This window comes from Streptomyces qinglanensis (assembly GCF_900111245.1).
Taxonomy (GTDB): Bacteria; Actinomycetota; Actinomycetes; order Streptomycetales; family Streptomycetaceae; genus Streptomyces; species Streptomyces qinglanensis.
On record NZ_FOGO01000011.1, the window covers coordinates 227,924 to 274,596 of the forward strand.

The 46,673-nt window shown below is 71.8% G+C and carries 59 protein-coding genes (1 of these 59 cut by a window edge); 8 read left to right on the forward strand and 51 right to left on the reverse strand.

All coding sequences use genetic code 11. From position 1 onward, the window contains the following. From BMX65_RS22570 to BMX65_RS22600, 7 genes are all read right to left on the reverse strand, one after another. Positions 1-1,101, reverse strand: the 5' portion of a protein-coding gene (locus tag BMX65_RS22570; RefSeq protein WP_075002174.1) for a hypothetical protein. It extends 444 nt beyond the left edge of the window; only the first 1,101 of its 1,545 coding nucleotides appear in the window; the start codon lies at positions 1,099-1,101; the stop codon falls past the left edge of the window. Beyond that, positions 1,091-3,232 (reverse strand): hypothetical protein, encoded by a 2,142-nt coding sequence (locus tag BMX65_RS22575; protein WP_239502185.1) that lies wholly within the window; start codon positions 3,230-3,232, stop codon positions 1,091-1,093. The genes BMX65_RS22570 and BMX65_RS22575 overlap by 11 nt, the downstream gene beginning before the upstream one ends. 238 nt (positions 3,233-3,470) lie before the next feature. Beyond that, positions 3,471-3,728, reverse strand: coding sequence for a hypothetical protein (locus BMX65_RS22580; protein ID WP_075002175.1), 258 nt, complete (start codon positions 3,726-3,728; stop codon positions 3,471-3,473). After that, positions 3,728-4,864 carry a tRNA (adenosine(37)-N6)-threonylcarbamoyltransferase complex transferase subunit TsaD gene (gene tsaD, locus BMX65_RS22585; protein ID WP_075002176.1) on the reverse strand — a complete coding sequence of 379 codons (1,137 nt, stop codon included), beginning with the start codon at positions 4,862-4,864 and terminating at the stop codon, positions 3,728-3,730. Before tsaD ends, BMX65_RS22580 begins: the two co-directional genes overlap by 1 nt. Next, the gene (gene rimI, locus BMX65_RS22590; RefSeq protein ID WP_075002234.1) at positions 4,857-5,429 is read right to left on the reverse strand and encodes a ribosomal protein S18-alanine N-acetyltransferase; all 573 of its coding nucleotides are present in this window, start codon (positions 5,427-5,429) and stop codon (positions 4,857-4,859) included. Before rimI ends, tsaD begins: the two co-directional genes overlap by 8 nt. A 146-nt stretch (positions 5,430-5,575) precedes the next feature. Beyond that, positions 5,576-6,250: a tRNA (adenosine(37)-N6)-threonylcarbamoyltransferase complex dimerization subunit type 1 TsaB gene (gene tsaB / locus BMX65_RS22595; RefSeq protein ID WP_075002177.1), complete on the reverse strand. Its 675-nt coding sequence runs from the start codon at positions 6,248-6,250 to the stop codon at positions 5,576-5,578. A gap of 140 nt (positions 6,251-6,390) precedes the next feature. Then, positions 6,391-8,085 (reverse strand): LmeA family phospholipid-binding protein, encoded by a 1,695-nt coding sequence (locus BMX65_RS22600; protein ID WP_075002178.1) that lies wholly within the window; start codon positions 8,083-8,085, stop codon positions 6,391-6,393. 438 nt (positions 8,086-8,523) lie between these two features. Here BMX65_RS22600 and BMX65_RS22605 point away from each other — a divergent pair, with 438 nt between their 5' ends. After that, positions 8,524-9,096 (forward strand): L,D-transpeptidase, encoded by a 573-nt coding sequence (locus BMX65_RS22605; RefSeq protein WP_177214327.1) that lies wholly within the window; start codon positions 8,524-8,526, stop codon positions 9,094-9,096. A gap of 111 nt (positions 9,097-9,207) precedes the next feature. Here the strand turns inward: BMX65_RS22605 and BMX65_RS22610 are convergent, their stop codons facing one another. The 5 genes from BMX65_RS22610 to BMX65_RS22630 form a co-directional block, all read right to left on the reverse strand. After that, the gene (locus BMX65_RS22610; protein WP_075002179.1) at positions 9,208-9,453 is read right to left on the reverse strand and encodes a hypothetical protein; all 246 of its coding nucleotides are present in this window, start codon (positions 9,451-9,453) and stop codon (positions 9,208-9,210) included. Between the two features lie 150 nt (positions 9,454-9,603). Next, a complete protein-coding gene (gene tsaE, locus BMX65_RS22615) occupies positions 9,604-10,110 on the reverse strand; it encodes a tRNA (adenosine(37)-N6)-threonylcarbamoyltransferase complex ATPase subunit type 1 TsaE (RefSeq protein ID WP_075002236.1) in 507 nt (168 codons plus the stop codon). A 103-nt stretch (positions 10,111-10,213) separates the two neighbouring features. After that, the gene (locus BMX65_RS22620; protein WP_075002180.1) at positions 10,214-11,611 is read right to left on the reverse strand and encodes an alpha/beta fold hydrolase; all 1,398 of its coding nucleotides are present in this window, start codon (positions 11,609-11,611) and stop codon (positions 10,214-10,216) included. Between the two features lie 83 nt (positions 11,612-11,694). Next, a complete protein-coding gene (gene alr, locus BMX65_RS22625) occupies positions 11,695-12,834 on the reverse strand; it encodes an alanine racemase (protein ID WP_075002237.1) in 1,140 nt (379 codons plus the stop codon). A gap of 220 nt (positions 12,835-13,054) precedes the next feature. Beyond that, positions 13,055-13,612: a DinB family protein gene (locus tag BMX65_RS22630; protein WP_075002181.1), complete on the reverse strand. Its 558-nt coding sequence runs from the start codon at positions 13,610-13,612 to the stop codon at positions 13,055-13,057. A gap of 159 nt (positions 13,613-13,771) precedes the next feature. Here BMX65_RS22630 and BMX65_RS22635 point away from each other — a divergent pair, with 159 nt between their 5' ends. After that, positions 13,772-14,299, forward strand: a complete 528-nt coding sequence (locus tag BMX65_RS22635) for a GNAT family N-acetyltransferase (RefSeq protein WP_075002182.1) — start codon at positions 13,772-13,774, stop codon at positions 14,297-14,299. An 87-nt stretch (positions 14,300-14,386) separates the two neighbouring features. Here the strand turns inward: BMX65_RS22635 and BMX65_RS22640 are convergent, their stop codons facing one another. From BMX65_RS22640 to BMX65_RS22650, 3 genes are all read right to left on the reverse strand, one after another. Next, the gene (locus tag BMX65_RS22640) at positions 14,387-15,877 is read right to left on the reverse strand and encodes a bifunctional ADP-dependent NAD(P)H-hydrate dehydratase/NAD(P)H-hydrate epimerase (RefSeq protein WP_075002183.1); all 1,491 of its coding nucleotides are present in this window, start codon (positions 15,875-15,877) and stop codon (positions 14,387-14,389) included. Positions 15,878-15,928: 51 nt separating this feature from the next. Next, a complete protein-coding gene (locus tag BMX65_RS22645; protein ID WP_075002184.1) occupies positions 15,929-16,297 on the reverse strand; it encodes a holo-ACP synthase in 369 nt (122 codons plus the stop codon). A 168-nt stretch (positions 16,298-16,465) separates the two neighbouring features. Then, complete coding sequence (locus tag BMX65_RS22650; protein WP_075002185.1) at positions 16,466-16,711, reverse strand: hypothetical protein; 246 nt, start codon at positions 16,709-16,711, stop codon at positions 16,466-16,468. A 227-nt stretch (positions 16,712-16,938) separates the two neighbouring features. On the opposite strand from BMX65_RS22650, the gene coaA reads away from it, so the two are divergent. Then, positions 16,939-17,925, forward strand: a complete 987-nt coding sequence (coaA, locus tag BMX65_RS22655; RefSeq protein WP_075002186.1) for a type I pantothenate kinase — start codon at positions 16,939-16,941, stop codon at positions 17,923-17,925. Between the two features lie 149 nt (positions 17,926-18,074). Here the strand turns inward: coaA and glmM are convergent, their stop codons facing one another. The 4 genes from glmM to BMX65_RS22675 all read right to left on the reverse strand — a co-directional run bounded on the left by glmM (position 18,075) and on the right by BMX65_RS22675 (position 22,720). Then, complete coding sequence (gene glmM, locus BMX65_RS22660) at positions 18,075-19,448, reverse strand: phosphoglucosamine mutase (protein ID WP_075002187.1); 1,374 nt, start codon at positions 19,446-19,448, stop codon at positions 18,075-18,077. A 263-nt stretch (positions 19,449-19,711) separates the two neighbouring features. Next, a complete protein-coding gene (gene rpsI, locus BMX65_RS22665; protein ID WP_019354921.1) occupies positions 19,712-20,215 on the reverse strand; it encodes a 30S ribosomal protein S9 in 504 nt (167 codons plus the stop codon). Positions 20,216-20,257: 42 nt separating this feature from the next. Next, positions 20,258-20,701: a 50S ribosomal protein L13 gene (gene rplM / locus BMX65_RS22670; RefSeq protein WP_075002188.1), complete on the reverse strand. Its 444-nt coding sequence runs from the start codon at positions 20,699-20,701 to the stop codon at positions 20,258-20,260. Between the two features lie 345 nt (positions 20,702-21,046). Next, on the reverse strand, positions 21,047-22,720 hold the full coding sequence (locus BMX65_RS22675) for an ABC-F family ATP-binding cassette domain-containing protein (protein WP_075002189.1): 1,674 nt from the start codon (positions 22,718-22,720) through the stop codon (positions 21,047-21,049). 66 nt (positions 22,721-22,786) lie between these two features. Here BMX65_RS22675 and BMX65_RS22680 point away from each other — a divergent pair, with 66 nt between their 5' ends. Continuing rightward, a complete protein-coding gene (locus tag BMX65_RS22680; protein WP_177214328.1) occupies positions 22,787-23,707 on the forward strand; it encodes a hypothetical protein in 921 nt (306 codons plus the stop codon). 24 nt (positions 23,708-23,731) lie between these two features. Here the strand turns inward: BMX65_RS22680 and truA are convergent, their stop codons facing one another. The 32 genes from truA to rpsJ form a co-directional block, all read right to left on the reverse strand. Beyond that, the gene (truA, locus tag BMX65_RS22685; RefSeq protein WP_075002190.1) at positions 23,732-24,592 is read right to left on the reverse strand and encodes a tRNA pseudouridine(38-40) synthase TruA; all 861 of its coding nucleotides are present in this window, start codon (positions 24,590-24,592) and stop codon (positions 23,732-23,734) included. A gap of 95 nt (positions 24,593-24,687) precedes the next feature. Beyond that, on the reverse strand, positions 24,688-25,179 hold the full coding sequence (gene rplQ, locus BMX65_RS22690; protein ID WP_019354926.1) for a 50S ribosomal protein L17: 492 nt from the start codon (positions 25,177-25,179) through the stop codon (positions 24,688-24,690). Between the two features lie 123 nt (positions 25,180-25,302). After that, positions 25,303-26,325, reverse strand: coding sequence for a DNA-directed RNA polymerase subunit alpha (locus BMX65_RS22695; RefSeq protein ID WP_019354927.1), 1,023 nt, complete (start codon positions 26,323-26,325; stop codon positions 25,303-25,305). Between the two features lie 149 nt (positions 26,326-26,474). Continuing rightward, positions 26,475-27,101 carry a 30S ribosomal protein S4 gene (rpsD, locus tag BMX65_RS22700; RefSeq protein WP_019354928.1) on the reverse strand — a complete coding sequence of 209 codons (627 nt, stop codon included), beginning with the start codon at positions 27,099-27,101 and terminating at the stop codon, positions 26,475-26,477. 25 nt (positions 27,102-27,126) lie between these two features. Then, entirely contained in the window at positions 27,127-27,531 is a 405-nt protein-coding gene (gene rpsK, locus BMX65_RS22705; RefSeq protein ID WP_016473404.1) for a 30S ribosomal protein S11, read from the reverse strand. Between the two features lie 67 nt (positions 27,532-27,598). After that, positions 27,599-27,979: a 30S ribosomal protein S13 gene (gene rpsM, locus BMX65_RS22710; RefSeq protein ID WP_019354929.1), complete on the reverse strand. Its 381-nt coding sequence runs from the start codon at positions 27,977-27,979 to the stop codon at positions 27,599-27,601. Between the two features lie 174 nt (positions 27,980-28,153). Continuing rightward, positions 28,154-28,267: a 50S ribosomal protein L36 gene (gene rpmJ / locus BMX65_RS22715; protein WP_003956441.1), complete on the reverse strand. Its 114-nt coding sequence runs from the start codon at positions 28,265-28,267 to the stop codon at positions 28,154-28,156. Between the two features lie 66 nt (positions 28,268-28,333). Then, a complete protein-coding gene (gene infA, locus BMX65_RS22720) occupies positions 28,334-28,555 on the reverse strand; it encodes a translation initiation factor IF-1 (RefSeq protein WP_003948620.1) in 222 nt (73 codons plus the stop codon). Positions 28,556-28,872: 317 nt separating this feature from the next. After that, complete coding sequence (map, locus tag BMX65_RS22725; RefSeq protein ID WP_075002191.1) at positions 28,873-29,709, reverse strand: type I methionyl aminopeptidase; 837 nt, start codon at positions 29,707-29,709, stop codon at positions 28,873-28,875. A 391-nt stretch (positions 29,710-30,100) separates the two neighbouring features. Further along, positions 30,101-30,751 carry an adenylate kinase gene (locus BMX65_RS22730; RefSeq protein WP_075002192.1) on the reverse strand — a complete coding sequence of 217 codons (651 nt, stop codon included), beginning with the start codon at positions 30,749-30,751 and terminating at the stop codon, positions 30,101-30,103. Next, positions 30,751-32,064: a preprotein translocase subunit SecY gene (gene secY, locus BMX65_RS22735; RefSeq protein ID WP_075002193.1), complete on the reverse strand. Its 1,314-nt coding sequence runs from the start codon at positions 32,062-32,064 to the stop codon at positions 30,751-30,753. Before secY ends, BMX65_RS22730 begins: the two co-directional genes overlap by 1 nt. A gap of 184 nt (positions 32,065-32,248) precedes the next feature. Next, a complete protein-coding gene (gene rplO / locus BMX65_RS22740; RefSeq protein WP_075002194.1) occupies positions 32,249-32,707 on the reverse strand; it encodes a 50S ribosomal protein L15 in 459 nt (152 codons plus the stop codon). 1 nt (position 32,708) lies between these two features. Beyond that, complete coding sequence (rpmD, locus tag BMX65_RS22745; protein WP_019354934.1) at positions 32,709-32,891, reverse strand: 50S ribosomal protein L30; 183 nt, start codon at positions 32,889-32,891, stop codon at positions 32,709-32,711. Beyond that, positions 32,891-33,493, reverse strand: a complete 603-nt coding sequence (gene rpsE, locus BMX65_RS22750; RefSeq protein WP_075002195.1) for a 30S ribosomal protein S5 — start codon at positions 33,491-33,493, stop codon at positions 32,891-32,893. Before rpsE ends, rpmD begins: the two co-directional genes overlap by 1 nt. A 43-nt stretch (positions 33,494-33,536) precedes the next feature. Further along, a complete protein-coding gene (gene rplR / locus BMX65_RS22755; RefSeq protein WP_075002196.1) occupies positions 33,537-33,920 on the reverse strand; it encodes a 50S ribosomal protein L18 in 384 nt (127 codons plus the stop codon). Positions 33,921-33,923: 3 nt separating this feature from the next. Beyond that, positions 33,924-34,463 (reverse strand): 50S ribosomal protein L6, encoded by a 540-nt coding sequence (gene rplF, locus BMX65_RS22760; protein ID WP_019354937.1) that lies wholly within the window; start codon positions 34,461-34,463, stop codon positions 33,924-33,926. Positions 34,464-34,486: 23 nt separating this feature from the next. Beyond that, the gene (gene rpsH / locus BMX65_RS22765; RefSeq protein ID WP_019354938.1) at positions 34,487-34,885 is read right to left on the reverse strand and encodes a 30S ribosomal protein S8; all 399 of its coding nucleotides are present in this window, start codon (positions 34,883-34,885) and stop codon (positions 34,487-34,489) included. A gap of 206 nt (positions 34,886-35,091) precedes the next feature. Next, the gene (locus BMX65_RS22775; RefSeq protein WP_019354939.1) at positions 35,092-35,277 is read right to left on the reverse strand and encodes a type Z 30S ribosomal protein S14; all 186 of its coding nucleotides are present in this window, start codon (positions 35,275-35,277) and stop codon (positions 35,092-35,094) included. Between the two features lie 2 nt (positions 35,278-35,279). Continuing rightward, a complete protein-coding gene (rplE, locus tag BMX65_RS22780; protein WP_019354940.1) occupies positions 35,280-35,843 on the reverse strand; it encodes a 50S ribosomal protein L5 in 564 nt (187 codons plus the stop codon). Next, positions 35,843-36,166 (reverse strand): 50S ribosomal protein L24, encoded by a 324-nt coding sequence (rplX, locus tag BMX65_RS22785; protein WP_026004359.1) that lies wholly within the window; start codon positions 36,164-36,166, stop codon positions 35,843-35,845. The genes rplE and rplX overlap by 1 nt, the downstream gene beginning before the upstream one ends. A 2-nt stretch (positions 36,167-36,168) precedes the next feature. Then, on the reverse strand, positions 36,169-36,537 hold the full coding sequence (gene rplN, locus BMX65_RS22790; protein WP_019354942.1) for a 50S ribosomal protein L14: 369 nt from the start codon (positions 36,535-36,537) through the stop codon (positions 36,169-36,171). Positions 36,538-36,661: 124 nt separating this feature from the next. Continuing rightward, positions 36,662-36,946, reverse strand: coding sequence for a 30S ribosomal protein S17 (rpsQ, locus tag BMX65_RS22795; RefSeq protein WP_019354943.1), 285 nt, complete (start codon positions 36,944-36,946; stop codon positions 36,662-36,664). Then, positions 36,946-37,170 (reverse strand): 50S ribosomal protein L29, encoded by a 225-nt coding sequence (gene rpmC, locus BMX65_RS22800; RefSeq protein WP_016473420.1) that lies wholly within the window; start codon positions 37,168-37,170, stop codon positions 36,946-36,948. Before rpmC ends, rpsQ begins: the two co-directional genes overlap by 1 nt. Further along, positions 37,170-37,589, reverse strand: a complete 420-nt coding sequence (rplP, locus tag BMX65_RS22805) for a 50S ribosomal protein L16 (protein ID WP_019354945.1) — start codon at positions 37,587-37,589, stop codon at positions 37,170-37,172. The genes rpmC and rplP overlap by 1 nt, the downstream gene beginning before the upstream one ends. Positions 37,590-37,592: 3 nt before the next feature. Continuing rightward, complete coding sequence (rpsC, locus tag BMX65_RS22810) at positions 37,593-38,423, reverse strand: 30S ribosomal protein S3 (protein WP_075002197.1); 831 nt, start codon at positions 38,421-38,423, stop codon at positions 37,593-37,595. Continuing rightward, a complete protein-coding gene (gene rplV, locus BMX65_RS22815) occupies positions 38,423-38,770 on the reverse strand; it encodes a 50S ribosomal protein L22 (RefSeq protein ID WP_075002198.1) in 348 nt (115 codons plus the stop codon). The genes rpsC and rplV overlap by 1 nt, the downstream gene beginning before the upstream one ends. Before the next feature lie 43 nt (positions 38,771-38,813). Beyond that, entirely contained in the window at positions 38,814-39,095 is a 282-nt protein-coding gene (gene rpsS, locus BMX65_RS22820; protein ID WP_019354948.1) for a 30S ribosomal protein S19, read from the reverse strand. A 13-nt stretch (positions 39,096-39,108) separates the two neighbouring features. Continuing rightward, on the reverse strand, positions 39,109-39,945 hold the full coding sequence (rplB, locus tag BMX65_RS22825; RefSeq protein ID WP_075002199.1) for a 50S ribosomal protein L2: 837 nt from the start codon (positions 39,943-39,945) through the stop codon (positions 39,109-39,111). A 47-nt stretch (positions 39,946-39,992) separates the two neighbouring features. Next, positions 39,993-40,415 carry a 50S ribosomal protein L23 gene (gene rplW, locus BMX65_RS22830; protein WP_075002200.1) on the reverse strand — a complete coding sequence of 141 codons (423 nt, stop codon included), beginning with the start codon at positions 40,413-40,415 and terminating at the stop codon, positions 39,993-39,995. Then, positions 40,415-41,062 carry a 50S ribosomal protein L4 gene (rplD, locus tag BMX65_RS22835; protein ID WP_075002201.1) on the reverse strand — a complete coding sequence of 216 codons (648 nt, stop codon included), beginning with the start codon at positions 41,060-41,062 and terminating at the stop codon, positions 40,415-40,417. Before rplD ends, rplW begins: the two co-directional genes overlap by 1 nt. A gap of 7 nt (positions 41,063-41,069) precedes the next feature. Then, positions 41,070-41,714: a 50S ribosomal protein L3 gene (gene rplC, locus BMX65_RS22840; protein ID WP_075002202.1), complete on the reverse strand. Its 645-nt coding sequence runs from the start codon at positions 41,712-41,714 to the stop codon at positions 41,070-41,072. 14 nt (positions 41,715-41,728) lie between these two features. Beyond that, positions 41,729-42,037 carry a 30S ribosomal protein S10 gene (gene rpsJ, locus BMX65_RS22845; RefSeq protein WP_016909683.1) on the reverse strand — a complete coding sequence of 103 codons (309 nt, stop codon included), beginning with the start codon at positions 42,035-42,037 and terminating at the stop codon, positions 41,729-41,731. Positions 42,038-42,934: 897 nt separating this feature from the next. On the opposite strand from rpsJ, the gene BMX65_RS22850 reads away from it, so the two are divergent. The 4 genes from BMX65_RS22850 to BMX65_RS22865 all read left to right on the forward strand — a co-directional run. After that, positions 42,935-43,444, forward strand: a complete 510-nt coding sequence (locus BMX65_RS22850) for an SRPBCC family protein (RefSeq protein WP_075002203.1) — start codon at positions 42,935-42,937, stop codon at positions 43,442-43,444. A 343-nt stretch (positions 43,445-43,787) separates the two neighbouring features. Further along, positions 43,788-44,189, forward strand: a complete 402-nt coding sequence (locus BMX65_RS22855) for an SseB family protein (protein WP_075002204.1) — start codon at positions 43,788-43,790, stop codon at positions 44,187-44,189. Beyond that, on the forward strand, positions 44,189-44,911 hold the full coding sequence (locus tag BMX65_RS22860) for a hypothetical protein (RefSeq protein WP_075002205.1): 723 nt from the start codon (positions 44,189-44,191) through the stop codon (positions 44,909-44,911). Before BMX65_RS22855 ends, BMX65_RS22860 begins: the two co-directional genes overlap by 1 nt. Then, on the forward strand, positions 44,911-46,673 hold a 1,763-nt coding region (locus BMX65_RS22865), incomplete at its 3' end, for a putative T7SS-secreted protein (protein ID WP_244905676.1). The genes BMX65_RS22860 and BMX65_RS22865, both read left to right, overlap by 1 nt.

Sequence of the window (46,673 nt, forward strand, 5' to 3'; positions counted from 1 at the left end):
CGCGAGGTCGGGGGTGTCGCGGGCCCCGTCCAGCACGGTGCACGCCGCGGCGTAGGCGTCCAGGGAGAGCTGGAGCAGATCGCTGTCGGCGTGCTCGCCCGGCTCGTGGGCGAGCAGCTTCTCGTTGTACGCGAGGAGTTCGCGCTGGGCGCGCTTGCGCAGGTCGCGCACGCCCGCCGTGCGCGCGGTGGCGAAGACGGAACGCGGCGAGGTGAACGGCGCCCGCGCCGAGGTCCGCGCGCGCCGCCGCACGGTGCGGAAGACCAGCACCGCGGCGGCGAGCACCACCACCGCCGACCCGATCAGCACTCCGAGCAGCAGCGGGGAGGGGCCACCGGCCGCGCCGTCGCCGTCCCCACCGGCGTCGTCCCCACCGGCGTCGTCCCCACCGGCGTCGTCCCCACCGGCGTCGTCCCCACCGGCGTCGTCCCCGCCGGCGTCGTCCCCGCCGCCGTCGCGGTCCGCCGGGTCGTCGTCGTGCAGGTCCGCGGTGGCTTTCTCGTACTGCTTCTCGCCGTCGCCGGACCACACGATCTCCAGCGCGCGGGAGAACTTGGCGTAGAGGCTCCGGTCCTTCATGTCGTCCTGGTGGCCGACCGCGGCGACCCCCCAGAACGCCTGGTACTGGCCGTCGCGGGGGAACTCGTAGCCGTTCAGAAAGCCCTCGTCGGTGCTGAGGGTCATGTAGACGGTCTTCTTCTTCGCGCCCTCCGCCATCCGGTAGCGCACGACGTCGACCATCTTCTCCGGGTCGCCGCCCCACGCGTCGCCGGAGATGAGCGGGACGACGACGACCCGGACGGGCAGGCCCGACTTTTCGATCTTCGCGGCCAGTCGGCGCTGCTCGTCGGGCGGGAACGCCGACCGGTAGGCGGGGTCCACGTACACGGGCGAGGTGCGCAGCCCGTCGGCTATCCGCTGCCCCGCGGAACCGGCGTCGGAGGCCGCGGCCGGATCGTCGTCGGCCCGAGCCGGTGCCCCGGCGGCGAGCGCGAGCGCCAGTGCGGCGGCGAGGGGCAGCAGGACGGCGGCGAGGAACCGGGCCGGGCCCGCCGCGGACGCGGACCGTGCGCCACGCGCGGCGCGTCGTTCAGTGGACACCCAACTGCTCCCGGACTCGGCGGACTATCAGATCGGCGGTCAGCTCCGCGCTGCGGCCGGTGCCCTGGGCGGCGAGCGGACCGGGGAGGCGGTGGTAGGGCTCGTACGGTGCGGAGCGTGCCGCGCCGGGTACGGGCAGGCACAGCAGCCGCGTCGCCACGGTCTCGGCGGCCCGCGCGGGCGGTGAGCCGCCCGTCGGCAGGGCGGCACGGCAGTCGGCGCAGAGCGGGCGGGGCCGTGGCGCGCCGGTCTCACCGGGGAGTTTCAGCCGCCCGGTCGCGGACGCGGGTCCGTGCAGCGGGTCGAGGGTGCACAGCCGGATCCGGTCGGTGCCACGGGCCCGGGGTCCGGCGCCCCGAGCCGGGTGTCCGGTGCCGCGGCCCGGGGGTCCGGTGCCGCGCTCCAGCAGGGCGCGGCCGGTGCGGATCAACGCGAGACCGGCGGCGAGGGTGGGCGCGTCGGCGGCGGCGTCCACCCGGTTGTCGCCCTCCTGGTCGAGGAGGAGGGTCGCGGCGTCGAGGCAGTCCCAGACCTGGGCGCGCACCGCGTCGGGCAGTCTGTCCGAGGCCGCTTCGAACGCGTCGTTCAGCGCGCCGAGTTCCTGCCGTGCCGTCCGGCGCAGCCGCCCGGCCGGGAGGCGCGCGGGGAGCTGCGGCGGGGGACCGTCCGCGCCGCTCACGCGGGCGGCGGCGGATGCGGGCCGGATCGCGCTGCGTATCCGTCCGGCGGCGGCGAGACCGGCGGCCGTCACCCCGAAGGCGGCAGCGGCACCGACCACCCCCATCAGCAGTCCGGGCGCGAAGTCCCCCGCATAGAGCGAGGGCAGTACGTCCTCGGTCACCGCGTCGTCCGCAGCCGGCGGTTCCAGGTAGGGGCGTCCGGGCGGGGCCTGCGGGGCGCGGCCGACGGCCCGGAGCGCGCTGTCCAGCCGCTGGTAGAGCCCCTCGCCCGCGGAGTCCTCCGTGCCGTCCCCGCCGAAGCGCAGGTCCTCCGTGGCGTCCTGGAGCGCCGCGCTGTCCAGTCGGGCGCCGTGGTTGACGAGTTCGAGCTCACCGTTCCCGGAGGCGTCCGCGATCATGTAGAGGCCGTCGCCGTCCTTCCCCAGCCGGCCCCGCAGCCGCTCGTGCAGCCGCTGGGCGAGGCGTGCGCCGTCCCCGGCCGACTCGTCCGCGGTGACGAGGGGGACGACGGCGACCCGGACCGGAACGTCCAGGCGCGCCACCCGCTCCCGCAGCCGGTCGAGTTGAGTCCGGCTCAGCAGCCCGGCTGCGAGCGGGTCGACGTAGACGGGGTCGGCGCGCAGCCCCTCGGCGACCCGCACGGTCCTGGCGCGCAGGTCGGCGGCGGTGGGCGGCTGGTCGGCGTCCGAGCGGGTGTCGTCGAGGACGAGCGGCGCACCGGCGCCGACCACCAGGGCCGCCCCGGCGGCGACGGGCACCAGCAGCCGGAGCCGCGGCCCCTTCCCGCCCCGCAGGCGCCGGATGTACCAGCCGGTGGCGACCAGGAACACCGGTACCCCGGTGAGCAGGATGCCGGTGAGGAAGCCCTGGTTCTCGCGGTCGGTGCGGCCGGTGTGGAGCTTGTCCGGCTCCTCCCCGGCCCGGCTCGCCGCCAGTCCCCGCGCGGCGCGCCGCACCGCGTCGCCGGACCGCAGCACCTCGACGAAGTGCCGGAACGTCTCCAGGGTGCCCGCGTCGTAGGGCAGTTCGAAAGTGGTCGCCATGGCCGCGTCCCGGGCCGGTACGTCCACCCCGAACGTCTCGGTGCGCGGGCTCCCGCCGTCCTCGCCGAGCAGGACGTAGAGCCCGTCCTTGCCGAGCCGGTCGTGCACGGCCGCCAGCAGTCCCACGTCACGCGCGGCCCCGGACCCGGGCAGCACCAGCACGTACGTCGGCACGCCGGTGCGCTTCGCCGCCTCCGCGAAGGCGGGCCGGGCGGAGAGCGGGTTGGTGCGCGGAAGCTGGTCGGAGAGGTGGACGGGGTTCTCGCGCAACTGCTCGGCCAGGTAGACGGCGGGCGGCGCCGGTCCGTCCGCGGCCGCCGCGGCCCCGGTGGCCGGCCCCAGCCCGGCTGCTGCCGCCGCCAGCAGCACGGCTGCGCTCCGCACCCGCCACCGCGCGCGGTGTCCCACCCTCCTGGCCATCCGCGTCCCCCGCTTCCGACACCCTCTCCGGCCCGCACCATCCTGCCGGGTGACGCACCGTGAGCACATCCGCCTCACGCGTACACCCGTTCGCATCCGACACCAGAGGGCTCTCCCGCAGGGCTCGGCGCATCACTCGGCGCATCCGCCGTACGACTGCGTCAGCCGTACGGCTCGTCAGCCGTCGGCGCTCCGGCACGAGGCACGGCGACGGTCCGGAGCGCCGTCACGCGCGCTCGAACCGCCACCGGTGCACCGGGCGGGCGGACAGCTCCGGCGGAGGGTCGGGCAGTTCGGGGACGTCGGCGTCGTATCCGCCGGTCCAGCAGGTGATGACCAGGACCCGGTCGCCGGGGGCCGTGAAGTGTTCGCGGCGTTCGCAGCGGGCGTCCGCGGGCAGTTCCCGGCCGCGGACCCAGGAGAGCAGGTCGGGCCCGCGGCCGGGAGCGGCTTTGGCCTCCCACATGAGAGCGACGGTGGGCATCAGGCGTAGAGGTTCTTCCTGCTCAGCTCGTGCACGTGGTCGTGGTCGTGATCGTCGTGGTCATGGTCGTGGTCGTGGTCCGAGGCCGCCGACGGGTCCGGCACGTGCGGTTCCGTCACCGGGAGCGAGGAGTCCGCGGGCAGGTCCCAGGCGGAGGCGGCGCGGTTGCGGGCCACCATCTCGGCGCCGAGCGCCGCCACCATGGCGCCGTTGTCGGTGCACAGCTTGGGCCGGGGCACCCGCAGCGTGATGCCCGCATCCGCGCACCGCTCCTCGGCCATGGCCCGCAGCCGGGAGTTGGCCGCGACCCCGCCGCCGATCATCAGGTGGTCCACGCCCTCGTCCCGGCAGGCGCGCAGGGCCTTGCGGGTCAGCACATCGGTGACGGCCTCCTGGAAGGAGGCGGCGACGTGGGCGACGGGCACCTCCTCGCCCGCGTTCCGCTTCGCCTCGATCCAGCGGGCGACGGCCGTCTTGAGGCCGGAGAAGGAGAAGTCGTAGGGCGCGTCGCGCGGTCCGGTCAGCCCGCGCGGGAAAGCGATGGCCGCCGGGTCGCCCTCCTTCGCGTACTTGTCGATCACCGGGCCGCCGGGGAAGCCGAGGTTGAGCACCCGGGCGACCTTGTCGAACGCCTCGCCCGCCGCGTCGTCGATGGTGGAGCCCAGCGGCCGGACGTCGGCGGTGATGTCGGGCGCCAGCAGCAGCGACGAGTGGCCGCCGGAGACCAGCAGCGCCATCGTGGGCTCGGGCAGCGCGCCGTGTTCGAGCTGGTCGACGCAGATGTGCGAGGCCAGGTGGTTGACGCCGTAGAGCGGCTTGCCCAGCGCGTACGCGTACGCCTTCGCCGCCGAGACACCGACCAGCAGCGCCCCGGCGAGCCCCGGGCCCGCCGTCACCGCGATGCCGTCGAGGTCGGTGGCGGCGACCCCGGCCTGCTCCAGCGCGCGGTCGATCGTCGGCACCATCGCCTCCAGGTGCGCCCGGCTGGCGATCTCGGGGACGACGCCGCCGAATCGCGCGTGGGTGTCCACGCTGGAGGCGATGGCGTCGGCCAGCAGCGTGTGACCGCGCACGATTCCGACGCCGGTCTCGTCGCAGGAGGTCTCGATGCCGAGAACGAGCGGTTCGTCAGCCATGGCTCTTCGTTCCTTGGTGCGGATGGGGGTCGGGGTGCGGAAGGGTGTTCGCGGGGGCGTCCCCCGAGGTGTCGGCAGCGGCCGCGTACACGGCGGGGTCGGCCAGCCGCATCACCAGCGCGTCGGTACCGGTGGGCTGGTAGTAGCCGCGCCGGATGCCGATGGGCACGAAGCCGAAGCGCTCGTACAGGCGCTGCGCGGGCGCGTTGTCCACCCGCACCTCGAGCAGCACCTCCGCGCACTCGAAGTCCGTGGCGGCCTGCAGCAGCGCCCGCAGCAGCCGCGCGCCGAGGCCGGTGCCCCGGTGGCCGGGCAGCACGCCGATGGTCTGGATGTCCCCGGTGCCGCCGACGGCCGCCAGGCCGCCGTAGCCGACGAGGCTGCCCGCAGGACCGGCCGCCGCGCCCGGGGACAGGGCCGCGTCCTCCGCGACCAGGTAGCGCCGGGTGGCGTCCGCTCCCCGCGCGTACGCCAGCTCGGACCAGAACATCCCGGCCGACCAGGCGTCCTCCGGGAAGAGCTGCTGCTCCAGCGCGAGCACGGGCTCGATGTCCCACCAGCGCATCTCGCGCAGTCCGACGCGGCTCTCCCCGCCCTCCGGGCCCTCCGCCCGCGCGGGGCCGAAGCCGTGGTCGGCGGCTTGGCCGGGGGCTTGGGCTGCTGCTTGGTCTGCGGCTCGGTCTGCAGCGTGGTCGGCTTGGTCGGCGGCGCTCACCGCGGGGTGACCACCTTGTAGTTGGCGGGCACCTGCGCGTCGGGCCGCCGCAGATACAGCGGACGGGGCGGCAGCAGCTCCTCGCCACGCGCCAGCCGTTCGGCCGCGAGCCGGGCGAGCGCGGCGGCCGACTGATCGGCGGGCAGGTCGTGGCGTACGCCCCGGAAGACCGACTCGTACAGCACCGCGCCCGCGCCGACCGCGGGCAGGGCACCGATCCCCTCCTCGCGGGCCTCGATCTCCGCGGGCCGGTCCACCGCCGGGTCGGTGCTGCGGGTGCGCGCGTCGGCGTACCGGGCCCAGTAGACCTCCTTGCGGCGCGCGTCGGTCGCGACGACGAACGGCTCCGCCAGGCCCGAGGCGTACGCGATGCCGTCGAGCGTGCACACGCCGTGCACCCGCTGGCCCAGCGCCGCCGCGAACGCCTCCGCGGTCGCCAGGCCGACCCGCAGCCCGGTGTAGGGGCCCGGTCCGACGCCGACCACCACGTCGGTGACCTCGGCCAGCTTCCGGCCGGCCTCCGCCAGCACCGCGTCCACGCAGGGCAGCAGCAGTTCGCCGTGGCGGCGGGCGTCGACCTGATGGGCGGAGGCGAGCGTGCGGTCGCCGTCCGCGTCGTGGAGTGCGACGGTGACGGCGGGTGTGGCGGTATCCAGCGCGAGCATCAACACCCGACCAGCCTACGGCGCCCGCGCGGCCCGCTCTCACCCGCGCGGGCCCGCCATCCCCTGCCCGGCGGCCGGGCAGGGCCGTACACCGGAGGTCTCCGCCCGGTGACGCGCCGGTGACGCATCGGTGCGTCACCGGCGCGTCACCGGCGCGGAACCAGGTGCTTCACCGGGTGCGTCGTCGCGTTCCCGCGCCCTTCGGCACGGTTCCCGCGCCCGTCGGCGCCTCCGTGCACCCCGGCGTCCTGCCGGTGGTCGCGGGCTTCTCCCCGCGCACTGTTCCCCTCGCCGGTCCCCGCGTTGCCCTTCGCGTCGGTCCTCGCGTTGCCCTCCGCGTCGGTCCTCGCGTTGCCCTTCCCCTCGTCGATCCCCTCGTCGATCCCCTCATCGTTCCGCTCGTCCTTCCGCTCGTCCTTCCGCTCGTCGTTGCCCCCGCTGTTTCCCTCGTTCGTGGCTCCCTCGCCGAACGGGACATCGGAGCCGGTCAGCTCGGCGCGGATGCCCTCCTTGGCCACCGAGATGCCGCGCAACCGCACGTCACCGGGCAGCTCGGGCAGCGTGACGCGAAGGGCGAGCTTGTCCGCGAGCTTCGGCTCCTCGATCTTCTTGAGGGCCGCCACCAGGGCCGGATCGATCCCCGCCTTCTCCAGCAGCTTCGGATGCCGCACGGCGACATCGAGCAGGTTGAGCCGCATCACCTTGTCCACGAAGTCCGGTGTCCCCGTCACCCGGCTCAGCTCCCGGTCGCTGTGCCGAGCCTGACGCGCCTGCTCGGGCGTCATGCCGAACCGCCGCGCGATGGACCGCACCCCGAACAGGGCCCGCGCCTTGTCGCGGTCGTGCCGGATGCGCTCGGCCAGCGGACGGGAGAGCCGCAGTCCCGCGTCCTCGCCGGTGCCCGGGGTGAAGCTGAACAGCTTGGGGACGACCAGCCGCATGTCGTCCACCGTGGTGCCCACACCGTGATCGCCGGTACGGGCGAGGTGGGCGCGGGCCCGCACCTTGACCTCGGTGCCCGCGACGGGCAGGTCGCCCGCCGCCAGCACGGTGTGCGGACCGCCCGGGGTGAACGACACCTGCGAGGTGCCCAGTTCACGGTCCAGGTCGTCGAAGTCGAGCAGCACGTCGCCCTTCATCCGGCCGAGCACCGCGCCGCGCACGGACGAGGGCGCGTCACCGATGATCCGCACATCCTCGACCCGGCCGCTGACCTGGGCCACCGAGACCCGGCCCGCGGGCACATCGGGAATCGCCACCTCCACGTCGTCCAGCCGGTTCCGCGCCACCTGGGTGAGGAAGGGGAAGCCGTTGATGTGCACTTCGGGGCGGGCGTGCAGCTTCAGCGCGCTCTGGACCTGGTCGGCGGCCTTGCCCTCGGCGTAGAGCGCCGCCCAGCGGTCGGCGACCCCGAGGAAGGCCAGCAGCGCGCAGCAGGCGACGCCGAGCTTGACGGTGCGGGACAGCCGGGAGCGGCGACGCCTGCGGACGGCCCGCAGATATGGCATCCGGTCCTCGTAGGCGGGCTCGTCGTAGTCGGAGCGCAGGCCGAGGCCCCGCAGTCCGCCCTCGTACGGTTCCTCGGACCCGGGGTCCGCCGCGGCGGACCCCGCCACGCCGTACCCGCCGTACCCGCCCTGCCCGCCGTCCGCGCTCCCCGTACCGTCCCCGAGCGCCTCGTACGGGTTGGGGGCGGGGGTGGCGGGCGGAGCGGTGTCCGCCGGGGCCAGCGACGCCAGTTCGTCGTAGGGGTTGGCCGGAGCGTGGGGGTGCTCCGGACCGCCGTCCCGTCCCTGGAGGCCGCTCCCGCCCCGGCCGGCCGGGGACCGGTCCCGGTGCACCCGGAACTCGCCCTGCTGGTCCTGGGGTTCGGGAACTTTCGGTAGGGGGGTTGTGGAGTTTGTCGATGAACCGTGGGGGGTCATCGGCTCATGCGAACACAAGCGCGGACGTTACTCCAAGTTCCTCCCTCCACCGCCCAGCGTTCCTCCCTCCACCGCCCAGCGTTCCTCCCTCCGCCGCCCAGTGCTCCTCCCTCCGCCGCCCAGCGTTCCTCCCCGCATCGCCCAGCGGCTCCTCCTCCCCCTCGCCCGGCGTTCCTCCCTCCGCTGTCCCGCGCTGCTCCCTGCCCCTCTTCGACCGCTGCCCACCGGCCCTGTGCTCCGCCCCGAACCGTGCGCGGCGCACCTGCTGCTACCGTCGACCCGAAGTCGGCTCCCGGACGGGTCGGACGGCAGTCCGCCGCAGGAGCACGCGGGCAGGAGAGGTGGCAGCGCACGGTGGCACGCAGCAGCGGCAGCAGCGCCGGGGTGATCGTGGCCGGGCTGACGGCGGCGGCACTCGCCGTGGTCGGCTTCTTCGCATACCAGGCGTCGGCCGCCCAGGACCGCGCCGAGAAGCCGTCCGCCACGAAGTCGGCCAAGCCCTCCCCCGGCGCCTCGGACGGGAAGAACCGCACCCCCGCCGAGGACACCGCGCTGCCCGGCGACTCCGGCCACGGCCATCGCGTCGTCTACGCGCTGAAGCGGCAGCGGGTGTGGCTGGTCGGCAAGAACGGCAAGGCCGGCAGGACCTTCGAGGTCTCCCCCAGCACCGTCGACCCCGAACCGGGCGCCTACAAGGTCACCTCGCGCGCCTCCCATGTGACCGGCTCGGACGGAGTTCCGGTCGAGAACGTGGTGCGGTTCGCCGACGTGGACGGCGTCACGGTCGGCTTCAGTGCGGCACTCGACGGCTCGACGCCCACGCCGGACGCCTCCCGCAGGACGGGCGGCATCCGCGAGCAGCGCGACGACGGTGAGGCGCTGTGGCTGCACGCGCCCATCGGCACCCGCGTCGTGGTCGTGCGCTGACGCCGCACGCCTCCGGCACCCTCCGACGTTGCCGGGCACCGGGCCCGTGACGTACGGCTGCGGTGCTCCGGGCTCCCCGGATACGCTCTCGGCGCTCGCGAGGCGCAGCCCTCAGCGGCGCCCGGAAGGCGCCTGCCCGGAACCGGAAGGTGCGCGCCCGGCCGGGGCGGCCTCCTCGTCCGGAGTCCCGGTGTCCGACGGCGGGCTGGAGACGGCGGCCGCGGCGGCGCAGGACGCGAGCAGTTCACTCATGGGCGGCGTGCCGTGCGGGGTGTGTCCACCGGCGGACGCCGACTCGTCCCGCGCAGGCGCGTGCGGCGCCCGCGCCGCTCGCTGCTGAGGCTGCTGTGCGGTCATGGCTCCTCCAGGGGCGTCGGCACGGTGGCACTTAGGCATACCTAACCGTGCTCTCACCTCCCATGGGACCACGGCCCGCGCCGACCGCGCAACATCTTGCCGACACCGTGTCGGCACACCTGGGGGGGGCCGGAACCGGGCGCCGGACGGCTACCCGAGGGCTCCGAAGTCCTCCGCAGCCCAGCGCGGTCCGACCCCCACGAGAGTGACCGTCCGCACGTCCTCGGCCGCCTCCGGGCCGGAGTCGCCGACGCCGTCGCCGGAGCGCTCGGCCCCCTCGCCGGACGGCGCGTCCTGGCCCGTCGCGCGGGTGAGGACGACGTGCAGACGCTGCTCGGTGAGCTCCTCGACCTTGCCCTCGCCCCACTCCACGACGACCACCGAATCCGGCAGCGAGACGTCCAAGTCCAGGTCCTCCATCTCCTCCAGGCCGCCGCCCAGCCGGTAGGCGTCCACGTGCACCAGCGGCGGACCGTCCGCCAGCGGCGGGTGCACGCGGGCGATGACGAAGGTGGGCGAGGTCACGGCGCCGCGCACGCCCAGACCCTCGCCCAGGCCGCGTGTCAGGGTGGTCTTCCCGGCACCGAGTTCACCCGTCAGGAGGACGAGGTCACCGGCGCGCAGCAGTCCGGCCAGCCGCAGGCCGAGCGCCCGCATGGCGTCGGCCGTCGGCACGGTGAACGTGGTCTCGTTGCGCGGGCCGTCCGCAGCACCGTCGGTGCTGCCGGTGCTGCCGGTGCTGCCGGTGCTGCCGGTGCCGTCAGCGCCGGTGCGGTCGCCGGGGGGAGCCTGCGGAGGCGGAGCGGGATGCTGGTCGTGCGGTGCTTCCATGGGTCCGGATGGTACGCGCCAGCAACTCGGCCAGGTGCTCGTTCACCGGCTCGGGACGCTCCAGCATGGCCAGGTGACCGGTCGCCTCCAGGAGCACGTACGCGGCGCCCGGCAGCGCCACCACGATCCGCTCGCTGTGCTCGCTCGGCGTCATCAGGTCGCGGTCCCCGGCCAGCACCAGCGCAGGGCGGTCGGCGAAGGCGGACAGCGCGGCGGTCTTCTCGTGCTCGGCGAAGGCGGGATAGAACTCCGCGACGACATCCACCGGCACGGACTCGATCAGCCGCTCCGCGAACCGCGCCACCCCCGGGTCCACCTCGCGCGGGCTGCCGAACGAGTACCGCTTGACCACCCCGGCGAACAGATCGGCGGTGACCCGGCGGCCGCGCTCGACCAACTCGGACTGGGCCGCCAGCGCGCGGAGCACCCCCGGCACCACCCGGCGCACGGTCCGCACCCCGGCGGCCGGCAGACCGTAGGTCACCTCGCCGAGCCCGCCCGCGCTGGTGCCCAGCAGCGCCACGCCCGCCACGCGCTCGGCGACGTACTCCGGGTACTGCTCGGCCAGCGCCATCAGCGTCATCCCGCCCATCGAATGACCCACCAGCACTACCGGCCCCTCGGGTGCGGCGGCGTCGAGGACGGCCTTCAGGTCGCGTCCCAGCAGGTCGATGGAGACCGGCTCGCCGGCCGCGGCCCGCGCGGAGCGGCCGTGACTGCGCTGGTCCCAGTAGACGCACCGCACCGCGCCGCGCAGCGCGGCCCGCTGGAAGTGCCACACGTCCTGGCTGAGGCAGTAGCCGTGCGAGAACACCACGGTCAACGGCGCGCTGCCCGATCCGCCCCGGCCCCGCACCAGTTCCACCAGCCGCGACCAGTACCCGGCCACCGGCCCCGCAGCGCCCTCGGCCGCGCCCCGGCCCCGCCCCGACGCCGGCTGCGCCTCGGGCAGCGGGACCGGGCCGACCTCGGGACCGCCCAGCCCGTCGCCGGACCCGGCGGCGGGCGCCGCGGGGTCCGTGCGCGGGAGCGGGAAGTCGGCGGGCTCGTCGATCTCGTAGTACAGCTCCGTGCCGTCCGCGGACCGGGCCCGGCCGGGAGTCCCCCGCAGCGTGCCGTAGGGCCCCGCGGCGTCCAGCGCCAGCCGGGCCTTGCGGCGTACGGAACGGTGCACGGTGAGACGTTCGAGCGCGACCCCGGCCGCGACGGCCCCGAGGGCGGCACCCGCGACGCCCGCCCGGCGGGTCCAGCTCCCGCCGCCGGACGCGCCGGACGCGCCGCCGACAACCGCCCCGACCGCGTCCCGTGTGCTGCTGCTGTCGCTCATGACCGCCCCCGTCCGTCCCGTCAGCCCGGTTCCGTCCCGTCCGTCACCGGTGTCCGCGGCCGACCGCCGTGCCGCTGCCCGGCTCAGCCCCCGGCCTGCTCATCGGCCCGCTCATCGGCCCGCTCATTGGCGTATACCCGGGGTACCCGCGCGCTGATCCGGGTGACGATCTCGTAGGAGATGGTGCCCGCCGCGCGGGCCCAGTCCTCGGCGGTCGGCTCGCCCGCGTCGCCGGGGCCGAAGAGGACGGCCCGGTCACCCGCCGCCGCCTCGTCGCCGCCCAGGTCGACGACGAACTGGTCCATGGCCACCGTGCCGGCGACCATGCGCCACTTCCCCGCGACCAGCACCGGACCCGTCCCGGACGCGTGCCGGGGCAGGCCGTCGCCGTAGCCGAGCGGAACCAGCCCCAGGGTCGTCTCACCCGGGGTGGTGTAGGCGTACCCGTAGCCGACCCCGTGGCCGCCGGGCACCTGCTTGACCAGCGCCAGCGAGGCGCTGAGCGTCATCGCCGGGCGCAGTCCGAGGCTGTCGGCCGTACCGACCTGCGGCGACGGTGAGAGGCCGTAGACGGAGACGCCGGTACGGACGAGGTCGAAGTGCGACTCGGGCAGGGTGAGGGTCGCGGGAGAGTTCGCGTGGTGCCGCACCTCGGGGTCGAGCCCGGCGCGCTCCGCGACCGCGACGGCCTCCCGGAAGGCGTCGAGCTGCGCGGCGTTGGCGGGGTGGCCCGGTTCGTCGGCGCAGGCGAAGTGCGCCCACACCCCGGTGACCCGCAGCGCGCCCTCCGCCTCGGCCGCCCGCGCCGCCGCCACCAGCCGCGGCCAGTCGGCGGGCTGGCAGCCGTTGCGCCCGAGCCCGGTGTCCACCTTGAGATGCACCCGCGCGGTGCGCCCGGCCGCGCGGGCCGCCGCCACGATCTCGTCCAGCGCCCAGTGGCTGCTCGCCGAGACGTCGATGTCCCGTTCGACGGCCTCCTGCCACGGGCCGCCCGGCGTCCACAGCCAGCACATCAGCCGGCCGGTGTCCCCGGCGTCCCGCAGCGCGAATGCCTCCTGCGGGGTGGCGGCCCCCAGCCAGCCCGCCCCGGCCTGCCGTGCGGCCCGGGCGCAGCGCACCGCGCCGTGCCCGTAGCCGTCCGACTTGACCACGGCCATCAGCTCGGCCCGCGGCGCGTAGCCGCGCAGGGTCCGCACGTTGTCCCGCACGGCGCCGAGATCGATCTCGGCACACGCCCGGCCGGACTCGGCGGGGGGCCCGCCGGGACGCGGGGCCGAGGCCCGCGCGCGCCGGCCGGACGGAGGTCCGCTCCCGTCGCGCCCGGCAGCCGCGCGTCCGGCGCCGGCGTCGTCCGCGCCGGGGACGGGCAGGTGGGTGGGGTGGGACACCTGTGGCACGTCGTTCACGGGTTCAGTGTCGCAGGTGCCCGAACCGGCGCGGCGCTCAGTGGCCGGCCGCACCGTCGATGCGTTCGCGCAGCAGGTCGGCGTGGCCGCAGTGGCGCGCGTACTCGCCGATCTGGTGCAGGAGCACGCGGCGGACCGAGACGGGGTCGCCGGTGCGCGCGTGCGTACCGGTCGCGTCCAGGTCCCTGGCGGCGACGATCTCGCGGGAGCGCTCGCACTCGGCACGCCACACCGCCAGCGCTTCGGCCGGATCGCCTCCCAGGGAGTCGAAGTCCTGGTCGGGGTCGTCGTCCGAGTAGTACAGCAGCGGCACGTCCTCCCCGGCGAGTTGGATGCGGAACCACCAGCGCTCCACCCCCGCCAGGTGCCGCAGCAGCCCGTGCAGGGTCAGCCCCGAGGGCGGTACCGCACGCTCCGAGAGCGCCTCGGCCGGCACACCCGTGCACTTGAGCAGCAGTGTCTCCCGGTAGTGGTCGAGATAGCGGGTCAGCAGCTCCCGCTCGTCGCCCACCAGCGGCAGCGGTTCCCGTGTGTCGTCCGCCCATGGCACGGAGAATGCGGTCGGCATCGCGCCCGCGGCGCTCTGTTCGCTCATGTCCGGAGTGTGGCAGCGCCCACTGACAGTGCGGGCCGGCGTCCCCGGCGGGGCCTGCCGGGCACCCGCGGAGACGCCCTGTCGGTCCGTCGGCGGAGAGCCCTCCCCGGGCAGCGAAAAGGCGTTGCCGGGCTCTGCACGGGTTCGGACAATGGCCCCGTGACGTGGACCATTGAACCCGAACCCGTGCAGAGCCCGGCCGCGGTCGCCACAGTGCGCACCTACATCGGCGAGATCGCGGGCCGGTACTACGGCCGCCCCGCGACCGAGCAGGAGATCGACGCGGCGCTGGCCGCGGAGCCGGACGACGCACTCACCCCGCCCGCGGGAGCCTTCCTGCTGGCCCGCGGGCACGCCGACGGCGCCGTCGCCGGCTGTGCGGCCGTCCTGATGATGACGCCCACGACGGCCGAACTGCGCCGCATCTGGGTCGCCCCGCACGCCCGCAAGGGGGGCCTGGGCAAGCTGCTGGTCGACACCGCCGAGCGCACCGCGGCGCGGATGGGTGCCGCCACGGTGCGGCTGGACACCCGGCACGACCTGGTGGAGGCCAGGCGGCTGTACGCGCGGCTCGGGTACGAGGAGATCGCCCCGTTCAACGACTCGCCCTACGCGGACCACTGGTTCGGCAAACAGCTCACCCCGGCGCCCGTACCGCCGCAGGAGCGGACGGCCGTCCCGGAGTAGACCGCCTCGACCGGCCCCGGCGCCCCGAACGGGCCGCGGCGCCGTGCCCGGCGCCCGGCACCGCGGCGCGGCAGACGGCTCAGCGCCTCAATCCCCCCGCAGGACGTCCTGCCACGCGGGGGCCAGCGCCTCGGCGAGGTCCGTCGCGGCGGGCGGGTCGGTGGCCAGCCGGCCGGCGAGGCCGTGCAGATAGGCGGCGGCGGAGGCGGCGTCGAGGGCGGGGAGTCCGGCGGCCAGCAGTCCGCCGGCCAGCCCGGTGAGCACATCGCCGCTGCCCGCCGTCGCCAGCCACCCCGTACCGGTCGCATTCACCCTCACGGGGGACGTCGGGGCGTCGTCGGTCCCGGGTGGTTCGGCGACCAGCGTCGTGGAGCCCTTGAGCAGCACGGTGGCCCCGGTGCGCCGGGCCAGCTCGCGCACCGCCGCCAGCCGCCCCGCCTCGACCTCCTCGCGGGCCGTGCCGAGCAGCGCCGCGGCCTCCCCGGCGTGCGGCGTCAGCAGGGTGGGGGCGGTGCGGGCGCGCACCGCGTCCGGGTCCATCAGCCGCAGCCCGTCCGCGTCCACGAGCACGGGGACATCCCCGGCCAGCACCTCGTCGACAGCCTGCCGGGCGGCCGGTTCGTCGCCCAGCCCGGGGCCGACGGCCCACGCCTGCACCCGCCCGGCGTGCCCGGGCGGCCCCTCCGAGACCAGGGTCTCCGGATAGCGGGAGACCACCGCCTCCGTGCCCGGCCCCACGTACCGCACCGCGCCGGCGCCACTGCGCAGCGCCCCGGAGACGGCCAGCACGGCGGCCCCCGGATAGCGGCCGGAGCCCGCGACGACGCCGACGACGCCGCGCCGGTACTTGTCGCTCTCCGCCTGCGGCCTCGGCAGCAGGCGGGCCACGTCGGCGTGCTGCAGCGCCTCCACCTCCGGGACGGCCGGCAGGTGCGGCTCCAGACCGATGTCGATCAGCCGGACGGCGCCGGCCAGTTCCCGGGCCGGATCGACCAGCAGGCCCGGCTTGTACGCGCCGAAGGTGACCGTCGCCCCGGCGGGCAGCACCGGGCCCGGCACCTCGCCGGTGTCGGCGGCCACCCCGCTGGGCAGATCGACGGCGACGACCGGCACCCCCGCCTCCCGCACCAGGTCGGCCAGTTCGACAGCGGCGGGCCGCAGTCCGCCCGTGCCACCGATCCCGACGATCCCGTCCAGCACCAGGTCCGCGCGGGCCAGCACGTGAGCCACCGGCGCGGCGACGCCCTCCACCACCGCACCCGGCGCGGGCAGCACCCGCCCCCCGGCGGCCCGCAGCGCGGTCAGCCCGCCCTCGTGCGCGCGTTCGGGCGCCAGCAGCACCGCCGTCACCCCGGCACCGCGCCGGGCGAGCCGGGCACCCGCGAAGAGGGCGTCCCCGCCGTTGTCGCCGCTGCCGACGAGGAGCACCACCCGGGCCCCGTAGGTCCGCCCCAGCAGACCGCTGCACGCCGCCGCCAGCCCGGCGGCGGCACGCTGCATCAGCGCACCCTCCGGCAGCCGGGCCATGAGCGCCGCCTCGGCGGCACGGACGGTCTGCACCCCGTAACCAGTCCTCATGCCCCCAGTGTGGCGTGCGTCTCATCCGGTCGCGCCCCGGGGGGGCCGGACTCAGCCCTCCGCGACGACGACAGCGGAGGCGACTCCCGCGTCGTGCGAGAGGGAGACGTGCCAGCCCCGCACCCCCAGCTCGGCGGCGCAGCGCGCGACCGTACCGCGGACCCGCAGATAGGGCCGCCCCGAGTCGGCGGTGCACACCTCGGCGTCGGTCCAGCGCAGTCCGCCGGGCGCGCCCAGCGCCTTGGCCAGTGCCTCCTTCGCCGCGAACCGGGCGGCCAGCGAGGCGGTGCCGCGCCGCTCGCCGCTGGGCAACCACAGCTCGCGGTCGACGAAGATCCGGTCCGCCATGCCGGGGGTCCGCGCCAGCGAGGCGGCGAAGCGGTCGATCTCCGCGACGTCGATCCCCACTCCGATGATCATTGCTGTCCCACTTCCGCACACCCCGTCCCGGCCCTGCCGCCGTACCGCTCTGCCGACGTACCGCCCTGCCGCGGTCCTGCCGCGGTCCTGGCCGCGGCCGCGCCGCGGATCACCGACGGGGTGAGGGTACGCGCCGCGAGGGCGCGGAACGGGCTCTCCCCCGCCGGGTCACTCGCCGCGTGCCATGCGCTCTATCGCGTCCTCCATCAGTTCCAGGTACTCCGACTCCTCGCAGCGCGGCTTGCTGCCCATCACGTACAGCTCCAGCGAATCCGTCAGGTCCTCGGTCAGATCCTCGTCGGGGAGTCCGTCGGCCAGGTCGCTGTAGACATGCCCGGCGTGGCCGGTCAGCCCAGCGGCATCGGAGGTGCGGCGGAGGCGGGGGCGACGTATGCGGCTCAAGGGGTGCGACATGGGCGGAACATAGCCCCCATCGGCACACCCCGTACACCGTTTGTCCGCACACTGTCCGACCGATCCGACCGGCAGCCGCCCACACAGCACACCGACCGCCCGCGACGGCGCGCCCACCGGACCGCTCGCAGACGGCGGACAAGACGGCGGACAGCGGCGGACCGGGGTTACCGGAGGTCAGCAGCCCCGGCCGCCGGCACCCCGCAGCACCCGCGCAGAATGGCACCGTGCCCACGAAGCCCTACGTCGACCTCGGCCGCTCGGAGTGGAGCGCCCTGCACGAGCGCACCCCGCTCCCGCTGACCGCCACCGAGGTCGAGGCCCTGCGCGGCCTCGGCGACGTCATCGACCTGGACGAAGTGCGGGACATCTACCTGCCGCTGTCCCGGCTGATCAATCTGTACGTCGCGGCCACCCACGAGCTGCGCAGGTCCCTCAACGCCTTCCTCGACGACCCGCGCCGCCCCGAGCGGCCCGCTCCGCAGCGCGGCACCCCGTTCGTGATCGGCGTCGCGGGCAGTGTCGCGGTCGGCAAGTCCACCGTCTCCCGGCTGCTGCAGGCGCTGCTCTCCCGCCCCCGGCCGCCGGGCGAGGAGTCCCCGCTGCCGACGCACCCCCGCGTCGAGCGGGTCACCACGGACGGCTTCCTGCTGCCCACCGCCGAACTGGAGCGGCGCGGACTGATGTCCCGCAAGGGCTTCCCCGAGTCCTACGACCGGCGCGCCCTCACCCGCTTCGTCGCCGACGTCAAGGCGGGAAAACCGGAGGCGACAGCCCCGGTCTACTCGCACCTGCACTACGACATCGTCCCCGGGGAGCGGCTGACCGTGCGGCGGCCCGACATCCTCATCGTCGAGGGCCTCAACGTCCTCCAGCCGGCCCTGCCCGGCAAGGACGGCCGCACCCGGCTGGCCGTCGCGGACCACTTCGACTTCTCCGTCTACGTGGACGCGCGCACCTCCGACATCGAGCGCTGGTACCTGGAGCGGTTCCGGGCGCTGCGCGCGACCGCGTTCCAGGACCCGCGTTCCCACTTCCACCGGTTCACGGCCGTCTCCGAGGAGGAGGCCCTCGACTACGCGCGCACCACCTGGCGCACCGTCAACGAACACAATCTGCGGCAGAACATAGCGCCCACCCGCGGCCGGGCCACCCTCCAGCTCCACAAGGCGGCCGACCACACGGTGCAGCGCCTGTCCCTGCGCAAGCTGTGACCGCGGCGGTGCAGGCGCGGAGTCAGGCAGGGCAGGATCCGGGGCAGGCGTCGAGCCGGGGCAACCGGTGACCGTGGCAACCGGTGAGAACAGGGCGGGGCGGGACGCGTCGCCCTCCGCCCCGCCCCCCGGTCACCGTGGGTGCCCGGTCAGCCCAGCGCGCGCTTGACCACGTCCGCGAGCCGTCCGGCGACCGCACGCGCGTGCTCGATGTCCGCGGCCTCCACCATCACCCGCACCAGCGGCTCGGTCCCGGAGGGCCGCAGCAGCACCCGGCCGGTCTCCCCCAGCTCCCGCTCCGCCTCCGCGACGGCGGAGAGCAGCTCGGGCGCTGTCGCCACCCGCGCCTTGTCCACGTCCGGTACGTTCACCAGCACCTGCGGCAGCCGCTCCATCACCCCGGCCAGCTCCGCCAGCGGCCTGCCGGTGGCGGCGACGCGCGCGGCCAGCATCAGACCGGTCAGCGTGCCGTCCCCGGTGGTGGCGTGGTCGAGCACGATCACATGCCCGGACTGCTCGCCGCCGAGCGAGTACCCGCCGCGCTTCATCTCCTCCAGCACATAGCGGTCGCCGACCGCCGTCTGCAGCAGGTCGACGCCCGCCCGCTCCATGGCGAGCTTGAAGCCGAGATTGGACATCACCGTCGCGACGACGGTGTCCTTGCGGAGCTGCCCGGCCTCCTTCATGGCGAGCGCGAGGACGGCGAGGATCTGGTCGCCGTCCACCTCGTGCCCGGCCCCGTCCACAGCCAGGCACCGGTCGGCGTCGCCGTCGTGCGCCACGCCGAAGTCCGCGCCGTGCCGTACGACGGCCTCGCGCAGCCCGTCGATGTGCGTGGAGCCGCAGTCGTCGTTGATGTTCAGGCCGTCGGGGTCCGTGCCGAGGGTGACCACGTCGGCCCCGGCCCGCGCGAACGCCTCCGGTGAGACCCGCGCCGCGGCGCCGTGCGCCCCGTCGATGACGACCTTCAGCCCGTCGAGCCGGTTCGGCAGCACCCCGACCAGGTGGGCGACGTAGTTGTCGAAGCCCTCGTCGTAGTCCTTGACCCGGCCCACTCCGGCCCCGGTGGGCCGTGCCCACGGCTGGCCGGCCGCGTGCTCGCGGTGCAGGGCCTCGATCCGGTCCTCCAGCTCGTCGGCCAGCTTGTGGCCGCCGCGGGCGAAGAACTTGATGCCGTTGTCGGGCATCGGGTTGTGGCTGGCCGACAGCATCACGCCCAGGTCGGCACCGAGGGAGCCGGTCAGATAGGCCACGGCGGGCGTCGGCAGCACGCCGACCCGCAGCACGTCGACCCCCGCGCTGGCCAGCCCCGCCACGACGGCGGCCTCCAGGAACTCGCCCGAGGCCCGCGGGTCCCGGCCCACGACGGCGACCGGCCGGGAGCCCTCCCGCTCCGCCTCGGCGCCGCTCTGCGCCTCGGTGAGCACATGGGCCGCCGCGACGGACAGCCCGAGCGCCAGTTCGGCCGTCAGCCCCTCATTGGCGACGCCGCGTACGCCGTCGGTTCCGAAGAGTCGTGCCACAGTCGTTCCTCCGAGTTCTGGGGGCGTTGTGCGGGATGGTGCGGATCGTTCACCGGGCGGATCCCGGAAGGCCCGGCACACCAGGTATACGCCCCGTTGTCGGCGTGGCCGGCGTGGCCGCGCGGGCGCCGCCGTTCGCGGCGCCGGATGTCGTGCCGGGGCCGGGCCGGCGACCGGTCCGGGCCCGAACGACCGATGCCCCGTCGGCACCGAAGAGAGGTGCCGACGGGGCATCCGGAAAGCTCGCAGCAGCGAGCGCCGGGTCAGCGCTTGCTGTACTGCGTGCCCTTGCGGGCCTTCTTGAGACCGGCCTTCTTGCGCTCGACCGCACGGTCGTCACGCGTGAGGAAGCCGGCCTTCTTCAGCGGGCCGCGGTTGTTGTCCACGTCCGCCTCGTTCAGCGCACGGGCCACACCCAGGCGCAGCGCACCGGCCTGGCCGGAGATGCCGCCGCCGGAGATGCGGGCGACCACGTCGTAGCGGTCGTCCAGCTCCAGCACCTTGAAGGGCTCGTTGACTTCCTGCTGGTGCACCTTGTTGGGGAAGTAGCCCTCAAGGGTGCGACCGTTGATCTTCCACCGGCCGGAGCCCGGGATGATCCGGACGCGGGCGATGGCGTTCTTGCGGCGACCGGTGCCGGCGGCCGGCTGCGGGTCGCCGAAGCGCGAGGCGAGGGACTCGGAGGTGTACTCCTCCGGGGCCTCGGGGGTCTCGGTCGTGTACTCCTCGACGCCCTCGACGGGGGTCTCGGCGGTGGTCTCGGCCACGATTCTCCTCAGCTTCTCTTCAGTCTTAGGGGGTGGCCGGACTTACTGCGCGACCTGGCTGATCTCGAACGGCACGGGCTGCTGGGCACCGTGGGGGTGCTGGTCGCCCGCGTAGACCTTCAGCTTCGAGAGCATCTGACGGCCCAGGGAGTTCTTGGGGAGCATGCCCTTGACGGCCTTCTCCACCGCCTTCTCCGGAGTCTTCTCCAGCAGCTCGTCGTAGCGGACGGAGCGCAGACCACCCGGGTACCCGGAGTGGCGGTAGGCCATCTTCTGGGTGCGCTTGTTGCCGGAGAGGTGCACCTTGTCGGCGTTGATGATGACGACGAAGTCGCCGGTGTCGACGTGGGGCGCGTACACGGGCTTGTGCTTACCCCGCAGGAGAGTGGCGGCCTGGGAGGCCAGCCGGCCGAGGACGACGTCCTGGGCGTCGATGACGTGCCACTGGCGCTGAATGTCGCCAGGCTTGGGGCTGTACGTACGCACGGTCGTAGCCTTCGCTTCTTCAGTGATTGGGTCCTGACAGGGCCAACCAGGCAGATCACGACAGGCAAGATCGCATGCGGTGACGCATCCGCATGCTGATCGCTGGTCATCGACCGGTAGGCCGGTGTATAGACCCCCCACGTGAGAACAGGCAAGCCAATACACACAACGAACCAGCAGGATACCGACCCTCCCCCGCAAGGGTCAAAACAGCCCCCGGACGGCCTCCCGCCCAGTCCCCGGAGCGGGACCCGCGCCGGACCCACCGGCCGACCAGGCGCCGCCCCGGCCGCGCCCCCGCCGCCGCACCGTACGGCCTCCGGGCGACGGCACCGCCCCACGGCCTCACCGCTTCCGCGCCACCCGGCCCTCGTCCCACACCGGCTCCGCGGACTCCCGGACCCGGCCGTCGGCGCCGAAGACGAGACAGCGGTCGAAGGAGCGGGAGAACCAGCGGTCGTGCGTCACCGCCACCACCGTCCCCTCGAACGCCTCCAGCCCTTCCTGCAACGCCTCCGCCGACTCCAGGTCCAGGTTGTCCGTCGGCTCGTCCAGCAGCAGGGCCGTGGCCCCGGCCAGCTCCAGCAGCAGGATCTGGAAGCGCGCCTGCTGCCCGCCGGAGAGCCGCTCGAAGGGGAGCTGGGCCTGCCGCGTCAGCTCGTACCGGCGCAGCACCGACATCGCGGCGCCGCGGTCCCGGGCATGCTCCATCCACAGGATGTCCAGCAGAGTGCGGCCCTCCAGTTCGCATGAGGAGGTGCCGGCGCGCAGCGCCGCCGATGAGGGGCGGTGGCCGGGCGACGGGAGGGCATGGGTCTGCGCGAAGTGGCCCGGCACCACGCGGGCACCCAGCTTCCAGGCACCCGTGTGCGCCACGTCCCCACCGGCCAGCAACCGCAGGAAGTGCGACTTGCCCGACCCGTTGGAGCCCAGCACCGCTACCCGCTCCCCGTAGAAGACCTCCAGGTCGAAGGGGCGCATCAGGCCGGTCAGCTCCAGGCCGACGCAGGTGATCGCCCGCACCCCGGTGCGGCCGCCCCGCAGCCGCATCCGGATGTCCTGCTCGCGCGGCGGCTCCAGCGGCGGGCCCGCCTCCTCGAACTTCTGCAGCCTGGTACGGGCTGCCTGCAGCCGCGAGGCCATGTCGGAGTTGAACGCGGCCTTCTGCTTGTACATGACCACCAGCCGCTTGAGCTTCTGGTGCTCCTCGTCCCAGCGCCGCCGCAGCTCCTCGAACCGCGCGAACCGCTCCCGGCGCGCCGCGTGGTACGTCTCGAAGCCGCCTCCGTGCACCCACACGTCGCTGCCCGCGGCCCCCGGCTCCACGCTGACGATGCGGTCGGCGGCGCGGGCCAGCAGCTCGCGGTCGTGGGAGATGAACAGCACCGTCTTGGCCGTCTCGCAGAGCCGGTCCTCCAGCCACCGCTTGCCGGGGACGTCCAGGTAGTTGTCCGGCTCGTCCAGCAGCAGCACCTCGTCCGTGCCGCGCAGCAGCGACTCCAGGACGAGCCGCTTCTGCTCGCCGCCGGAGAGGGTGCGCACCTGCCGCCACTGCGCCCTCTCGTAGGGGGCGCCCAGCGCGGCGACCGTGCACACGTCCCACAGCGTCTCCGCCTCGTACCCGCGCGCCTCCGCCCAGTCGGCGAGCGCCTGCGCGTACTGCATCTGCGCCGCCTCGTCGTCGACGGTCATCACCGCGTACTCCGCGTCGTCCAGCGCCCGCGCCGCCGCCTTGATCCGCGGATGCGCCACCGAGACCAGCAGGTCCCGGACCGTGCTCTCGTCCCGGACGCTGCCCACGAACTGCGGCATCACCCCCAGCCCGCCGCTGACGGTCACCGTCCCGCCGTCCGGGGTGATCTCTCCGGCGATCAGCCGCAGCAGCGTCGTCTTGCCCGCACCGTTCGCCCCCACCAGCGCCACCGAGGAGCCCTCGCCCACGCGCAGCGACGCATCGTCGAAGAGCGCTCTCCCGTCGGGCAGCAGGAAATCCAGGTGCGCGACTTCGACATGTCCCATGAACCCGATTGTCACGGTCCGACGACGCCCGATCCAAGCGAATATCACGCGCAATAGGATGCGGTCATGAGCTTTGGGCAGGGGGGACCTCCGTGGGGTTCCCAAGGCGGACCCGACGGGCACTGGGGCGGCGGCCCCGGCGATCAGAACTCCGGGCACCTCGGCGGATCGGCCCCCGACTGGGCGGCACTCGCGGAGCAGGCCGAGCGCAGCCGCACCCGGCGGCGGCGCTGGCTGATGGCGGGCGGCGGAGCCCTGGCCACCGCTGCCGTGGCGGGCATCGTCGCGGTGGCCGTCGTCAACGAGAACGGCTCGCAGGCCGCCGACAAGCCCTCGGACAGTCTGCCGCCCTCCTCCAGCGTCCCGCCGGACGACAAGGACCCGCAGCCGACGTTCAAGGACGAGCCGCCGCCCCCGGCACCGCCGCGGGACTTCATCTCGGACGCCTCCCGGGACAAGGCCCCGCTGAGCGCCAAGACGCTCTACCCCACCCGCCGCGTCACCATCAACGACCATCCCTACAAGCTGACCAAGACCGACTCCAGCAAGAACTGCGCGGCGGCCGCGCACGCGGGGCTGGGCCCGGTGCTGACCCGCAACAACTGCACCGCCCTCTTCCGCGCCACCTACACCCACGACGGCATCGCCGTCACCGTGGGGATCGCCGTCTTCAAGGACGCCGCCACCGCCGAGAAGGTCAAGAAGCAGTACCAGCCCAACCTGGTCGCCCTCCCCGGCGGCGGCGTCCCCGACTTCTGCCGTACGGTCACCTGCCGCACCACGGCCAACTCGCTGGGCCGGTACGCGTACTTCACCATCGCCGGCCGCACCGACGGCCAAGCCTCCGGAGCGGACGACAAGAAGGCCCAGCAGGCCGCCCTCGACGGCTCCAACTACGCCTACGCGCGAGTCCTCAAACGCGGCAAGGACCAGTCGGCCGCCGCGGCGAAGTCCCCGGAGCCGGAGAAGTCCCCCGGATCGGACTAGTCACCGGAGCCCCCCGCCGCACCGTCAGCAGCAGCCCGCGGCGGCGCCGCGGCCCGGCAGCGGGGGGAGGGTGCGCTTGTTGCGGGAGGCCAGATTGCGGGCCGCCAGCTCCGAGTCCGCCGGGTAGCCGACCTCCTCCAGAGTGAGCCCGTGCGGGCGCACCACATGAACGGCGGAGTCCCGCACGCCCGCGGCCAGCACCTGCGCGGGCCACTCGGGGGGACGGTGGCCGTCGCCCACGAAGAGCATGGCGCCCACCAGGGCGCGCACCATGTTGTGGCAGAACGCGTCGGCCCGCACGGTCGCCTCCAGCACCCCGTCCGGGCGGCGGACCCACGCCAGTTCCTGAAGCGTGCGGATGGTCGTCGCGCCCTCGCGCTTCTTGCAGTACGCCGCGAAGTCGTGCTCCCCCAGCAGCCCGCGGGCCGCCTCGTTCATGGCGTCCAGGTCCAGCGGCCAGTTGTGCCAGAGCACATGGCCGCGCAGCAGCGGATCGGCGCCCCCGGGATGGTCGGTGACCCGGTAGGCGTAGCGCCGCCAGACGGCCGAGAACCGGGCGTCGAAGTGCGGCGGCGCCTCGCCGACGCCGCGGACCCGGACGTCCATCGGGAGCCGGCCCGCCAGCCGGCGCAGCAACTGCGTGCCGTGCTCGGCCCACACCTCGGCGGGCAGGTCGACGTGCGCGACCTGCCCTCTGGCGTGCACGCCCGCGTCGGTGCGCCCGGCGACGGTCAGCTCCGGGGTCTCGTCCCGCCGCAGGACGACCCGCAGCGCGTCCTCGATCTCGCCCTGGACCGTGCGCCGGCCGTGCTGCCGGGCCCATCCGGAGAACTCACGTCCGTCGTAGGACACATCCAGCCGCACTCGCACCAGGTCGTTCGTCACGGCCCGATCCTCTCATCCGGCCCGGGCCGGATACGACGAGTGGGCCCGCCCCCCGGCAGGGGAACGGGCCCACTCGTACGTCAGCCGTGCGGTGCTCAGGCGTCCTTGGACTCGCCCTCGGCGTCGGCCGACTCCTTCTTCATGTCGGCGACGGCCTCGTCACCGGCGGCGTCCTTGGCGGAGCGCTTGGTCGCGGCCTCGGCCTCGCCCACCGCGGCCTGCTGCACGGTCAGCGGCTCCACCAGCTCGATGACCGCCATCGGGGCGTTGTCGCCGCGACGGGGGCCGATCTTGGTGATGCGGGTGTAGCCACCGGGACGGTTCTCGTACCGGGGACCGATCTCGGTGAAGAGCGTGTGGACGACGCTCTTGTCCAGGACGGTGCGCATGACCTGGCGACGGTTGTGCAGGTCGCCCTTCTTGGCCTTGGTGATCAGGCGCTCGGCGACCGGACGCAGGCGGCGGGCCTTCGCCTCGGTCGTCGTGATGCGGCCGTGCTCGAACAGCGCGGTCGCCAGGTTGCCCAGCATCGCCTTCTGGTGCGCGGCGCTGCCGCCCAGACGGGGACCCTTGGAGGGCTTCGGCATGGTGTCTCTCCTTCGTTGTCACTGCACCGGCCGTGTCAGGCACCGGAGGCAGTCCCGGCCGTACGAGGTACCGGGGAGGGTTCACGGGGGCTCCGGACGGAGCCCCCGCCGGTCAGCAGTCGCTCAGTACTGCTCGGTCTCGACGAACCCGGCGTCCGCGTCGTCGTCGGCGCCGAAGGCGTCGGCGGCGGCGGTCGGGTCGAATCCGGGCGGGCTGTCCTTGAGGGCCAGGCCCATCCCGGCCAGCTTCGCCTTGACCTCGTCGATGGACTTGGCACCGAAGTTACGGATGTCCAGCAGGTCGGCCTCGGAGCGGGCCACCAGCTCGCCCACCGAGTGGATGCCCTCGCGCTTGAGGCAGTTGTAGGAGCGGACCGTCAGCTCCAGCTCCTCGATCGGCAGCGCCAGGTCGGCCGCGAGCGCGGCGTCCGTCGGCGACGGGCCCATGTCGATGCCCTCGGCGTCGACGTTGAGCTCGCGGGCCAGGCCGAACAGCTCGACCAGCGTCTTGCCCGCGGACGCCATGGCGTCGCGGGGCCGCATGGCCTGCTTGGTCTCGACGTCGACGATCAGCTTGTCGAAGTCGGTGCGCTGCTCGACTCGGGTCGCCTCGACCTTGTAGGTGACCTTGAGGACGGGCGAGTAGATGGAGTCGACCGGGATCCGGCCGATCTCCTGGCCCACCTGCTTGTTCTGCACGGCGGAGACGTAGCCGCGGCCGCGCTCGACGGTCAGCTCCATCTCCAGCTTGCCCTTGCCGTTCAGCGTGGCGAGGACCAGGTCCGGGTTGTGCACCTCGACACCGGCCGGCGGCGCGATGTCCGCGGCGGTGACCAGGCCCGGGCCCTGCTTGCGCAGGTACATCACGACCGGCTCGTCGTGCTCGGAGGAGACGACGAGGGACTTGATGTTGAGGATGAGGTCGGTGACGTCCTCCTTGACGCCCGGCACGGTCGAGAACTCGTGCAGGACACCGTCGATCCGGATGCTGGTCACGGCAGCACCGGGGATCGAGGAGAGGAGCGTACGACGCAGGGAGTTACCGAGGGTGTAGCCGAAGCCCGGCTCCAGCGGCTCGATCACGAACCGGGAGCGGAACTCGTCGACGACCTCTTCGGTCAGGGAAGGGCGCTGAGCGATCAGCATGAGATGTTTTCCTCCAGTTTTCGGCAACCGCTATTTGATGCCGGTACTGCAAGGGTACGGGCGGTCCGGCCGAAACCGGCCGGAACCGCCCCGCACCCGTGTGAGCGAGCCCGGAGGACCCGGGCACGCTCGACGATCAGCCGCCTCGGCTACTTCGAGTACAGCTCGACGATGAGCTGCTCCTGCACCTGGGTGTCGATCACCTGGCGCTCGGGCATCGAGTGGACGAGGATCCGCATCTTCGCCGGAATGGACTCCAGCCACGCCGGAACGGTCTTCTCGCCGGCCTCCGCAGCCGCCACCTGGAAGGGGGTGAGGTTACGGGAGGACGGACGGACCTCGACGATGTCGTTGACGGAGACCCGCGCCGAGGGGATGTCGGTCTTGCGACCGTTCAGCGCGATGTGGCCGTGCTTGACGAGCTGGCGGGCGTGGTCGCGGGACTTGGCGAAGCCGGCCCGGTACACGACATTGTCCAGACGGGTCTCGAGAATCCGCAGCAGGTTCTCACCCGTCTTGCCCTGCTGTCGGTTGGCCTCGTTGAAGTACCCGCGGAACTGCTTCTCCAGCACGCCGTAGATACGGGCGGCCTTCTGCTTCTCGCGCTTCTGCAGCAGGTACTCGGAGTCCTTGGTGCGCCCGCGCCCGTGCTCACCCGGGGGGTAAGGACGGATCTCGATCGGGCACTTCGCGCTCTCGCACTTCGCTCCCTTGAGGAAGAGCTTCTGCTTCTCCCGACGGCAACGCTTGCAGTCGGCCCCGGTGTAACGCGCCATGTGTGGTGATCTCCTACTTCAGTTCTCAGACCCGGCGACGCTTCGGCGGGCGGCAGCCGTTGTGCGGGGTGGGGGTGACGTCCTGGATCGAGCCGACCTCGAGGCCGGTGGCCTGGAGGGAGCGGATCGCAGTCTCACGGCCGGAGCCGGGACCCTTGACGAAGACGTCCACCTTCCGCATGCCGTGCTCCTGCGCGCGGCGCGCCGCGTTCTCGGCGGCCATCTGCGCGGCGAACGGCGTCGACTTGCGCGAGCCCTTGAAGCCGACGTGGCCGGCGGAAGCCCAGGAGATCACGTTGCCGGTCGGGTCGGTGATCGAAACGATGGTGTTGTTGAACGTGCTCTTGATGTGAGCGTGCCCGTGGGCAACGTTCTTCTTCTCCTTGCGGCGCACCTTCTTGGCGCCGGCCGTACGGCCCTTCGGAGGCATATAGAGATAACTCCCGTGAGGTGGTCGGTCCTACTACGCGGACCGCTTGCAGCGTGTCCGGTGCGGACTACTTCTTGCCCGGCTTCTTCTTGCCGGCGATGGCGCGACGCGGGCCCTTACGGGTGCGGGCGTTGGTCTTCGTGCGCTGACCGTGGACCGGGAGACCGCGCCGGTGGCGCAGGCCCTCGTAGCAGCCGATCTCCACCTTGCGGCGGATGTCGGCCTGGATCTCACGGCGGAGGTCACCCTCGACCTGGAGGTTGTTGTCCACGTATTCGCGGAGCTTGACCATCTCCTCCTCGTCCAGGTCCCGGACGCGGGTGTCCGGGCTGACCCCGGTCTCGCGCAGGGTCTGCTGGGCAAGGGTGCGGCCGATGCCGAAGACGTAGGTGAGGGCGACCTCGACGCGCTTCTCGCGCGGGAGGTCGACGCCAGCGAGGCGTGCCATGGATGTGGCTCCTGATGATTTCGTCGGAGGTCTGAAGCAGTCCCACTCCCGTCCTCTGGAGGACAGGTCCCCGGCCTCCGACCGGGGGTGTCGACACCGCGTGCGATGCCGGGTCCTGCTCATGCAACTGTTGCTCGCGTCGCGCGAAGGAACTGCGAAAGGCAGGTCGTCTAGTCAGCCCTGGCGCTGCTTGTGGCGCAGGTTGTCACAAATGACCATGACCCGCCCGTGGCGGCGGATCACCTTGCACTTGTCGCAGATCTTCTTGACGCTCGGCTTGACCTTCATGGTGTGAGGTTCTCCGGGTCTGGCCTTCTCCCCACGGGAGCGGGGAAGCCGGCACGATCTGTCGATCTACTTGTAGCGGTAGACGATCCGTCCGCGCGTCAGGTCGTAGGGAGACAGCTCCACCACGACCCGGTCGTCGGGAAGGATACGGATGTAGTGCATCCGCATCTTGCCGCTGATGTGCGCGAGGACCTGGTGCCCGTTCTGGAGCTCAACCTTGAACATCGCGTTCGGGAGAGACTCGACGACGGTGCCCTCGATCTCGATGGCCCCTTGTTTTTTGGCCATGCTTGAGCGCTTCACCTTCCGGGATCGGCTACCTGGGAGGCCCTGGCTCTCCGAGTGGCAAACGGGTACACCTGGGCCGACGAGCCAGTCTACGACACCGCTCCCGAATAGACGAATCGGGGAGTCTCCCCGCGGCGCGGGCAGCTTAATCCGCCGAGCGCCGATCCGGGGCGATTCACCCGGACGGTCCCGGCTGGTTCCGGGGCCGGGGCCCGCGACGGAGAGCCGGGCCCGCCGGGAAGGGAACCGGGCCCGCCGGGAAGGGAAGGGGCCGGACCGCGCAGCGGGGGCGGTCCGGCGCAGCACCGGCCGGGCGCTCAGCCCAGCGGGTCCGGCGCGGCCTCGATCCCGAGCTCGGCCAGCTTGGCGCGGCCGCCGTCCGGCGCCGTCAGCACCAGCGGCCCCTGCTCGGTGAGGGCGATCGAGTGCTCCCAGTGGGAGGACCAGGTGCCGTCGTTCGTCTTGACCGTCCAGTCGTCCGACAGCACATGCGTACGGGCTGTGCCCAGGCTCACCATCGGCTCGATGGCCAGGCACATCCCGGGCACCAGCTTCGGTCCCCGGCCGCGGCGCCGCTCGACGTAGTTCAGCAGGTGCGGGTCCATGTGCATCTGCGAGCCGATCCCGTGGCCGCCGTAGTCCTCGATGATCCCGTACTTGCCGCTCGCCGGGCGCGGCTGCCGCCGGATGTAGCTCTCGATCGCCTTGGAGATGTCGACCAGCCGGTTGCCCTTGCGCATCGCGGCGATCCCGGCCCACATCGACTCCTCGGTCACCCGGCTGAGCTCGCGCAGCTCCGCCGAGTGGCCCTCGCCGACGAAGACGGTCAGCGCGGCGTCCCCGTGCCAGCCGTCGATGATCGCGCCCGCGTCGATGGACAGCAGGTCACCGGCCTTGAGAACGGTCTCCTTGCTGGGGATGCCGTGCACCACGACCTCGTTCACCGAGGTGCAGATGTTCCCGGGGAAGCCGCCGTACCCGAGGAAGTTCGGCTTCGCACCGTGGTCGGCCAGCACCTTCGCCGCGACCTCGTCCAGGTCCTTCGTGGTCGCACCCGGCACCGCGGCCTCGGCACACGCCCGGTGCATGGCCGCGACGACCAGCCCCGCCTCGCGCATCTTCGCGATCTGCTCCGGGGTCTTGATCTCGACCATGCCGACGTCCGCCTTCCCTGGCCGACGGCTCCCGCCGCCGGCTGCTGCTGCCTGTACGAAAACTGCCCCCACAAGTCTGCCAGCCCCGGTCCGGAGGCGGGAACGCCGTCCCCGGCCACCGCCCCCCCCGGCCCGGCGCCACCGGGCCGCCCCCGTCCGTCCCGGGTCCGCGGCCGCATGGGCGCCGCCTCCGTCGCGGCCGGCAGACCGGTCGCGTCCGCGGACCGCGACGAACCGACCGCCGTCCCGGAGGGGCCGCCGCGGACCGCCGGGCGACCGGAGACAGCCGACGGGGCCGGACCCCTGGTCCGGCCCCGTCGCAACGGCCGATGCGGAAGCGCGGCACGCGCGCCCCGGGCTCCCGGGCGCCGCTCTCGGGCGCCCGGCCCTGCTACTCCGCGGAGATCGCCTGCATCGCGCGCTCCGTCACCTCGCTGACCGCACCCAGCGCAGAGATCGTGGTCACGAGCCCCTGCGTCTTGTAGTGGTCGATGATCGGCTCGGTCTCGCTGTGGTAGACCTCGAGCCGCTTGCGCACGGTCTCCTCGCGGTCGTCCTCGCGCTGGTAGAGCTCACCGCCGCAGACGTCGCAGACGCCCTCGGTCTTGGCGGGGCTGTACTCGACGTGGAAGACGTGGCTGCTGTCGCTGCGGCAGATCCGCCGACCGGCGATCCGCTTGACGACCTCGTCCTCGGGGACCTCCAGGTCGAGGACCGCGTCCAGCTTCAGACCGGTCTCGTCCAGGTAGCCGTCCAGTGCCTGGGCCTGGGCGATGTTCCGCGGGAAGCCGTCGAGCAGGAAGCCGCCGGCGGCGTCCTCCTCCTCCATGCGCCCCTTGGCCATCCCGATGGTGACCTCGTCGGGGACCAACTGGCCGGCCCGCATGTACTCCTGCGCCTTCTGCCCGAGCGGAGTGCCCTGGCTGATGTTGGCGCGGAAGAGGTCGCCGGTGGCGATGTGCGGGATCGCGAGGTTCTTGGCGAGGAACGCGGCCTGCGTCCCCTTGCCTGCACCAGGCGGCCCGACCAGGACGATACGCATCAGCGGAGGAACCCTTCGTAATGGCGCTGCTGAAGCTGGCTCTCGATCTGCTTCACGGTCTCGAGACCGACGCCCACGATGATCAGGATGCTCGTTCCGCCGAACGGGAAGTTCTGGTTGGCGTTGAACATGATCAGCGCGACGGTCGGCACCAGTGCGATCAGACCCAGGTACAGAGAGCCGGGCCACGTGATCCGGTTCAGCACGTAGCTCAGGTACTCCGCGGTGGGACGACCAGCCCGGATTCCCGGGATGAAGCCACCATACTTCTTCATGTTGTCGGCAACTTCTTCGGGGTTGAAGGAGATGGCGACGTAGAAGAAGGCGAAGAAGACGATCAGCAGGAAGTAGGTCGCGATGTAAAGCGGGTGGTCACCCTTCACGAAGTGCGCCTGGATCCACTGCGCCCAGCCCGCCTGGGATCCGCTGAACTGCACGATCAGCGCGGGAATGTAGAGCAGCGACGAGCCGAAGATGACGGGAATCACACCGGCCTGGTTGACCTTCAGCGGAATGTAGGTCGAGGTCCCGCCGTAGCTCCGCCGGCCGATCATGCGCTTCGCGTACTGCACCGGAATACGGCGCTGGGCCTGCTCGACGAAGACCACCAGGGCGACCATCGCCAGGCCGCAGAGGATGACCGCACCGAACTCGATCCAGCCGTCCGCCAGCTTGCCCTGCTTCTTGATGGCCCACAGCGCGCCGGGGAAACCGGCCGCGATGGAGACGAACATCAGGATCGACATGCCGTTGCCGATACCGCGGTCGGTGATCAGCTCGCCCAGCCACATGATCAGACCGGTACCCGCGGTCATCGTGATGACCATCACGATGGTGCTGAAGATCGACTGGTCGGGGATGATCTGGCTGGCGACGCTGCAGCTCTGGAAGAGACTGCCGCTGCGCGCGGTGGCGACCAGACCGGTGGCCTGGAGGATGGCGAGCGCAACGGTCAGATAACGGGTGTACTGCGTGATCTTCGCCTGTCCGGCCTGCCCCTCCTTCTTCAGAGCCTCCAGCCGGGGGATGACCACCACCAGCAACTGCAGGATGATGCTCGCCGTGATGTACGGCATGATCCCGAGCGCGAAGATGGTGATCTGCAGCAGCGCGCCACCGCTGAACATGTTGACCAGGCCGAAGAGGCCCTGCGCGCCCTTGGCCTCGTCCATACAGGCTTGGACGTTCTCGTAGCTGACGCCCGGCACCGGAACGTGCGCTCCGATTCGGAAGAGCACCATGATGCCGAGCGTGAAGAGCAGCTTCTTGCGCAGGTCGGGCGTCTGGAACGCCCGGGCGAACGCGGTGAGCACGGTGCCTCCTGCGCCCCCCGCGATCTACTGGCGCGAGAGGTGACGGTCTTGAGGATCGACAGTTATCAACGTGGTGCCACCTTACCGGCCAGTGCACCACCGAGAAACGACCAGCTACGCAAACAACCAGCCGGGGATGTCCCGTTGGGACATCCCCGGCCTGTCGTTCACCTGGTCAACGAACTCAGAGGAGTTCGGTGACGGTGCCGCCGGCGGCGGTGATCTTCTCCTTGGCGGAGCCGGAGACCTTGTCGACGGTCACCGTCAGCGCCACCGAGATGTCGCCGTCACCGAGCACCTTGACCAGCTCGTTCTTGCGCACAGCGCCCTTGGCGACCAGGTCGGCCACCGTGACCTCGCCACCCTGCGGGTAGAGCGCGGCCAGCTTCTCCAGGTTCACCACCTGGAACTGCTTGTGGGCGGGGTTGTTGAAGCCCTTGAGCTTGGGCAGCCGCATGACCAGCGGCATCTGCCCACCCTCGAAGCGCTCCGGAACCTGGTACCGGGCCTTGGTGCCCTTGGTGCCACGGCCCGCGGTCTTGCCCTTGGACGCCTCACCACGACCCACGCGGGTCTTGGCGGTCTTGGCGCCCGGGGCCGGACGGAGGTTGTGCACCTTCAGCGGGTTCTCGGAGTCAGCCATCTCAGTCGACCTCCTCGACCGTCACGAGGTGGCGCACGGTGTGCACCTGCCCGCGAACGACGTCGCTGGCCTCGCGGACGGCCACATCGTTGACGCGCTTGAGACCCAGGGTCCGCAGCGTGTCACGGTGGTTCTGCTTGGTCCCGATGACGGAACGCGTCTGCGTGATCTTCAGGCGAGCCATTACGCGCTCACCCCTGCACGCGCCCGCAGCAGAGCGGCGGGTGCCACGTCCTCCAGCGGCAGGCCGCGACGGGCCGCGATCTCCTCCGGGCGCTGCAGCCCGCGGAGCGCACCCACCGTGGCGTGCACGATGTTGATCGGGTTCGACGAGCCGAGCGACTTGCTGAGCACGTCGTGGATGCCCGCGCACTCCAGCACGGCACGCACCGGGCCACCGGCGATCACACCGGTACCGGGCGAAGCCGGCTTGAGCAGCACGACACCCGCGGACTCCTCACCCTGGATCGGGTGCGGAATGGTGCCCTGGATGCGGGGGACCTTGAAGAAGTGCTTCTTGGCCTCCTCCACACCCTTGGCGATGGCGGCCGGCACCTCCTTGGCCTTGCCGTATCCGACACCCACGGTGCCGTCACCGTCGCCCACCACGACCAGCGCGGTGAAGCTGAAGCGACGACCACCCTTCACAACCTTGGCGACACGGTTGATCGCGACAACGCGCTCAACGTACGCAGTCTTCTCGGCGGCGGCGCCGCCGTCCCGGCCCTTACGGTCCCGCCGGTCGCCGCCACCGGCGCCGCCACCGCGGCGCTGGGGTCCAGCCATTGGAATTACCTCTCTCGATTAACGTCCGCTTGCAGGACCGTGCTCAGAACTTGAGCCCGGCCTCGCGGGCGGCGTCGGCCAGAGCGGCAATCCGCCCTGCGTACTTGTTGCCACCGCGGTCGAACACGACAGCCTCGACACCCGCGGCCTTCGCACGCTCGGCGACCAGTGCGCCGACCTGCTGGGCCTGGGCGCTCTTGTCGCCCTCGCCACCGCGGACCGAACCGTCCAGGTGCGACGCCGAGGCCAGCGTGTGGCCCGCGAGGTCGTCGATCACCTGTGCGGTGATCCCGCGGTTGGTGCGGGTCACCACCAGACGGGGGCGCTCGGGCGTGCCCGAGACCTTCTTCCGGATGCGGATGTGCCGGCGCTTGGCAGCGGAACGCTTGTAGGCGTCGCCCTTGGCGATCTTCACGCCGTATGCCATGGCTTACTTACCAGCCTTTCCGACCTTGCGGCGGATGACCTCGCCCGCGTACTTCACGCCCTTGGCCTTGTAGGGGTCGGGCTTGCGCAGCTTGCGGATCTTCGCGGAGACCTCGCCGACCCGCTGCTTGTCGATGCCCTCGACCGTGAACTTGGTCGGGGACTCGACCTTGAAGGAGATCCCCTCGGGGGCCTCCACCAGGATCGGGTGGCTGTAGCCCAGCGAGAACTCCAGGTCGGAGCCCTTGGCCTGGACCCGGTAGCCGACACCGCTGATCTCGAGGTCCTTGCTGAACCCGTTGGTCACGCCAGTGATCATGTTCGCCACCAGCGTGCGGGACAGGCCATGCAGGGCCCTGTTCCGGCTCTCGTCGTTCGGACGGGTGACGACGAGCGCGCCGTCCTCGCCCTTGGCGATCTCGATGGGCGCGGCAACGGTGTGCGAGAGGGAGCCCTTGGGGCCCTTCACCGCGACCGTCTGGCCATCGATGGTGACGTCCACACCGGCGGGAACCTGGATGGGGAGCTTGCCGATACGCGACATTGCTTTACCTCCGTTCCCTTCCGTTACCAGACGTAGGCGAGGACTTCCCCACCCACGCCCTTCTTCTGAGCCTGCTTGTCGGTCAGCAGACCGTGCGACGTGGAGATGATCGCCACGCCCAGGCCGCCGAGCACCTTCGGCAGGTTGGTGGACTTTGCGTAGACCCGCAGACCCGGCTTGGAGATCCGCTTGATACCGGCGATCGAGCGCTCGCGGTTCGGGCCGAACTTCAGCTCGAGAACGAGGTTCTTGCCGACCTTGGCGTCCTCGGTCTTCCAGCCGGTGATGTAACCCTCCTGCTGGAGGATCTCCGCGATGTGCGACTTGATCTTGCTGTGCGGCATCTCGACGGCGTCGTGGTACGCCGAGTTCGCGTTCCGCAGACGCGTCAGCATGTCTGCGATGGGATCGGTCATGGTCATGTGATGGCCTTCGGCCTCTCTCGCCGGGGTTTCCCTGTCTGCGTCGTCCCTCTCCCCGTCCGCCGGCCTTGCGGCCGACGACGGGACGGGTGCGTCGCGGGGGACCTACGGCGTAGTAAGCGACTTTTCAGCTTACCGAGAGTCCTGGCCCGCCCGTCGCCCGACCGCCCCTGCGGGGCGCCTTTCGGGCGACAGAATGGGCGGGATTACCAGGAGCTCTTGGTCACGCCCGGCAGCTCGCCACGGTGCGCCATCTGGCGGAGGCACACGCGGCACAGGCCGAACTTGCGGTAGACGGAGTGCGGACGGCCGCAACGCTGGCAGCGCGTGTAGGCACGCACCGCGAACTTGGGCTTGCGGCCGGCCTTGGAGATCAGGGCCTTCTTCGCCATGGTCAGTTCTCCTTGAACGGGAAGCCGAGGTGACGAAGCAGGGCGCGGCCCTCGTCGTCGGTGGTCGCCGTGGTGACCACGGTGATGTCCATGCCCCGGACCCGGTCGATCTTGTCCTGGTCGATCTCGTGGAACATGACCTGCTCCGTGAGACCGAAGGTGTAGTTGCCCCTGCCGTCGAACTGCTTGGGCGACAGTCCGCGGAAGTCGCGGATGCGCGGCAGCGCGAGGGACAGCAGGCGGTCCAGGAACTCCCACATCCGGTCGCCGCGCAGCGTCACGTGGGCGCCGATCGGCTGGCCCTCACGCAGCTTGAACTGCGCGATGGACTTCCGGGCCTTGGTGACGGCGGGCTTCTGGCCGGTGATCGTGGCGAGGTCCTTGATGGCACCCTCGATCAGCTTGGAGTCGCGGGCGGCGTCGCCCACACCCATGTTGACCACGATCTTGGTCAGCCCGGGGATCCGCATGACGTTGTCGTAGGCGAACTCGTCCTGCAGCTTGCCCTGGATCTCGGCGCGGTAGCGCTGCTTGAGGCGGGGGGCCTCAGAGGTGGTGGCAGTCATCAGATGTCCTCACCGGTCCGCTTGGCAACGCGGATCTTGTTGCCTTCGTCGTCGAAGCGGTACCCGACGCGGGTCACGACCTTCTTGCCGTCCGCTTCCACGATCAGCTGAACGTTGCTGACGTGGATCGGGGCCTCGGTCGTCACGATGCCGCCGGTCTTCGAACCGCGGGCCGTCTGACCGGCCTTGGTGTGCTTCTTGACCCGGTTGACACCCTCGACCAGGACGCGGTCCTCGCGGGGGTAGGCCACGATGACCTTGCCCTGCTTGCCCTTGTCCTTGCCGGTGATGACCTGAACCAGGTCGCCCTTCTTGATCCTCATGGTCACAGCACCTCCGGCGCGAGCGAGATGATCTTCATGAACTTCTTCTCGCGCAGCTCACGACCGACCGGGCCGAAGATGCGGGTACCGCGAGGGTCGCCGTCGTTCTTGAGAATGACGGCGGCGTTCTCGTCGAACCGGATGTACGAGCCGTCGGGGCGGCGGCGCTCCTTGACGGTGCGCACGATGACAGCCTTGACGATGTCGCCCTTCTTCACGTTCCCGCCCGGGATCGCGTCCTTGACGGTAGCGACGACGACGTCACCGATGCCCGCGTAGCGCCGGCCCGAACCGCCGAGCACACGGATGGTGAGAATCTCCTTCGCACCCGTGTTGTCGGCGACGCGAAGCCGGGACTCCTGCTGGATCACGTCTATCTCCTGTATGTCTGCCGGTTCCCGGCAGGGATCTCGCGATCCCTGCCGAGCCTGGCGGAACGAACCTGCGGGGGTACCCCCTCAGGCAGCTTCTCCGGGACTCCCCAGAAGGGAGGTCCTACTTGGCCTTCTCGAGGATCTCGACGATGCGCCAGCGCTTGGTGGCGGACAGCGGCCGGGTCTCCATCAGGAGGACGCGGTCGCCGACACCGGCAGCGTTCTGCTCGTCGTGCGCCTTGAGCTTGTTGGTACGGCGGATGACCTTGCCGTACAGGGCGTGCGTGACGCGGTCCTCGACGGCGACGACGACGGTCTTGTCCATCTTGTCGCTGACGACAAGACCCTGCCGGGTCTTGCGGAAGCCGCGCTCCTGCTGTGTCTCAGTCACATTCGTCTCGCTCATCAGGCGCTCTCCACCGTCTCGATGCCCAGCTCGCGCTCACGCATCAGGGTGTAGATCCGGGCGATGTCCTTGCGGACGGCCTTGAGCCGGCCGTGGTTCTCGAGCTGCCCGGTCGCCGCCTGGAAGCGGAGGTTGAACAGCTCTTCCTTGGCTTCGCGGAGCTTGGAGACAAGCTCCTCGTCGCCCAGCTCGCGCAGCTCGGACGCCTTGGTTCCGGCCGCCATCACGCGTCACCTGCCTCGCGCCGCACGATGCGGCACTTCATCGGAAGCTTGTGAGCAGCGCGGGTGAGCGCCTCACGAGCAATCTTCTCGTTCGGGTAGGACAGCTCGAACATCACGCGCCCCGGCTTGACGTTCGCGATCCACCACTCGGGCGAACCCTTACCGGAACCCATGCGGGTCTCGGCGGGCTTCTTGGTCAGCGGGCGGTCGGGGTAGATGTTGATCCACACCTTGCCGCCACGCTTGATGTGACGAGTCATGGAGATACGAGCGGCCTCGATCTGCCGGTTCGTCACGTAGGCACCGGTCACAGCCTGGATGCCGTACTCACCGAACGCGACCTCGGTACCGCCCTTGGCCATACCCGTGCGCTTCGGGTGGTGCTGCTTGCGGTGCTTGACCCTGCGCGGGATCAGCATGGGTCAGCTCTCCTTTCCTGAAGCGCTCGGCTCGGCAGCGGCACCGGCCGGCGCGGACTCCGTCTTGGGAGCCTCGGCCGAACCCTGGCCCTGCTGCGGCTTGCGACCGCGACGCTCGCCGCCCCGACCACGGGGACGGTCGTTGCCACCGCCGCGCGACGGGCGGTTGCCCGCGCGGGCCGCGGCGTTCTCGGCGCGCACCTCGGAGATGTTCTTGACATCGCCCTTGTAGATCCACACCTTCACACCGATGCGGCCGAAGGTCGTACGGGCCTCGAAGAAGCCGTAGTCGACGTTGGCGCGCAGCGTGTGCAGCGGGACCCGGCCCTCGCGGTAGAACTCCGAGCGCGACATCTCGGCACCGCCGAGACGGCCGCCGCACTGGATCTTGATGCCCTTGGCACCGGCCTTCATCGCCGTCTGCATGCTCTTGCGCATGGCGCGGCGGAAGGAGACCCGGGAGGAGAGCTGCTCGGCGACCGCCTGGGCGACGAGCTGCGCGTCCGTCTCGGGGTTCTTCACCTCGAGGATGTTGAACTGGATCTGCTTGCCGGTGAGCTTCTCCAGGTTGCCGCGCAGCCGGTCCGCCTCGGCGCCGCGGCGGCCGATGACGATGCCCGGACGGGCGGTGTGGACGTCGACGCGGACGCGGTCACGCGTGCGCTCGATCTCCACCTTGGAGATGCCCGCCCGCTCCATGCCCTGAGTGAGCATGCGGCGGATCGAGACGTCTTCCTTGACGTAGTCCTTGTAGAGCTTGTCGGCATACCAGCGCGACTTGAAGTCGGTGGTGACGCCGAGCCGGAACCCGTGCGGGTTTACCTTCTGGCCCATTACCGGGTTCCTTCCTTGCTGCTCACGACCACGGTGATGTGGCTCGTCCGCTTACGGATCCGGTAGGCGCGGCCCTGGGCGCGCGGCCGGAACCGCTTCAGGGTCGGGCCCTCGTCGACGTACGCCTCGGAGATGTAGAGGCTGTCGGCGTCGGTGTGGTCGTAGTTGTGCGCGGCGTTGGCGATGGCGCTGTCCAGCACCTTGCCGACCGGCACGCTCGCGGCCTGCGGGGCGAAACGCAGGACCGCCTGAGCCTCCGTGGCGTCCATGCCACGAACAAGGTCCACCACCCGGCGGGCCTTCATGGGCGTGACGCGCACGTAGCGCGCTGAGGCCCTGGCTTCCATGGTTGTCCCTTCGGTGTCAGTCATAGTCTTCGCACCCAGCCGTTCAGCGACGACGCGACTTGCGGTCGTCCTTCACGTGGCCGCGGAAGGTGCGGGTCGGCGCGAACTCGCCGAGCTTGTGGCCGACCATCGACTCGGTGACGAACACCGGGACGTGCTTGCGGCCGTCGTGCACCGCGATCGTGTGGCCCAGCATGGCCGGGACGATCATCGAGCGGCGAGACCAGGTCTTGATGACGTTCTTGGTGCCCGCGTCGTTCTGGCCGTCCACCTTCTTGGCGAGGTGGTCGTCGACGAAGGGCCCCTTCTTGAGACTGCGCGGCATCTAAACCCGCCTCCTAGCGCTTCTTGTTCGTCTTGCGGCGGCGGACGATGTACTTGTTGCTGGCCTTCTTCGGCGAGCGCGTACGCCCCTCCTTCTGACCCCACGGCGAAACCGGGTGGCGGCCACCGGAGGTACGACCCTCACCACCACCGTGCGGGTGGTCGATCGGGTTCATGACCACACCGCGGACGGTCGGGCGGACGCCCTTCCAGCGCATGCGGCCGGCCTTGCCCCAGTTGATGTTCGACTGCTCGGCGTTGCCGACCTCGCCGACGGTGGCGCGGCAGCGGACGTCGACCAGCCGGATCTCACCGGACGGCATACGCAGGTGGGCCATCCGGCCCTCCTTCGCCAGCAGCTGCACCGAGGCACCGGCCGAGCGGGCGAACTTGGCGCCGCCGCCCGGCTGCAGCTCGATCGCGTGGATCGTCGTACCCACGGGGATGAAGCGCAGCGGCAGGTTGTTGCCCGGCTTGATGTCGGCGCCCTGGCCGTTCTCGATGCGGTCGCCCTGCTGGATGCCGCGCGGGGCGAGGATGTAGCGCTTCTCGCCGTCCGCGTAGTGCAGCAGCGCGATGCGCGCGGTGCGGTTCGGGTCGTACTCGATGTGCGCGACCTTCGCCGGCACGCCGTCCTTGTCGTGCCGACGGAAGTCGATCACGCGGTAGGCGCGCTTGTGGCCACCACCCTGGTGGCGCGCAGTCACACGACCGGCGTTGTTACGGCCGCCCTTGCTGTGCAGCGGGCGGACCAGCGACTTCTCCGGCGTGGACCGCGTGATCTCGACGAAGTCGGCGACGGATGAGCCGCGACGGCCCGGAGTCGTCGGCTTGTACTTGCGGATACCCATTTCTCAGTCCTCGGAAGATTCCGGACTTCAGAACGACCTGGCCCCCGTCAGGAGGCCGGGCCGCCGAAGATGTCGATTCGGTCGCCCTCGACAAGGGTCACGATGGCGCGCTTGGTGTCCGCGCGCTTGCCGTAACCGGTGCGGGTGCGCTTGCGCTTGCCCTGGCGGTTGATCGTGTTGACCCCGGCGACCTTGACCGAGAAGACCTCTTCGACGGCCTGCTTGATCTGGGTCTTGTTCGCACGCGGGTCGACGATGAACGTGTACTTGTTCTCGTCCAGCAGCGCGTAGCTCTTCTCCGAGACGACCGGCTTGATCAGCAGGTCACGCGGGTCGGTGAAGACCTTGCTCGGGTCGGCCGGCGCGATCGGGCCCGGACCGTCGGCGGCCCGGCGGGCGGCCTTGGCGACGCGGGCGGCCTTCGCGGCCTTCGCTGCCTTGGAGGCAATGCTCGGGTGTCGCGTAGCCATCAGGCGTCGCTCCCTTCGGTGTGGGCCTGCGGGCCAGCAACGAAGGACTCGAGCGCGGCCTGGGTGAAGACCACGTCGTCCGAGACGAGCACGTCGTAGGTGTTGAGCTGGCCCGGCTCCAGGATGTGCACCTGGGGCAGGTTGCGGGCGGACAGCCAGGCGGCCTCGTCGGAGCGCTCGGCGACCAGCAGCAGGTTCTTCCGCTCGCTGATCCGGCCGAACAGGTTCTTCGCGGCCTTGGTCGAGATCTCGCCCTCGACCACACCGGAGACGGCGTGGACGCGGCCGTGGCGGGCCCGGTCGGAGAGGGCGCCACGCAGCGCGGCGGCCTTCATCTTCTTCGGGGTCCGCTGCGAGTAGTCGCGCGGCACCGGGCCGTGCACGACGCCACCGCCGGCGAACTGCGGCGCACGGGTCGAGCCCTGGCGGGCGCGGCCGGTGCCCTTCTGGCGGTACGGCTTCTTGCCGCCGCCGCGGACCTCGCCCCGGGTCTTGGTCTTGTGCGTGCCCTGGCGGGCCGCTGCCAGCTGGGCGACGACGACCTGGTGGATCAGCGGAACGCTGACCTGCACGTCGAAGATCTCCGCGGGGAGCTCGACGGTCCCGGTCTTGTCGCCGGCCGGCGAAAGGATGTCAATGGTGCTCATCGGTTCCTCAAGCCCCCTTGGCCGCGGTACGGACCAGGACGAGGCCGCCGTTCGGACCGGGGACTGCGCCCTTGATGAGCAGCAGGCCCTTCTCCGCGTCAACGGCGTGGACGGTCAGGTTCTGGGTGGTGACCCGCTCGTTGCCCATCCGGCCGGCCATGCGGGTGCCCTTGAAGACACGGCCCGGGGTGGCGCAGCCACCGATGGCGCCCGGCTTGCGGTGGATGCGGTGCGCACCGTGGGACGCCTTGCCGCCGCGGAAGCCATGGCGCTTCATGCCGCCGGCGAAGCCCTTGCCCTTGGAGTTGCCGGTGACGTCGACCTTGATGCCGGCCTCGAAGGTGTCCGCGGTCAGCTCCTGGCCGAGCGTGTACTCGGACGCGTCGGAGGTGCGGAGTTCCACCAGGTGGCGGCGGGGGGTGACGTCGGCCTTGGCGAAGTGGCCCTTGAGGGGCTTGTTCACCTTGCGCGGGTCGATCTCGCCGAAGGCGATCTGGACGGCCTCGTAGCCGTCCCTGTCTGCGGTGCGGACCTGGGTCACGACGTTCGGACCGGCCTTGACGACGGTCACGGGGACAACGCGGTTGTTGTCGTCCCAGACCTGGGTCATGCCGAGCTTCTCGCCCAGGACGCCCTTGATCTGCTTAGCCATCTCTACGACACCCCTCAGAGCTTGATCTCGATGTCGACGCCGGCCGGGAGGTCCAGGCGCATCAGCGAGTCAACGGTCTTGGGAGTCGGGTCGAGGATGTCGATCAGACGCTTGTGGGTACGCATCTCGAAGTGCTCGCGCGCATCCTTGTACTTGTGCGGCGACTTGATGACGCAGTACACGTTCTTCTCTGTGGGCAGCGGCACCGGGCCGGCGACCGACGCGCCAGTACGCGTCACCGTCTCGACGATCTTCTTCGCCGAGTTGTCGATGACCTCGTGGTCGTAGGCCTTGAGCCTGATGCGGATCTTCTGTCCCGCCATGGCTACTTCGTAGTCCTGTCTCTCGTAACGCTCCGGAACCCATGGGCTCCCGCCCTCACTCGACCCACGCGGTCGGGCGTGTCGGCATCCTTCTCGCAGTTCTGCTCAGCAGTACTCCGCCGAGGTTCCGCGGGCGCATACGCGATCCGTCCGCGATCCACATGAGGAAGGAGCCGGGGGAGGAATCCCACCGGGTGCCTGGTTGGAAGCCCCTCCTACGCTTCCCGGAAGATTCCCGTACTTCCGCCCCTGACGAGGGGCGACGAATACCTGGGACTCGCTTCCGGTCCTCCCGGCGGGAGGCGCGCAGCATCGGCACTCAACCGAGCAACCTGGACAGTGTGCCACAGAGGCCAGAGCCGTAGCCAATCGGGCCACTAGCACATCCGGCCCCTGGGCGCGGAATGAGGGGCAGCTCACAAGTGGTGTGCCACACATCCGGAGGGCTGGGGCGGCCTTCTGGGGACCCGGGGCTTCCGGAGAATCCGGAGCGCCCCCTTGATCGTACCGGGTGCCCGGCGTACGCCCCAGTACTTCACTACCGGCCCGCGCCCCGGGGCGCTCCCGCGGAGCCCGTCTGCGCTTCGGTGCACCAGCCCTCCTTCCGGGCGGCCCGCCTCCTCGTGGGCAGCCCGCACTCCCCCGCGTGGGCAGCCCGCACTCCCGCGAACCCCTGACAGCACGACTACCTGCAAGTAGGGTCACGCGGGCCGGGAGCCCCGTCCGCGGCCGGGTCCGCGCCACCGCGCACCGGGCCGCCGCGTACCCCTCGGCCCGACGCGATCCGGTCGGGCCGGCGGAGATGCGGCGGAACCGGTCGGCCCGACGCGAGCCGGACCGACGAAACGGCCCGCACCGGGTCCGCGCCCCCGGCATCCGCCGAGGAACGGAGTGCCCATGCCCCGCGAATTCACCGTGTCCCGCAGCATCCGGATCGACGCGGCGCCGCAGGCCGTGTACGAGCAGATCAGCCGGCCCGCCCGGATGGGCCGCTGGAGCCCGGAGAACCTGGGGGCGACCGTGCCCGGCGGGGACGAGCCCGCCGAGGTGGGCACCGTCTTCGAGGGGCGCAACAAGCGCGGCGTCTTCCGCTGGACCACCCGCTGCACGGTCACCGAGGCCGACCCGGGCCGCCGCTTCGCCTTCCGGGTGCACGCCATCGGCCTGCGGCGCCCGAAGCTGAAGTCCCCCATCGCGACCTGGGAGTACCGCTTCCACAGCTCCGAGGGCGGTACGAAGGTGACCGAGACCTGGACCGACGACCGGCGCTCCTGGCCGGACCCGGTGGCCGGGGTCTTCGACCGGATCGCCACCGGAGGCAGCACCTTCGCCGCCTTCCAGATCCGCAACATCGACCGGACGCTGCGCAACCTCAAGCGGGAACTGGAGCAGCGGCCCGAGGCATGACGTCGGGCCCGCCGGAACGCGTCCGGCGAAGGTGTGAACACGCCGGGCGCGCTGTGGGATGCGGCACAGCTTCCCCACCCCGGCCTGCGGGTGTGCAACCAGGCAACGGTGCGTGAGCGTCTGTTCACTTGGTTGCCGGGGTTGCCGGGGCTCTCGTGGCCCTTGGCCTCGCCCGCGGAACCGGTCGGACCGACCGGACCGACCGGACCGACCGGACCGGCCGCGACCGGCCGACCGGCCGACCGGCCGACCGGCCGACTGGCCGAACCGGCCGCGGTGCGGGGGCAGTCGTCGGGGGCGGCGGCAGGCGACGCGAGGGGAAGCAGCAGCACGAGGGGGCGGAATGGAACTGTCCGAGGAGATCGCGGCACGGCGCGCGGGAACCGGCGACCCCGAGGCGCTGGTGGGAGAGTTCCGCCGCACCGCGGTGCTGGTCCCGACAGTGGGCGAGGACCAGGTGATGTCCGGGGTGCACGGCGGCGTCCGCTGGATCTTCGCCTTCACCGACGAGGCGGCCCTGGCCCGTTTCGCACTCGCCCGCGGCGAGGCCACCGACCGGCCGTGGGACTACGCGGCGATCCTCGGGGCCCGGCTGCTCGACGTCGTCGTCCCCGCGCAGAACGGACCGGCGGGCGTGGCGGTGAACGTCGCCGACGAGGACGGCTCGATGCTCTTCCCGCCCGCGCCGGGGATCGTGCCGGAGGCGGTGGCCGTGCCGGGCCCGGACGACGGGGAGGACGTCTGATGGGGGACGGCGGCAAGAGCAGCGACGGCGTCCACTGGAACAAGGAGTCCCTCGATCTGGTCGAGAAGGGACTCAAGGGCGCCATCGATGAGCTGAAGGAGTCGGGCAGCTCTGCGACGTCGTCGCTGCAGGGTGCCGGCTTCGAGGAACTGTCCCTGACCGGCATGGAGATGGGCCACTACAGCCTCTCGGTCGACTTCGAGGACTTCTGCGAGAGGTGGGAGTGGGGCGTGCGCGCCCTGGTGCAGAACGCCAACGCGCTCGCCAAGAAGCTCGGCCTCGCGGCGGGCATGGCGCACGAGGAGGACCAGTACCGGGCGGGCACCCTCAAGATCGCCATGAACTCCGCCCTCTACACCGGCAACCCGCACGCCACCGAGGAGGAGGTCGTCAAGCAGGGCTACGGCGACATCCTCACGCCGGACGCCCCCGACTACAGCAAGGAGTCCTGGGACAAGGCCGGGCAGGACATGAAACAGGACTGGCAGGACACCGGGCGCGAGCTGTCCTCCAAGGGGCGCGGCGGGATGTACATGGACGTCGTCCAGAAGGCCACCGGCATCAGCGACGAGCAGGTCGAGGCCCAGCAGGACGAGTGGTTCGGCCCCTCGCCCGAGGAGCGCGCGGCCCAGCAGCAGGGCGGGCAGCCCGGTGGAGGCGGCGGAGCCGACGGGAGCGGCGGAGCCGACGGGAGCGGCGGAGCCGACGGGGGCAACGGCTGATGGGCTGGCGGGATTTCGTACCGGACTGCGTCGAGGACAAGGCCGAGGACCTCGCGGAGGGCGCGGGGGATTTCGTCGAGGGCGCGGGCAACTGGACCGGTGACCGGCTGGACGACGTCGGCTGGGAGAGCGGCGGCGACTGGGTGCGGGACAAGTCCCGCTCGGCAGCCAACGCGATGGGCGCCGAGACGGCCGAGTTCCAGTTGGACGAGACCGAGGACCCCAAGAAGCTGATCTACGGCAGCCCCAGCAAGATCCGTTCGACGGCCGAGCACATCAGCAACCTCAAGACGGCGTTCGACAACGTCGCCAAGGGTCTCAAGGGGCTGCACAAGGGCACGCTGAAGGGCAAGGCCGCCGACGCCTTCTGGGAGAAGGTGGGCCTGGAGCCCGCCAAGTGGGTCAAGGCCGCGCACGCCTGCGAGAAGGCCGTCGGGGCGCTGGAGTCCTTCGCCGGCACGGTCGAGTGGGCGCAGGGCCAAGCCGGCGAGGCGGTCACCAAGTACAAGAACGACAAGAAGAAGGACGCCGAGGAGCAGCTCAAGGAGGCCCGCACCCAGCGCAACACCGCCGCGGCCGAAGCACAGAAGAAGGTCAAGGAGGCCCGCGACGCGGCCCCGCCCAAGCCGGACTACTGGGACCAGGCCGGGGACGGCTTCACCGGGCTCCAGCTCGACAGCGAACATCTGGTCGGCGGCGTAGTGAAGGGCGTCGCCGGCCTCAACAACTTCGTCCGCAGCATCAACCCGGTCGACCCCTACAACATCACCCACCCCGCCGAGTACGTCACCCAGCTCAACTCGACCGTCACCGGTATCGTGCGCACCGCCAACGACCCGGTCGGCACCGGCAAGCAGATGTGGGAGACCTTCAAGAAGGACCCCTCCGAAGGGGTCGGCCGCCTCATCCCCGAACTCTTCGGCACCAAGGGCCTGGGCGCGGCGACGAAGGCCGGGCGCGCGGGGAAGCTGGCGAAGGAACTGTCGGCGGGGCGGAAGGCCGTCGAGAAGAAGGGTCCGCACCAGGCCGCCCGCAAGGGCGAGGAGACCCCCTCCGGCAGGACCGACCCGGTGGACCTGGCCACCGGGAGGATGTACCTCCCGCAGACGGACCTGTCCCTGCCGGGCACCCTGCCGCTCACCTTCGCCCGCCGCGTCGAGTCCGGCTACACCCTCGGCCGCTGGTTCGGCCCGTCGTGGAGCTCCACGGTGGACCAGCGGCTGGAGGTCGACCCGGAGGGCGTCGTCCTCGTCGCCGAGGACGGCCGCCTGCTCACCTTCCCGCACCCCGCTCCCGGCGTCCCCACCCTGCCGTCGGCCGGACCGGCCCGGATGCTGCTGGAGCGCACCCCGGACGGCGGATACACACTGACGGACCCGGACACCGGCTGGGTACGGCACTTCGCCCCGCCGCAAGGGGGCACGTCGGAGGACGGCGCGGCCCGGATCGAGCAGATCACCGACCGCAACAGCAACAGCATCACCTTCGAGTACGACGAACAGACCGGCGCACCCCTGCGCCTCGTCCACAGCGGCGGCTACACCGTGCGGCTGACGGTCGAGGACGACCGCGTGACCGCGCTGTCCCTCGCCGGGGCCGACGCCGACACGACGGTGCTGCGCTACGCCTACACCGACGGCAACCTGACCGACGTCACAGGCTCCTCCGGACTGCCACTGCGCTTCGAGTACGACGACGAACAGCGCGTGGTGTCCTGGACCGACACCAACGACCGCCGCTACGACTACGTCTACGACAACCT

Coding starts and splice junctions, on each gene's coding strand:
- BMX65_RS22580 (WP_075002175.1), bottom strand. CDS start 3,728: ATGCCCACCGTCGCTCTCATGTGGGAGGCCAAAGCCGCTCCCGGCCGC.
- tsaD (WP_075002176.1), bottom strand. CDS start 4,864: ATGGCTGACGAACCGCTCGTTCTCGGCATCGAGACCTCCTGCGACGAG.
- rimI (WP_075002234.1), bottom strand. CDS start 5,429: ATGCGCTGGTGGGACATCGAGCCCGTGCTCGCGCTGGAGCAGCAGCTC.
- BMX65_RS22610 (WP_075002179.1), bottom strand. CDS start 9,453: ATGACCGCACAGCAGCCTCAGCAGCGAGCGGCGCGGGCGCCGCACGCG.
- tsaE (WP_075002236.1), bottom strand. CDS start 10,110: ATGCGGGCGCTCGGCCTGCGGCTGGCCGGACTGCTGCGCGCCGGTGAC.
- BMX65_RS22620 (WP_075002180.1), bottom strand. CDS start 11,611: ATGAGCGACAGCAGCAGCACACGGGACGCGGTCGGGGCGGTTGTCGGC.
- BMX65_RS22630 (WP_075002181.1), bottom strand. CDS start 13,612: ATGAGCGAACAGAGCGCCGCGGGCGCGATGCCGACCGCATTCTCCGTG.
- BMX65_RS22640 (WP_075002183.1), bottom strand. CDS start 15,877: ATGAGGACTGGTTACGGGGTGCAGACCGTCCGTGCCGCCGAGGCGGCG.
- BMX65_RS22645 (WP_075002184.1), bottom strand. CDS start 16,297: ATGATCATCGGAGTGGGGATCGACGTCGCGGAGATCGACCGCTTCGCC.
- BMX65_RS22650 (WP_075002185.1), bottom strand. CDS start 16,711: ATGTCGCACCCCTTGAGCCGCATACGTCGCCCCCGCCTCCGCCGCACC.
- BMX65_RS22675 (WP_075002189.1), bottom strand. CDS start 22,720: ATGGGACATGTCGAAGTCGCGCACCTGGATTTCCTGCTGCCCGACGGG.
- BMX65_RS22680 (WP_177214328.1), top strand. CDS start 22,787: ATGAGCTTTGGGCAGGGGGGACCTCCGTGGGGTTCCCAAGGCGGACCC.
- rplQ (WP_019354926.1), bottom strand. CDS start 25,179: ATGCCGAAGCCCTCCAAGGGTCCCCGTCTGGGCGGCAGCGCCGCGCAC.
- BMX65_RS22695 (WP_019354927.1), bottom strand. CDS start 26,325: ATGCTGATCGCTCAGCGCCCTTCCCTGACCGAAGAGGTCGTCGACGAG.
- rpsD (WP_019354928.1), bottom strand. CDS start 27,101: ATGGCGCGTTACACCGGGGCCGACTGCAAGCGTTGCCGTCGGGAGAAG.
- rpsK (WP_016473404.1), bottom strand. CDS start 27,531: ATGCCTCCGAAGGGCCGTACGGCCGGCGCCAAGAAGGTGCGCCGCAAG.
- rpsM (WP_019354929.1), bottom strand. CDS start 27,979: ATGGCACGCCTCGCTGGCGTCGACCTCCCGCGCGAGAAGCGCGTCGAG.
- rpmJ (WP_003956441.1), bottom strand. CDS start 28,267: ATGAAGGTCAAGCCGAGCGTCAAGAAGATCTGCGACAAGTGCAAGGTG.
- infA (WP_003948620.1), bottom strand. CDS start 28,555: ATGGCCAAAAAACAAGGGGCCATCGAGATCGAGGGCACCGTCGTCGAG.
- map (WP_075002191.1), bottom strand. CDS start 29,709: ATGGTCGAGATCAAGACCCCGGAGCAGATCGCGAAGATGCGCGAGGCG.
- BMX65_RS22730 (WP_075002192.1), bottom strand. CDS start 30,751: ATGCGTATCGTCCTGGTCGGGCCGCCTGGTGCAGGCAAGGGGACGCAG.
- rplO (WP_075002194.1), bottom strand. CDS start 32,707: ATGGCTGACTCCGAGAACCCGCTGAAGGTGCACAACCTCCGTCCGGCC.
- rpmD (WP_019354934.1), bottom strand. CDS start 32,891: ATGGCTCGCCTGAAGATCACGCAGACGCGTTCCGTCATCGGGACCAAG.
- rpsE (WP_075002195.1), bottom strand. CDS start 33,493: ATGGCTGGACCCCAGCGCCGCGGTGGCGGCGCCGGTGGCGGCGACCGG.
- rplR (WP_075002196.1), bottom strand. CDS start 33,920: ATGGCATACGGCGTGAAGATCGCCAAGGGCGACGCCTACAAGCGTTCC.
- rplF (WP_019354937.1), bottom strand. CDS start 34,463: ATGTCGCGTATCGGCAAGCTCCCCATCCAGGTTCCCGCCGGTGTGGAC.
- rpsH (WP_019354938.1), bottom strand. CDS start 34,885: ATGACCATGACCGATCCCATCGCAGACATGCTGACGCGTCTGCGGAAC.
- BMX65_RS22775 (WP_019354939.1), bottom strand. CDS start 35,277: ATGGCGAAGAAGGCCCTGATCTCCAAGGCCGGCCGCAAGCCCAAGTTC.
- rplE (WP_019354940.1), bottom strand. CDS start 35,843: ATGACTGCCACCACCTCTGAGGCCCCCCGCCTCAAGCAGCGCTACCGC.
- rplX (WP_026004359.1), bottom strand. CDS start 36,166: ATGAGGATCAAGAAGGGCGACCTGGTTCAGGTCATCACCGGCAAGGAC.
- rpsQ (WP_019354943.1), bottom strand. CDS start 36,946: ATGAGCGAGACGAATGTGACTGAGACACAGCAGGAGCGCGGCTTCCGC.
- rpmC (WP_016473420.1), bottom strand. CDS start 37,170: ATGGCGGCCGGAACCAAGGCGTCCGAGCTGCGCGAGCTGGGCGACGAG.
- rplP (WP_019354945.1), bottom strand. CDS start 37,589: ATGCTGATCCCGCGCAGGGTCAAGCACCGCAAGCAGCACCACCCGAAG.
- rpsC (WP_075002197.1), bottom strand. CDS start 38,423: ATGGGCCAGAAGGTAAACCCGCACGGGTTCCGGCTCGGCGTCACCACC.
- rplV (WP_075002198.1), bottom strand. CDS start 38,770: ATGGAAGCCAGGGCCTCAGCGCGCTACGTGCGCGTCACGCCCATGAAG.
- rpsS (WP_019354948.1), bottom strand. CDS start 39,095: ATGCCGCGCAGTCTCAAGAAGGGGCCCTTCGTCGACGACCACCTCGCC.
- rplB (WP_075002199.1), bottom strand. CDS start 39,945: ATGGGTATCCGCAAGTACAAGCCGACGACTCCGGGCCGTCGCGGCTCA.
- rplW (WP_075002200.1), bottom strand. CDS start 40,415: ATGGCTACGCGACACCCGAGCATTGCCTCCAAGGCAGCGAAGGCCGCG.
- rplD (WP_075002201.1), bottom strand. CDS start 41,062: ATGAGCACCATTGACATCCTTTCGCCGGCCGGCGACAAGACCGGGACC.
- rplC (WP_075002202.1), bottom strand. CDS start 41,714: ATGGCTAAGCAGATCAAGGGCGTCCTGGGCGAGAAGCTCGGCATGACC.
- rpsJ (WP_016909683.1), bottom strand. CDS start 42,037: ATGGCGGGACAGAAGATCCGCATCAGGCTCAAGGCCTACGACCACGAG.
- BMX65_RS22850 (WP_075002203.1), top strand. CDS start 42,935: ATGCCCCGCGAATTCACCGTGTCCCGCAGCATCCGGATCGACGCGGCG.
- BMX65_RS22855 (WP_075002204.1), top strand. CDS start 43,788: ATGGAACTGTCCGAGGAGATCGCGGCACGGCGCGCGGGAACCGGCGAC.
- BMX65_RS22860 (WP_075002205.1), top strand. CDS start 44,189: ATGGGGGACGGCGGCAAGAGCAGCGACGGCGTCCACTGGAACAAGGAG.